We start from the raw sequence: 40,506 nt of genomic DNA, 5'->3' as shown, positions 1-40,506 counted from the left end.
GTCAGAGTGTCCTTACCGGAGATTTTTGGGTCTCCGGTAAGGACACTTTTATCTATTTGACAATGGGAATCATATCAACGCACCAATAACCGGCAGCTAGAATGAAGCGAAGCGTAGTGTAAGCTGTCCGGCGCCGTAGGCGCGAAGTTGATTGACTTGTTAGGCATTAATTAATTTCACTGTTGGAGGACTTTCAGAAACAACATCTATGATTTGGTTTAAGCAGCAAAAGCCATAGTGAACAAATGGGCCAGGATACTCTGCTGTAGCGAATGTACCTTGGCCAATATAGTTTAGAAACGCTGACTCCGAGTAAACTCGTGCAAGCCTACCCTCGAACTTTTCTTCGATGCCTCCAGCATAGCTTTCATTTGTAACTGCATATGCTATGTAATCATCGAAGACGATTTCATAGTGAGCACTGCTGTCGGTTACCTCTATGGGCTTGCTCGTGTTCAATAACTCTCGCAGTGCCTCATTTGGCTCTTCTTCTGATGTTATTCCCGGTGACGCATCAGATACACCAGCCTCCGCTATTACTATTCTGAGATAGTCTTTATAGGTTTCTTGTATCTCAATCATATCGAGATACTTATGCTGATTCATTGTACTGAACATAGATGCCTAACAGCTGTATAGTGCGCATGCGCGTTTTAGTCCTCGGAGGAGTGTAAACGCGCATCGCTATCTGTTTGTATTCGCTGGATATAATAGAGTTTAGCCCGAATATCCCTTGCAGCTAAACGCGCATGCGCGTTTTAGTCCTCGGAGGAGTGTAAACGCGCATCGCTATCTGTTTGTATTCGCTGGATATAATAGAGTTTAGCCCGAATATCCCTTGCAGCTAAACGCGCATGCGCGGTTTCTAAACCTATTATCTACCCGCTGTATTTTTTAACTTTATGAATTTAAATCTATTTTCTAAAATGTTACGGAAATAACGCGCAAGCTTAGCAGCAAATTTCCGGCATTTTTCCTGGAACGCCAATAATACTGTATAGAAAATCAGTTCTGAGGTGCTTGTCATAAGCGCTTCAAGCCGCACAACCAATGCTCCTACAACCCAGGCCTTACAAAAAAACGTTGAGTAAAGCCATGGCTACCGCACGGGTCCAAACTCTGTTCGTCCCTGCATTCCGCTAAAATCGGAAAAGTGTTGCAGCTTTCGCCTTAAGCTTAAGGAAGTACTAAAACTAAGCATTTGAATTAGTTATACAATACCCAGTGCTGGATATGAAAACAATTAGCCAAAGGTCAAGTTTTGACAAAGGCAACAAAACCCTGATTTAGTTTGTTTTTACAACAGAATTGACTGGGTTTGAAACCAAAGCGACTTCCTCCAGCTAATGCTGGGTGTTTGCATTATTCCCCGTTTTCGACGGTCACAGTCCCACCAGTGCCTGGAAATATGTGTATGTTTTTGGGCTATACACGATTTCAAATTCACCTAATCATCAGGAACCTCAAATGCTAAAGGTATACACTTTTCCCGCTCGAAGCGGCCGCAGGGCGTTGATGACAATCGCGTAGCGAGGCATGGCCGTTCACGGGCGTCCTGCCCTTCACGGCATTGGGACTCCTGTCCGGCAGATGCTGACGCAGCTCAGTCGAATAAGGGGCGAGTGTCGCCTAGCGACGAGCTAACGAGCGCGAAACAGGATGTTGAGCTGGGTTAGAGTCACATGGATGTGACTCGGAGCGTCTGGCGCGATAGCGAATTGGCATCATAAGCACAAGGGGTTTTCCGCTGCGTCGCGGGTCGCTGGGGGTTTGGGAAGGGGGCGAGTCGATACAGCCCCCTTTCCTCGGGTGTGGGGCGGTGAGTGTCGCATAGCGACATGCTTACGAGCGAGAGCCAGGGATGGCGAACTGGCAGTTGTGCATGGATGCACTTGCTCCACGACTTTAAGCCGCTGGCACAGCGGCTATCATTGCTTTCAGCTCAAAATGACCAAATAACATAGGTCGGGCTTCCGGCAATGGATGTTTCTCATTGCCTGCCGCAGGCTTATGCACAGGCGATCCTGTGACTCGCTGCGAGTACGTCCCTGTAAGCTCTGCCTCGCCATCCCTGGCTCGGAAGGTCACAGTCCCGCCTGTGCCTGGTAAATGGGTGTATATCTGCAAGTACTTCAGGGGTTTCAAGCTACTCAGCGCTAATAGAATTGCACTAATCCCCCTCGGTGTCGCCGACAGCCGTTGGCACAAATAACGTGGCTGAGGGCGAATGCTCGCCGGTGGCGAGTGTGCTTATGAGCGCGAGCCAAGGAAGGCGAGCTGGCCTTTATCCATGGAAGGATTTGGATGCCGAAGCAGCGACAGTCGAATCAGGGGCGAGTGTCGCTTAGCGACGAGCTCACGAGCGCGAAACAGGATGTTGAGCCGGGCCAGAGTCACATGGATGTGATTCTGAGCGTCTGAAGCGGTAGTTATTTGCGCCATTAGGCCGAGGGGCTTTCGACACCGTGTGGGGCGGCAAGGGAGATCCAAGAGGGGATTGCTGTTGATCCATTCTTGGTCGGGTGTGGGGCGAAGCTCCACGACTTTACGCCGCTGGCACAGCGGCTATTTATGGCTTTAAGCCAAAACTTACCAATGAACTTGCTCCTAGCGGCTAGCTATAACCCATCACCTGCGGTGCGCCTTTCGCACAGGCGATCCTGTGACACGGTGAGAGTTGCGTAGCAACATGCTTTCGAGCGCGAGCCAGGGATGGTGAGCTGGCCGTTAAACAGGGAAGTTGCTGTGAATACGTCCATGTAGCCTCGACGAAAACGTCCCTGTTTTCGACGGTCACAGTTCCACCTGTGCCTGGAAAATAGGTGTATGTCTGCAAACTCTTCAGATGTTTCAAGCTACTCGATACTAACAGAATTGCACCAATTCCCCCTTCGGAGCCGCCGCTGGCGTTGTTGCAAATTGGCGTAGCCGAGACAGGGATGTCGAGGCTCGAAGGTCGAGCAAGGATGCGAGTCCTGAGTGTAGCCAATTTGCTTCATAAGCCAGCGGGGATTTCGGCTACGTCGGGGGTGTCCTTGGGGATGCAAGGGGCTTTGGACAAGCAAAACCCCTTGCCCGGTGTGGTGTGGAACACCACGACTTTAAGCCGCTGGCACAGCGGCTATTTATGGCTTTAAGCCAAAACTTACCAATGAACTCACTCCTAGCGGCTAGCTAAGTTGTAACCCATCACCTGCGGTGCGCCTTTCGCACAGGCGATCCTGTGACATGGCGAGAGTTGCGTAGCAACATGCTTTCGAGCGCGAGTCATGGATGACGAGCTGGCAGTTAAACAGGGACGTTATTCGAGTACGTCCTTGTAAGCTCTGCCTCGCCATCCCTGGCTCGGAAGGTCACAGTCCCGCCTGTGCCTGGAAAATGAGTGTATTTCTGTGGGCATATAAGCAACGTCAAGCAACGCTATTCTTGCAGAACTGCAGTAACTCGTCCTTCAAAGCCACTGCCAGTGTTGTCATCAAACAACGACTTGATGTTACCAAAGCTCGCTGGCGGCCAAAGTCAAAAGAATAACAAGCTTCAAATAATGAATAAAAATTCATTTATTTTCTCTCCTCCTCTGGGTAGACTGAGCGCCCTCTTATCCAGAACATCATAATAAACATGCAATTAAGTCGTAGGCATTTTATTCAGGCCGGTTTAGCCGGTACCGCACTGGGGCTCAGTGGCTGCAGTAATTTCTCTTTATCTTCTCAGGAGCAGGCCCAAGCTACTGTCTCCAAGGGGCCCCTGGCGCTGAACTTCAATGAAAACCCACTGGGGATGCCAAGCAGCGCCAGAAAAGCCATTATGCAGCATATGGGCGAGGCTCACCTGTATCCCGACAGTGCCCGTCAGGCTTTGCTCAAGCGCCTGGCAAGCTATCACGGTATCAGCCAAGAGCAGCTCATCTACGGCAATGGCTCTTCCGAAGTACTCAAGTTCGCCATAGATGCCATGGCCAGCGCTCACTGCCAATTGGTGATGCCCAAACCTACCTTTGACATAGTGGCCGACTATGCCAAGGCCCGGGGACTCAAGGTCACAGAAGTGCCGCTGACCGCCGAGCTGCAAACCGATATCGCCGCCATGCAGGCTGCCGTGGCCGCGCACTCTGGCCCTTCCATTGTCTATCTGTGTAACCCCAATAACCCAACCGGCCTCTTGCTGCCCAAGGCGCCGGTTGCACAGTGGCTGGCCAAGGCCAGTCCCGAGCTGCAGTTTATTATTGATGAGGCCTACGGCGAGTATGCCGGTAGCGATTTCCAATCCGCGCTGCCGTTCATCCAAAATGGCCAGAAACACACAGTGCTGACCAAGACGTTCTCCAAGGCATGGGGAATGGCGGGACTGAGGGCCGGTTATGCCATTGCCACTCCGGAAATGATAGCCGCCATGCAGGCCCAGGCGAGTTTTGACAACGCCAACCTGTTTGCCCTCTATGGGGCGGCGGCAGTGTTGGATGACAGCGCCTGGCTGGCGCAGACCCGCAGCAACAACTTAGAGGCCGGTGCCATTATCATTGCCACACTCAAACAACTGGGGCTCGACTATCTGCCACTCAACGCCAGTTTTATTTTCCACCGCATCAAGGGCAATAATGAAGACTATCGCAAGCGGATGCAGCAGGCCGGCATTCTGGTAGGCCGCACCTTCCCAGGGCTTGAAGGCTGGAATCGCTTGACCTTGGGCACACCAATGCAGATGCAACAAGTTGCCAAAGAGATGCAACGTCTGCGTTTGGAAGGTTTGCTCTAATTTCTCTTTCAAGAGCTGTTTCAAGTGCTCTTTCAAGTGCCTTGACTTTTCGCTAGACTCGGACTTTCGCAGCCTTTTTCAGAAGGATTCTGATATGCAAGTCCGGCCCTTTCTGGGGGCGTTATTCGCCCTCGGTTTCTCCCTGTCGTTGCAAGCCGCCCCCGGCGAGCTGGTCATCAACAAAAATGCCAAACCCAAATCTTCAAACCGCTATATCGAAGCCGTTCATAAAGAGATCCCGGTAGCGGGAGCCAGTGAGGCCCAGGTTCGCTATGCCATTCTCGAAGGAATGCTCAGCACCAAGGGCTTTGCCTGGGTATACGAGGGCGAAGGTGAGGGCTATATCCTGGCCCGTTTCGACTATCGTGGCGACACTAATGTGATGCGCATTGAATACGACGCCAACTATATTCAGCTTAAATACCACGCCGCCCTGGGGGATTTTGTCTGCAAGAAGCTGATTGATGATATCTGCTACAAGAATGGCCGTGGCTATTACAACTACATCAAGAATCTGCGTCTCTCCATCGCCCAGGAGCTGAAAAAATCATGAAACGAATACTACTGCCGCTGCTGAATCTGTTATGGCTAACCCCGGCTTCCGCCGAGACTGAATATCAATTGCAACGCTGGCAAAACCCAGTACCCACAGGTGGTTATGTGCAGGATATCCCCGCCATGTTGCAGCGGGCCGTTACCCGGGATAGCTGGGAACTGGAAACTGCCGCAGATGGCACCTGGCTCGCCCGGCTCAATAACTACAAGGGATACACGGTCGAAGTAGAAGTCGCACGACAGGCACAGGCACTGCAGCTTAGCCTGCTCTCCAGCCGCTGCGATTGCAAAATGGACCAAGCCAAAATCGACAGTTGGTTAATTCGCCTCAGGCGCAATATCGCCCTCGAAGTCACCAAGGCCGCCAGAGATGAGAGTCTGCGACAGAAGCTGAAAGTCGAGTAGAAGCTTGATAGCTCAAGGCTGGTATGACTCTGGATCGGTGAAATCTTGGCACTAGTTTACAGGCATGCACAAGTTTACAGGCATACATGGATTTCCAAGCACAGGCGGAACTGTAGCCATCCTTGGTTGGCACTCGAAAGAGCGCTGCTACGTAACTCTCGCCGGCAACTTTCGCCATGTCGCAGGATCGCCAGTGCGAAATAGCCGAAAAGTGCAAACGATGAAAAACAGACACAAAAAAGCCCGTCTATGACGGGCTCTTTCGTTGAATATGGCTGGGGTACCAGGATTCGAACCTGGGAATGCCGGGATCAAAACCCGGTGCCTTACCGCTTGGCGATACCCCATCAGGGTCGGTATTAACCGATACGAATCTTAAGACTCGTGAAGACCAAGTTTGCTGCTAAAGAAACATGGTAGCTATGGCGGGACTTGAACCTGCGACCCCAGCATTATGAGTGCTGTGCTCTAACCAGCTGAGCTACATAGCCACTGTATTTTTTCTCTTTAGCGTTTATGGCTGGGGTACCAGGATTCGAACCTGGGAATGCCGGGATCAAAACCCGGTGCCTTACCGCTTGGCGATACCCCAATCTATAAACTTGGCAAAAGATGGCTGGGGTACCAGGATTCGAACCTGGGAATGCCGGGATCAAAACCCGGTGCCTTACCGCTTGGCGATACCCCACCAATAATCAAAGTTAGTTCAATAAGAGACAAATATGGTACGGGAGGAGAGACTTGAACTCTCACACCTTGCGGCACCAGAACCTAAATCTGGCGTGTCTACCAATTTCACCACTCCCGCAGTGTCTCTTGTTTTGACATCCCAAGAAGGATGGTAGCTATGGCGGGACTTGAACCTGCGACCCCAGCATTATGAGTGCTGTGCTCTAACCAGCTGAGCTACATAGCCACGATAACTTTGTTGTCCCCCTTGCCGGGGAACGGGGCGTATTATGCTTATTCAGGTTATTCAGGTCAACAGCTTTTTTAGGCTAAATCCCGCCACACCAGTCGTTTGCCTATAAACCCATCAAACTGGGCAACAGATACGCAAATCCGTATGCTGCCGCCCATGTAGAGTGGCTTTACACGTTAAACAGGAAGTGCATCACATCGCCGTCTTTGACGATATAGGTTTTCCCTTCCACCCGCAGCTTACCCGCTTCCTTACAACCGGCTTCGCCCTTGTACTGAATAAAGTCATCATAGGCCATAACCTGAGCCCGAATAAAGCCGCGCTCAAAGTCGGTGTGAATCTTACCGGCCGCCTGCGGTGCGGTAGAACCGACAGTCACAGTCCAGGCACGGACCTCTTTCACCCCGGCAGTAAAGTAAGTTTGCAGCGTCAGCAACTCGTAACCGGCGCGGATCACCCGATCAAGCCCAGGCTCTTCCAGACCCAGCTCTTCGAGGAACTCGCTGCGCTCTTCTTCATCCATTTCCGCCAGATCTGACTCGATAGCGGCGCACACAGGCACCACCACGGCATTTTCTTTTTCGGCAATGGCGCGCACTGTGTCCAGATGCGGGTTGTTAACAAAGCCGTCTTCAGAAACGTTGGCAATATACATGGTAGGCTTGAGCGTCAGCAGGTTCAGGTAAGCCACGGCTTCCAGTTCTTCCGGGCTCAAATCCAGGGTGCGCAGCATATGGCCTTCGTCCAGTACCGGCTTGAGTTTTTCCAGCACTTCGACTTCAAATTTGGCGTCTTTATCGCCACCCTTGGCACGCTTTTGCTGACGCAGTATGGCACGCTCAACACTGTCGAGATCCGCCAGCGCCAGTTCGGTATTGATCACTTCAATATCACCGGCCGGGTCAACCTTGTTGGCCACATGAACAATATTGTCGTTCTCGAAGCAACGTACCACATGGCCGATAGCATCGGTTTCACGGATATTGGCCAGGAACTTGTTACCCAGACCTTCGCCCTTGGATGCCCCGGCAACCAGACCGGCAATGTCCACAAACTCCATGGTGGTTGGCAGGACCCGCTCAGGCTTAACGATTTCAGCCAGGGCGTCCAGACGAGCATCCGGCACTGGCACCACACCTGTGTTGGGTTCTATGGTACAGAAGGGAAAGTTTGCCGCTTCGATGCCAGCCTTGGTTAACGCATTGAATAGAGTTGACTTACCGACGTTTGGCAGACCAACGATGCCGCATTTAAAACCCATGATGTTTACCTTTCTCTCTAATTTGAGTCCGGCGCTCTCGGCCCCGGACAGGATAATGAAACAGGCGTCTAACGCCTGGATAATCTTAGACCGCTTTAAAAGAATGCAGCCTGTGCATCGCCTTGGTCATATCCTCGGCAAAGAGGATATCTGTGGCGCGAACCGCTTCATCTACCGCGGCATCTATCAGCGACTGCTCAGTACTCGGCGCCTTGCCAAGCACATAGCCGCTGACTTTATTCTTGTCTCCGGGGTGACCTATGCCAATCCGCAGACGATAAAAATTCTTGTTGTTAGCCAGCTTGGCGATGATGTCCTTGAGGCCGTTATGGCCACCGTGCCCACCACCCAGCTTGAACTTGGCCACACCCGGCGGCATGTCCAGCTCATCGTGAGCGACCAAAATCTCCTCCGGTTGAATACGGAAGAAGTTCGCCAATGCCGCCACCGATTTACCACTCAGGTTCATATAAGTGGTAGGGATCAGCAGGCGCACATCGCGGCCCTTGAGCGTGACTCTGGCGGTCAGGCCAAAATACTTGCTGTCGGCACTGAGCTGGGCACCACAACCTCTGGCCAGCTCCTGCACATACCAGGCGCCGGCATTATGGCGGGTCTGGGCATACTCGGCGCCGGGATTGGCCAGCCCGACGATAAGTTTAATCTCTGTCATCAGTCTCTATCAGTCTGTTTAATCGAGGAGAAGTCCTGTGCGGCCGGACAAGGCCAGGCAAAAAATCATCGCTCTTGAAACTCGGTCGTTACCGACTAAGCCAAGTATAAAAAGCCAATGAAAAATGCCGCATTCTTGTAAAAACGCGGCATTTTAGCACTCTCTTGCGACAATCAACAAATCGACCGGGGTTATCTCAGCCCCAGCGCATACTTGAGCACTTGTTGCTTGACCGGGGTATTGATATCCGCCAACTTGAGCCCGGCGTTACGCAGCAGTTTAAGTGGCAGCAGATCGTTACTGAAACCGGCATAGAAGAGATCCATGCCTGTCATCATCAATTGATTGTCAAACCAGCGCTGCTTTTGGAACCCTTCAAGCACTGTGGCCTTTGACCAGTCTTCGCCCTTTTCCAGCGCCTGGGTGATTGTCGCGATCAAGGCTTCGACATCTTTAAAGCCCAGGTTAACCCCCTGCCCCGCCAGCGGGTTGATGGTGTGGGCCGCGTCTCCCAAGATCACCAGGTTATCGCGATAGTATTGCTGCGCATGGCGCCGGGTCAGCGGGAAACTGCCCTTGGCCAACACTTCGAAGTGAGGATCGAGCCTATCCGGGAAGTGATTGATAATCGCCTGCTTCAGTTGGCTGTCGCTGAGCTGCATCAAACTACGAATTTGTTTGGCATCGTCATACCAAACCAAGGACGCATTTTTGCCCGGCAATGGCAGCAAGGAACGCGGCCCTTGCGGAGTAAACTGTTGCCAGGTCACATCCTGCTCATCACACTCGGTGGCGATATTGATCAACATACAGGACTGGGAATAATCCCAACCGCTAATGCCAATTCCGGCCCATTGACGCACTCTGGAGTTGGCACCATCGGCCCCCACCAGCAAGCGAGTATCGAACACCCGGCCATCGTCCAGGCTCACCTCTATGCCAGCACAGGAGCGCACCATGCGCCCGACCCGCGCCGGACAGCAGAGGATCAGATTGGGGTAATTGTCGAATTCCTGCCACAATGCCAGCTGTACCAAACGGTTTTCCACTATGTGACCCAAACGCTCGGCCTTAATCTGACTGGCATGGAAACGGGTAATGCAGCCTTCCATCTCCCAGGTTTCCAGGCCACGATAAGCCACATGGCGCATTCCGAGCAGAGTATCAAATGCCCCCAGGCGCTCGAGTAGCACCTCCGATGCCACACTGATGGCCGAGACCCTGACATCCAGAGGTTGCGAGGCATCGAAGGCCTCGGGTTCAAAGGCCTCCACCAGCGCCACTTCCAGCCCGAGTTTGGCCAACCCCAGCGCCGTCGCCGCGCCCACCATACCGCCACCTATGATGACGATATCCTTGGTCTCATGTTGTTCTGTCACTATGCCTTTCCTGCTGTCTCTCTTCTCTGCCGCCTCGGCCACAGAATTGTGTTCAATGGTAACTGTTTTGGCTTCAATCATGAGCAAATGTTGCTGCTGGCCCTCCTGAAACACCTGCTTACAAGCTGACACACGAGCCTTGGCAACCTTAGGCTAGCCTCAGAGTGTCCAAGCAGTATCTGTCATGGCCAACACCGCATTGGCGGTTATCGACATCAACAAGTGAGGATACCATGTGCAAACTTACCAACAGCCTGATAGCCGCAGCCCTTATCGTTCCGGGCGCCTTTAGCTGTGGTCATGTTCTGGCCGCCACCACAGCAGACCAGATGGAGGTGATAACTGTAACCTATCGCTCGTCGCTGAATTATGCCCTATATCAACAAATCACGGAAACCATGGCTGGCTTTCGTTTAGAGGTACTGGAGGATATCTATCTTCAGGCTCGCAGCAGCAACCAACAGATGGCTGAGCAGTTCTACCAGCAGCAGAGCATTCAGTTGGCCGACAATCGCTTACCCACACAGCTTGAAGGGGTACTACAGCCACCAGAGTAATTCTCAGCCCTGGCGTTCAAAAGCTGGTCAGCGGACTTAACAGCGGGTAAAATGGCGCGCTATTTTTTAAGTGGTTCCGAAGAGCGACGCAAAACTGATGAGTAAAAAACTCCATATTAAAACCTGGGGCTGTCAGATGAATGAGTACGACTCATCCAAGATGGCCGATCTGTTAAACGAATTTCAGGGCTACACCCTGACCGAAGAGGCTGATGAGGCAGATATTCTGCTGCTCAATACCTGTTCTATTCGTGAAAAAGCGCAGGAAAAGGTATTCCATCAGCTCGGCCGCTGGAAAACACTCAAAGACAAGAACCCTGAGCTGATCATTGGCGTGGGTGGTTGTGTGGCTTCTCAGGAAGGCAAGGCGATAAAAGAACGCGCCCAGTGCGTGGATATTATCTTCGGCCCCCAAACCCTGCACCGTCTACCAGAGATGATCAACCAGGTTCGCAGCGGCGACCAGGCAGTGATTGACGTCAGCTTCCCGGAAATCGAGAAGTTCGACCGTCTGCCCGAGCCCCGCGCCGAAGGCCCCACCGCCTTTGTCTCCATCATGGAAGGCTGCAGCAAGTACTGCTCTTTCTGCGTGGTGCCTTATACCCGCGGTGAAGAAGTCAGCCGACCACTGGATGACATCATCCTGGAAATCGCTCAACTGGCCGAGCAAGGGGTGCGTGAAGTCAACCTGCTGGGACAGAACGTTAACGCCTATCGCGGCCTGACCCATGATGACGAAATTTGCAGCTTTGCCGAGCTGCTGCGTTATGTGGCCGCCATCGACGGTATCGACCGCATCCGCTTTACCACCAGCCATCCGATAGAGTTCACCCAGGACATTATCGATGTCTATGAAGACACTCCAGAGCTGGTCAGCTTCCTGCACCTGCCGGTGCAATCGGGTTCAGACCGCATTCTGACCCAGATGAAGCGCGGCCATATGGCAATCGAGTACAAGTCAATCATTCGCCGTCTGCGCAAGGCGCGGCCGGATATTCAGATAAGTTCCGACTTTATCATCGGCTTCCCCGGCGAAACCAAAGAAGACTTTGCCGACACCATGAAGTTGATTGAAGAAGTGGGCTTCGACCACAGCTTCAGCTTTATCTACAGTGCCCGTCCCGGCACCCCGGCGGCCGACTTGCCGGATGATGTGGATATGGAAGAGAAAAAGCAGCGCCTGGCAATCCTGCAGGATAGGATTACTCAACAAGCGCAGCGCTACAGCCGCCAGATGCTGGGTACAGTGCAGCGTATTCTGGTAGAAGGCCCATCGGTCAAGAACCCCATGGAACTGCGCGGCCGCACCGAGAACAACCGGGTGGTCAACTTCGAAGGCCAGCCCAAGCACATAGGCAGCTTCGTGGACGTGGAAATCGTCGATGTCTACACCAACTCGCTGCGCGGCAAATTTATTCGCGGTGAAGATGAGATGGACTTGCGCAAGAGCCTGCGCCCCAGTGATATTCTGGCCAAGCATAACCAGGAAGACACCCTGGGCGTGACTCAGTTCACCCCGTAAGCGCCGAGACTTCCACGGCGGCCCGGCTCTTCGGACCCGGGCCGTTTTATTTTAGGCTCGATTTTCCGTTAGCATTTATGCCTTCACGCTCGTAAACTGATCAAAGATGACATCAACAGGAGTTTTTGTTTGTCTCACAAATTAACCACCATGAATCTGTATCTCGAACCGGCCGACAGCCGCCGTCTGGCGTCTCTGTGTGGTCCGTTCGATGACAATATCAAGCAGCTCGAGCGCCGGGTGGGCGTCGAGATAAGCTACCGCAACAACCATTTTCAGATTGTCGGCCAGCCACGTAACTGCCTCACCGCCAACAACCTACTGAAACAGCTCTATGTCGAAACCGCGCCGGTAAAAGGCTCGACTCCGGATCTGGAGCCCGAGCAGGTGCATATCGCCATTCAGGAAGCCATTGCCCTGGAAGCCGACGACAGCGGAGCTGAACCCAAAGAGCACTATATCAAGACCCGCAAAGGGGTGATTAAGCCGCGCAATCCCAACCAGACCCAATATGTGGCCAACATAGTGCGCCATGACATCACCTTCGGCATAGGCCCCGCCGGTACCGGCAAGACCTATCTGGCCGTGGCCGCCGCCGTGGATGCGCTGGAGCGTCAGGAGATCCGCCGCATTCTGCTGACCCGCCCGGCGGTGGAAGCCGGTGAGAAGCTGGGGTTCCTGCCCGGCGATCTGAGCCAGAAGGTAGACCCTTACCTCAGGCCTCTGTATGACGCCCTGTTTGAGATGCTCGGGTTTGAGAAGGTCGAGCGACTGATAGAACGCAATGTTATCGAGGTCGCGCCGCTGGCCTATATGCGTGGCCGCACCCTCAACGATGCCTTTATCATTCTCGATGAGAGCCAAAATACCACGGTGGAACAGATGAAGATGTTCCTCACCCGCATCGGCTTCAACTCCAAGGCGGTGATCACTGGTGACATTACCCAGATAGATCTGCCGCGCAACGCCAAGTCCGGCCTGCGCCACGCCATTGAAGTACTGAGTGAAGTGGAAGAGATCAGCTTCAACTTCTTCCAGGCTCAGGACGTGGTGCGCCACCCGGTAGTAGCCCGCATAGTGGAAGCCTATGAAGCGCACGATCAGCGCCAGCAAGCGGCCAAGGCCCAACGCGACAGCCAATATCAACTGACAGAGGCCAGCGCTCATGAGTCTTGATCTACAACTGGACCTGCAACTGGCCACAGAAGCGCAAAACCTGCCATCCCAGAGCGATTTTGAACTCTGGGCCCGTACTGCCATAGGCAATAGTATGGAGCAGGCCGAACTGACCATACGTCTGGTCAACAGCGATGAAAGCAAGCAATTGAACCGGGATTATCGCGGCAAGGATAAGCCCACCAATGTGCTGTCATTTCCGTTTGAAGCACCACCGGGAATAACCCTGCCATTACTCGGGGATCTTGTCATTTGCGCTTCAGTCGTTGAAAATGAAGCCCGTGAACAGCATAAACCGCTACAGGCGCACTGGGCACACATGGTTGTGCACGGTTGCCTGCATCTGCTAGGTTATGATCACATCGAAGATGCCGAAGCCGAAGAAATGGAGTCGCTAGAGACCCAACTAATTGAAAGCTTAGGTTTTACTGACCCATACAAGGAGCAATAATTGCCAGGGTTCCCCCCTGTCATGAAGAACACTATGAGTGACGATATCCCCCCGAGTACCAGCGCCCATAAGAAAAGCTGGTTTGACCGAGTAAGCCAGTTATTCCAGGGCGAGCCTCAAAATCGCGAAGATCTGGTAGAAGTGATCCACGATGCCGAGCAGCGTGAGCTCATCACAGAAGATACCCGCGAGATGATAAAAGGTGTTTTAGAGGTATCCGATTTGCGCGTCAGGGACATAATGATCCCCAGGGCGCAGATTGTCGCCATCCAATTCAATGACTCTGTTGAGGAACTGCTCAACACTGTCATCAACTCTGCTCATTCCCGCTTTCCAGTGGTCAATGAAGACAAAGACCATATCGAAGGCATACTGCTGGCCAAAGATCTGCTGAAGTACGGCTTCAACAATAGTGAAGAGCCTTTTTCTTTAGAAAAAGTGATCCGCCCGGCCGTTGTGGTGCCCGAGAGCAAGAGAGTGGATGTGCTGCTCAAAGAGTTCCGTTCCCAACGCTACCATATGGCGATTGTGGTCGATGAATACGGTGGTGTTTCCGGCCTGGTCACCATTGAAGATATTCTCGAAGAGATTGTCGGCGATATCGAAGATGAGTTCGATCACGACAACAGCGACGAGTCTGAAATCCGTAAAGCCGGTAACCGGGTTTACATGGTCAAGGCACTGACCGAGATTGAAGATTTCAACGAAACCTTCAACACCCATTTCAGTGATGAAGAGTTCGACACAGTCGGCGGCCTGGTGTCTCACGCCTTCGGTCACCTGCCGGAGCGCAACGAGAAGATCGTCATCGATGGCATTGAATTTAAAGTGATCAGTGCCGATACCCGCCGTTTATTGCAACTCAGGGTAAAACTGCCCGATCCCAACGACACTGAAGATAGTAACGACCAGTGAAGTCCACATTAGCGGCGCTTAAACGCCATCCCAAGCTGCGTCTGGTACTGGCCTTTTTGGCCGGTGCCAGTACGGCACTTTCCTTTGCCCCCTACGATCTCTGGCCCATCTACCCGCTGGCGCTGGCCTTTGGCCTTTGGCACAGTGACAAGCTTTCCCCCAAGGCCAGTTTTGGCTATTGGCTCAGCTTTGGCTTTGGCGCCTTCGCCTTCGGGATCAGCTGGGTGCATGTCAGCATGGATAGATTCGGTGGCTTGCCGCTGCTTGTTTCCATGGGCCTGATGGCCCTGTTGGCACTCTATCTGGCCTTGTATCCGGCGCTGGCCGGTGCCCTGCTGGCAAGGCTGGCGCCCAAGCGCCATAACTGGCAACTGCTGGGGCTGTTTCCAGCTCTCTGGACCCTGTGCGAATGGCTGCGGGGCTGGGTGCTCACCGGTTTTCCCTGGCTCTGGGGCGGCTATAGCCAAACCTCGGGCCCCTTGAAGCCACTGGCCTCAATGATAGGCACCCTGGGACTCAGTTTTGTGGTAGCGCTGCTGGCTGCAAGCCTGGTGCTGCTACTCAAACGCCGCTGGCTCAGCCTGGTGGTAAGCTCGGCGCTACTGACCCTGCTCGTATGGCAGGCGCCGCGATTTTCAACGGTTGAGCGCACTGGCGAGACCCTCAGCGTGGCGTTGGTGCAGGGCAATATTCCTCAGAGCATGAAGTGGCAGCCGGAAGCTCTCTGGCCGACTATGCTCAAGTATATGGATCTCTCCCGCCCGCATCTGGACAGAGACTTGGTGATCTGGCCCGAGGCAGCAATACCGGCCCCCGAAAGCATGGTGGCCGAGTTTCTCGACAACGCCAACAAAGTTGCCAATCTGCGGGATGCCGCCATCATCACAGGTATCATCAGCCAGCGAAATGGCGACTTCTACAACTCGTTGATCGTGCTGGGAAATCATCATCAGAAACAGCAACAAAACGCCGACTATAGCGCAGCTGGTGATAATCAGTTCCGTAAGCATCACCTGCTGCCCATAGGCGAGTTTGTGCCCATGGAGTCGCTGCTGCGGCCCCTGGCCCCCTTCTTCAACCTGCCCATGTCCTCGTTTGCCAGAGGCAGTTATCAGCAAAATAATCTGACGGCCCTGGGTCATACCCTGGCACCGGCAATCTGCTATGAAATCGCTTTCCCCGAGCAGCTCAGGGCCAACGTCGCCGAGGATACCCAGGTGTTGCTGACCGTCTCCAACGATGCCTGGTTTGGTGAATCCAATGGCCCACTGCAACACATGGAGATAGCCCAGATGCGCTCGGCCGAATTGGGCCGACCTCTGCTGCGGGCCACCAACAATGGCGTCACCGCCGTGGTGGATGAATTTGGCAATATCAGTGCCAAACTGCCGCAGTTTGTAGAAGGTGTACTCACCGCTGAAGTGCCGCTGGTCGAGGGCCAGACTCTGTTCAGCCGAATCGGTCAATGGCCGGTACTGGGGCTGAGTGGCTTGCTGCTGCTTTTGGGACTGTTGTATTGCCCCAAGTGGCGAAAGAGCAATAAAAGCTAAAGCCAATTCATTGATTTTTATCTAATTGATAAAATATTAATGGATACATAAGTATTTCTTAAGACTGCTTTTCTAGGCTCTGGATACTGGTTAACAGATCCGGAGTATCTCTATGGTCAAGCAGTTTCCCCTGTCTGTCCTGGAAAAGGACGTCCCAAGCTCTGCCAACCCACCTCATGTGCTTCCCGAGTGTCGCCTGTTCCATGAGCAGGCAGAGGGCCGCACTGAGGTCGAAGACTATATCGCCGCCAAGTATTTTCAGGTGCATGGTGCCAAGCTCAAGGAATTTTTGCCTTTCTTACTGCAGCTGAGCATGAAGGGGCAGCCTCAGGGTGCCTTCGGCCTCAGAGCCGGTTGCTACTACCCCTTGTTTCTGGAGCAATACCTAGAAGCCCCCATAGAGCAACAGGTGGCGCTGCTGGCCAAACGCCCGGTGGACAGGGCTTCCTTGGTAGAGGTGGGCAATCTGGCACTCACCAACAAGAGTTCAGGGCCACTGCTGCTGGTACTGCTTGCCGCCACGCTGGCCAGAGCCGGTTTTGAGTATATGGTCTTTACCGTCACAGAGCAGGTAGAGGCGCTGATGCGACTACTGGGCTTTTCACCCATGTTGCTCTGCAGCGCCGATCCAAAGCGACTGGAAGGTGACAGCGCCATCTGGGGCAATTACTACCGCAACAACCCCAGAGTCATGATTGGCGATCTGCGCCTCGCCCAAGAGGTGATAGACGCCAGCCCCCGCTTGAGACGACTGGCACAAAGGCACGAATTGGATATCAACACCATGGCGGCCGAATTGGCTTATGCCAGGACCCGGGAGCCAAACCTATGACTCCATCGCCCCCATTAAGCCAAGCCAATACCTCTGAGTCGGGCATCGGAACCAACCTTGATTGGGATGTTCTAGGCAAACTCAACGGCGAAGATCAGGCCATTGCCCTTAGCGATGCTGGGCGGCAACTCAGCTACCTTGAACTGAAAACAGAAATCCGCCGCTACAGTGATTTCCTCAAACGCCTGAATATCCGCAGCCTGGCACTGCATGCCGGCAACAGTGTGCAGTGGGCGATACTGGATCTCGCCTGCCAACAGGCGGGAGTTCTTTGCCTGCCCTTGCCGCTGTTTTTCTCCCAAGAGCAGTTGGCAAACTGCCTGGAACAAACCTCGGTTGAGCTGGTGCTCGGCGAAAGCCCACAAATTCAGCCTTGTTTGCCAAAGGGCTTCGCGCCTTACCAAGGTCTCAGTGAACTGGGCTGCAATCTATACGGCTGGCAACTATACCGCAGGCAATTATACGGCAGACAGTTATATGACGAGCGGCTATCTGACGGACAGCTCTGCGACGGGCATCCGGGCCAACAGAGCACTTGCGCCGAGAAAATGGCGGCTTTTCCACAAGTCCCTCAGGGCACAGCCAAAATTACCTTTACCTCAGGCTCTACCGGTAACCCCAAGGGGGTGTGTCTCAGCAGCGAGCATCAATGGCGGGTGGCCGAATCACTTGCCACAGTCACGGCCCTGCCCAGCCCCAGGCATCTTTGTCTGTTGCCCTTGAGCACCTTGCTGGAAAACATCGCCGGTATCTACAGCCCCTTGCTGTGCGGCGGCACTGTGCTGCTGCCCTCGGATAAAGCGCGCGGCATGCATGGCAGCTCAAGACTCGACAGCCGGGCGCTGCTGCAAACCATAAGCCAAGCGCAGCCAAGCAGCATGATCCTCATTCCTCAGTTACTGACACTGCTGGTCGGTGCCTGCGAGCAAGGTTGGCAAGCGCCAAACTCACTGCGCTTTGTCGCCGTCGGTGGCGGCAAGGTCGCCCCCGAGTTGCTGCTGCGGGCCAGGGAGCTTGGATTGCCGGTTTATGAAGGTTACGGCCTGTCGGAATGCGGCTCTGTCGTGGCGCTCAACACCCCGGATAAAGACACTCCCGGCTTTGCCGGCACTGTATTGCCTCACTGCAAAGTCACCATTCGCGGCGGCGAAATCCATGTCGGCGGCGCCAGTCACCTGGGGTATCTCGGCCAACCCGAGACTTGGGGTCAGGGAGAAATCGCTACCGGCGACCTTGGCCAACTCGATAAAGGTGTGCTCACCATTAGCGGGCGCCGCAAGCATCTGCTTATCAGCTCCTTTGGCCGCAATATCAGCCCTGAGTGGGTGGAGTCGGCGCTGATGGCCAGACCGCTGCTGAGTCAGTGTATGGTCCTTGGCGACACCAAGCCCTGGCTCAGCGCGCTACTGTGCGCTCCGCTCCAAGTCAGCAATGAGCAGCTCCAGGCCTGGCTGGATGCGGTCAATGCCACATTGCCCGACTACGCCAGGATCAAACGCTGGATAAGACTGAATGAAACCGAGCTCAAGCCTCACACCACCGCCAATGGCAGGGTCAAGCGCGCCTCACTGCTGAGCGCCCTGGCCGCTCAAATAGAACAGCTCTATCTATCCGAAACCCCATATCTTGAGGGAACCTTATAATGAATTTCTACGACCAATTACAACAAGCAACCCAGAGCGGACGCGAGTATCTGCTGGCCAGTCCCATCATAGGCAAATGCCTGCAAGGAGAGATAAGCCTGGAGGACTATGTCGCCTTCCTGCACCAGGCCTATCACCATGTGAAGCACACTTCGCCGCTGCTCATGGCCACAGGCGCCAGACTGCCGGAAAGCAAGGAATGGCTCAGGGTGGCGGTGGCCGAGTATATCGAAGAGGAGCAAGGCCACCAGGAGTGGATCCTCAATGACATAGCCGCCTGCGGTTTTGACAAGGAAAAGGCCAGACGCAGCACGCCGCTTTTTGCCACCGAACTCATGGTGGCTTACGCCTACGACATGGTGAATCGGGTAAGTCCACTGGGCTTTTTCGGCATGGTCAATGTACTGGAAGGCACCAGCATTAATCTGGCGTTGCTGGCGGCCGAGAAAGTGCAATCACGCCTGGGGCTGCCGGATTCGGCCTTCAGTTATCTCAAGTCTCACGGCGAGCTGGACAAGCAACATATCCATTTCTTTGAGGGGCTGATGAACCGGATTGAGGATCCCGAAGAGCAAGCCTTGATCATTCACGCCGCCAACAACTTCTACCGCCTCTACGGCAACATCTTCCGCGAGCTGGCACCGGCCCAGGCCTTGGCGCTGGCCTCCTAAAAACGGTGATCAATATGGAACTCAAGCATCTGAATGTCATCATCACCGGCGCCAGTGGCGGCATCGGCAGCGCCATCGCCAGGGCGCTGGCCGCCAAAGGCGCCAGACTGCTGCTCTGCGGCCGGGATCAAGCCAAGCTCGATGCCCTGAAACAGAGCCTTGCCGGGGAACATCACACCTTAAGCGCCGATCTGACCAGCAGTGGCGGTCAGTGTCAGCTGCGCCAAGCCGCCGGGGTGTTCAGCCCCAAGGTGTTAATCAACTGCCTCGGGGTCAATCAACTCAGCATGCTGGAAGCCAGCGACACCTGTGATACCCGCGCCATGATGGCGGTGAACCTGGAGGCGCCCATCAACTGTTGCCGCACCCTGCTGCCCTTGCTCAAACGTCAGTCCGAGGCCGCCATCATCAATGTCGGTTCCATTCTCGGCAGCATAGGCTACCCGGGTTCCAGTCTTTACTGCGCCAGCAAGTTTGGCCTCAGGGGTTTTACCGAAGCACTGGAACGGGAGTTGGCCGACAGCAAGATTAAGGTACTCTATTTCGCCCCCAGAGCCACGGATACCGAACTCAACACAGAATCGATGCGCCAGCTCAATTCGGCGCTCGGCAACCGTCAGGACAGCCCTGAGTGGGTGGCCGACATCCTCTGCCGCGATCTGGCCGATAATCGCCGGGGCCGCCGTTTTATCGGTTGGCCGGAAAAGCTGTTTGTGCGGATAAACGCCCTGCTGCCCGGCCTGGTTAACAATGATACCCGCAAGAAACTGCCACTTGTCCGCCAGTTTTGCCAAAGGGCCATGCCAATACAAGACACGGCCAACCCCATCACCGAAGGAGAGAAACATGAAGCCATTTAAACTCTTGTGCCTGAGCGCAGCGCTGCTGGTGAGTCCTTCGCTCTGGGCCGATGACGCAAGCGATCTGGCCGTCAAACAGCTGCAACACGACTGGGCCATCAACAACTATCAACTCAGCGGCGACGAGCAGGAAAAAGCCTTCGTTAAACTGCTAAAGCTGGCAGATGAGTCGGTGCAGTCCCACCCCCAAAGTACGGGCGTGCGCATCTGGCACGGGATAATCAACTCTACCTATGCCGGGGTCAGCGGCGGCCTCGGTGCCCTCAAATATGCCAAGCGGGCTCGCAGTGATTTCGAGCAGGCGCTTAAGCAAGATCCCACCGCGCTCAAGGGCTCGGCCTATACCAGTCTTGGGGTGCTTTACTACAAGGTGCCCGGCTGGCCGCTAGGCTTTGGGGACGATGACAAGGCCGAGGAGTTACTGAAACAAGCGTTGGAGCTCAACCCCGATGGTATAGACAGCAACTACTTTTACGGCGACTTCCTGTTGGAAGAGGACAGGTATGACGAAGCCCTGCCTTTCCTGCAAAAAGCGCTCGAAGCCGCCCCAAGGCCGGGGCGCGAGCTGGCAGATGCGGGTCGCAAGCAGGAAATCAAGGCCGCACTAGCCAAAATCGCCGCCTATCGCGATAACAGTTGATCAAAACCCGTGTTGAGAAACGGCACATCTGCAGCCAAAACCTGTCAGTCTCAGTTTCAAACGGCATCAACAATATAGAAAACGCAGGCCGAAGCCTGCGTTTTTATTTCTGTGCGTTTAAGGGCTTTCCCTTGAGCTCCAAGCCATTGAAAGCCGGAACATCTATGACTCAGGGCGCCAGCGCTTCACGGGTAAATTCCGAGTGGTCACACTCGGGGCAGTCTGGAATGATGCCTGGGAACTCAAAGTCCATCTCATGGCCGCAGTTGCTGCAGACCATCTTGCCCTGACTGACGATATCGCCGCTCTGATAATAGCCATGATGTTTGAACTCATGGGCCAGTTCGTGCCACTCCACCTGGCTACGGTCACTGATTTCGCCCAGCCAGTGCCAGAGGGTGTTTTCCAGTGTCAGCATAGTGGGGCTGTAACTGATGTCATCTTCCGTTTGGCTCTGGATATAGCTGGCGATATCCCGCTTAAGGAATTCCTCGACCAGAGACAGCTCGGCCTCACCGGCTTGCTGCTTGATAGCCAAATACTCTTTCCCTTCCTTGATAGAGTTAAATAAGCTCTTAACTGTCAATGAGTTATCTTGGTTATACTGTTGTTTGACTCTGTCAATCAAGGCCTGATACAGCGCCAGTAACTCCGTACTTCTCTCACTCATGGCCAATACTCCTTTAAGACGAACCTTTCTTAATGACTCACTTCTGGTTTATTCTATGCAGATCTAAACGGCGCAGTATAGCGCGCATGTCAAAATAATGGGCGGCATTGCCGAAAAACCTGATGCAAGAGCAATATAATCCCTCAGAAATCGAAGCCAAAGTGCAAACGCACTGGGCAGAAAAGAAAACTTTTGAAGTCACCGAAGATCCGAGTAAAGAGAAGTTCTACTGCCTCTCTATGTTCCCCTATCCTTCAGGTCGGCTGCATATGGGACACGTGCGTAACTACACCATAGGTGACGTAGTTTCCCGTTTCCAGCGTCTGCAGGGTAAAAATGTGCTTCAGCCCATCGGCTGGGATGCCTTCGGTCTACCGGCAGAAAATGCCGCGATCAAGAACGCCACTGCGCCGGCGCCTTGGACCTATGAAAACATAGATTACATGAAGAACCAGCTGAAAATGCTGGGTTTTGGCTACGACTGGAGCCGTGAAATTGCCACCTGTACCCCGGAATACTATCGCTGGGAACAGTGGTTCTTCACCAAACTGTATGAAAAAGGCTTGGTGTACAAGAAGACCTCTTCGGTCAACTGGTGCCCCAATGACCAGACAGTACTGGCCAACGAGCAGGTTATCGATGGTTGCTGCTGGCGCTGCGACACTGTGGTGGAGCAAAAAGAGATCCCTCAGTGGTTTATCAAGATCACTCAGTACGCCGAAGAGCTGCTGAACGATATCGATACCCTCGAAGGTTGGCCTGAGCAGGTCAAGACCATGCAGCGTAACTGGATTGGTCGCTCCGAAGGGGTCGAGATGACCTTCAAGGTGGCCGGTTCTGACGATAGCTTCGACATCTACACCACACGTCCGGATACCGTGATGGGCGTGACCTATGTGGCCATTGCCGCCGGTCACCCGCTGGCCGAGAAAGCCGCCGCCAACAACCCGGCGCTGGCAGCCTTTGTTGAAGAGTGCAAGCAGAGCACCGCCTCCGAGGCCGAGCTGGCCACTATGGAGAAGAAAGGTGTCGATACCGGCCTCAAGGCAATCCACCCGCTGACAGGTGAAGAAGTCCCGGTTTGGGCCGCCAACTTTGTCCTGATGAACTATGGTACCGGCGCCGTAATGTCGGTTCCCGGCCACGACCAGCGTGACTATGAGTTCGCCACCAAGTATGGCCTGGCTATCAAAGGTGTGATTAAGCCTGCCGATGGCGAGCTGGATATCTCTGAAGCCGCTTACACTGAAAAAGGCATACTGTTCAACTCAGGTGAGTTCGATGGTCTGGACTTTGAAGCCGCCTTCAACGCCATCGCCGACAAGCTGAGTGCCGAAGGCAAAGGCAAGCGCCAGGTTAATTTCCGCCTGCGCGACTGGGGCGTCAGCCGCCAGCGCTACTGGGGCGCACCTATCCCTATGGTGACTCTGGAAGACGGCACTGTGATGCCTACGCCTGAAGAACAACTGCCGGTCATTCTGCCGGAAGATGTGGTCATGGATGGGGTCCAGAGCCCAATCAAGGCCGACAAAGAGTGGGCCAAGACCACAGTCAACGGCCAAAATGCCCTGCGCGAAACCGACACCTTCGACACCTTTATGGAGTCCAGCTGGTACTATGCCCGCTACTGCTCGCCCAAGGCAGATCAGATGCTGGATCCAGCCAAGGCTGACTACTGGCTGCCGGTAGATCAATACATAGGCGGTATCGAACACGCCTGTATGCACCTGTTGTACTTCCGTTTCTTCCACAAACTGTTGCGTGATGCCGGTTTGGTTAACTCCAATGAGCCTGCCAAGCGTCTGTTGACTCAAGGCATGGTACTGGCCGATGCCTTCTACTACAGCAACGAGAAAGGCGCCCGCGTTTGGGTATCGCCATTGGAAGTGACCGTGGTTGAGAAAGACGACAAGGGTCGGATCCTCAAGGCGGTGGACAGCGAAGGCCATGAGCTGACTTACACCGGCATGAGCAAGATGTCCAAGTCGAAGAACAACGGCATCGACCCGCAAGTGATGGTAGAGAAGTACGGCGCCGATACTGTGCGACTGTTCATGATGTTTGCTGCACCACCGGAGCTGACACTGGAATGGCAGGAGTCAGGCGTGGAAGGTGCCCACCGCTTTATCAAGCGTCTGTGGAAACTGGCCCACGACCATATATCCAAGGGCGCGGCTCCAGCGCTGGATATAACGGCACTGACCGGAGAGCAAAAAACGCTGCGCCGCGAACTGCATAAGACCATCGCCAAGGTGACCGATGATATCGGCCGCCGTCAGATGTTCAACACCGCCATTGCTGCTGTGATGGAACTGATGAATGCGCTGCAAAAGGCTCCACAGGAAACCGAGCAGGACAGAGCCCTGATGGCCGAAGCCCTGTCGGCCATTGTGCGTCTCTTGTACCCCATCACCCCGCACCTGAGCTTCAACCTGTGGCAGGAGCTGGGCATGGAAGGCGATATCGAGTCAGCCAGCTGGCCTGAAACCGACGAATCCGCACTGGTCGAAGACAGCAAGCTTATCGTGGTGCAGGTCAACGGTAAGCTCAGAGCCAAGATCACTGTGGCGGCCGATGCTGCCAAGGAAGAGGTCGAAGCCCTGGGTCTGGCCGATGAACAGGTGATGAAGCACACCGAAGGCAAGACCATCCGCAAGGTGATCTATGTTCCCGGCAAACTGCTGAACATAGTCGCCAACTGAGAAAAAACAGGACATCCATGCTGAAACTATCTTTAAGCGTGAAGCAGTTGATGTTCGCCCTGCTGGCACTGGTTGTTATGACCAGTGCCGGTTGCGGCTTTCAACTCCAGGGAAGTTATTCCATTCCGCCCGAGCTCAGCAAGCTGAGCCTGGAGAGCAGCGACAAATACAGCGAGCTGAGCCGCCTGGTGCGTGAACGTCTGCGTCTCAACAATGTCGGCATAGAGGAACCCGCCAAGGGCATTCCCCGGCTGGTGCTGCTGAGCGACACTCTGGAGCGTTCAACCTTGTCGCTCTACCCCACAGGCAACGTCGCCGAATATGAACTCATCTACCATGTGCGTTTTGCCGTGTCTCTGCCGGGCAAGGAAGCACAGCCTTTCGATGTGGAAATCCGCCGCGATTATCTCGACGACCCCCGCACCGCCTTGGCCAAGAGCCGCGAGATGGAGTTGCTGGTCAAAGAGATGCGCATTCAGGCCGCCGATAACATCATCCAGACTCTGGCCGCCATTGAGGTGAACTGATGCGGGTCTATCCGGATCAGTTACACCGGCAGTTATCGCCGCTGAAATCCTGCTATCTGCTGCTGGGCGACGATCCCTATCTGCTGGACAGCAGCAAGCGGCAAATCCTGGCTGCCGCCCGCAGCCAAGGCTTTGAAGAAAGGTTGCAACTGACTCAGGAAGCCAACTTCAACTGGCAGGATCTCGCCAACGAATGGCACGCCATGAGCCTGTTTGCCAGTCGCAGGATCATAGAACTCAACCTGCCCCAGGCCAAGCCGGGCGCCGATGGCGGCGCCATGCTGCAAAGCCTTATCGCCGAACAAAACCCGGATATTTTGCTTATCATCGACGGCCCCAAGCTTGGCCGCGATCAGCAAAACAGCAAGTGGTTCAAGGCCCTGGACAGTCAAGGTCTTTATGTTCCTTGCGCTACCCCCGAAGGGGCTCAGTTCCAGCGCTGGCTCGACGGCCGTATTCAATACTATCGGCTCAATCTCAAAAACGATGCCAGAGCCATGCTGTATGCCCTCTACGAAGGCAATCTGCTGGCGGCCGATCAGGCGATGCAACTGCTGCAACTGCTGGCCGGTGCCCGTCCTGTGGACAGCGAAGAGCTGAGCCGCTACTTCGAAGATCAATCCCGCTTCAGCGTGTTCCAATTGACCGATGCCCTGCTGGCCAATCAGCAGGATAAGGCCCAGCATATCCTCGCCCAGCTCAAGGCCGAAGAAACCGCCATGCCCATTATCCATTGGGCGCTGCAAAAGGAGCTGACCTTGCTGCTGACGCTGCAATCGGCCCGCAGTCAGGGCGAGAGCCTCAATAGCCTATTCGGCAAGCATAGAATTTGGGACAAGCGCAAGCCGCTCTATCAGGGCGCCCTCACCCGGCTGAGCCTGGAAGCCATAGAGTCCATGCTGGCTATCGCCTCCAAACTGGAGCTGGCACTGAAACAGCAAGGCCAGGAAAACTGGACCGGCCTATCCCATCTGTGTTTGCTGTTCGATCCCAAGGCGGCGCGCCACCTTGGCCATATTGAGTTCGACTGAGGAGACAGGATGCGTATCGGGCTGATGGGCGGAACTTTCGACCCTGTTCATTATGGTCACCTCAAACCCGCGGCCGAAGTCAAAGCCCGGCTAGAGCTGGATAAGCTCTGGTTGCTGCCGAACCATATTCCGCCGCACAAGGCCAAGGCCACCGCCAGCAGCGAGCAGCGCCTGGCCATGCTTAAACTGGCCTGCGACGAGTTCCCCGATATGGACATTTGCGATATCGAGCTCAAGCGCAATGCCCCCTCCTACAGTGTCGCGACGCTGGAAGCGCTGCAGCAGGCTTTCCCTGGCGCCGAATTTCAATTCATCATGGGTACAGATTCCTTGCTGTCGCTGCCGAGCTGGCATCAATGGCAGCGGCTGTTTTCCCTGTGTAACCTGGTGGTTTGCCAGCGCCCGGACTGGCACCTGCCAAAGGACGCCGAAATCCAAACCGAACTGGCCCAAAGAGGCTGCTCGGTCGCCCAAGCCTTGGCGGCAAGAGCCTGTGACGATGCAAACGGCAATGACAGTAAGCATGACATTGAAAATGCGCAATACGGCAAAATCATCAGCCTCACGGTCGAGCCGCAGCCCTTCTCCTCCACGGCCATTCGCCGCGCCATCGCCGCCGGTGACATTAATGCCTGCCGCGCCACCATGCCCAAAGCCGTGCTCGAATATATAGTTGCAAACCGTCTCTATCTTGGCGGTTAACTGCGGTGGGTGGGCGATAAATGCTATGGGACTTGCCCGCCAGCGCTGATATACTACTGCGCTTGATCAAAAACATGAGAGGATCTTCAGCGTGCAAGGCACAGAACTGAAACAATTTGTTGTCGACAAGGTCGATGATCTCAAGGCACGGGACATAGTGGTGCTGGATGTCAGCAAAAAGTCCAACGTGACCGACTTTATGGTTATCTGCTCAGGCACATCCAAGACCCATGTTCGCGCCATTGCTGAAAATGTGGTTGCCGAAGCCAAACAAGCCGGTATGCAACCTCAGGGCGTAGAAGGCCGCGACAGCAGCGACTGGGTTCTGGTGGATCTAGGTGATGTGATTCTGCATGTGATGCAGGAGCAAACCCGCGAACATTACCAGTTGGAAAAACTCTGGTCTGACGCCAACGCCTGATGAAACTGCAACTCGTCGCCGTAGGCACCAAAATGCCGGACTGGGTCAGCAAGGGTTTCGCCGAGTACCAGCGCCGCTTCCCCAGGGACATGGCGCTGGAGCTGGTTGAAATCCCCGCCGGTAAGCGGGGCAAGAATGCCGATATCGCCCGTATTCTGCAAAAAGAGGGCGAAGCCATGTTGGCCGCGATCCCCAAGGGCAACCATATCGTCACTCTGGATCTGCCGGGCAGGAACTGGACGACTCCGGAACTCGCCTCTGCCATGGAGAAATGGCAACTCGATGGCCGGGATGTCAGCCTGCTGATAGGCGGCCCGGAAGGCCTGGCTCCCGCCTGTAAACAGGCCGCCAGCCAAAGCTGGTGTCTGTCGGCCCTGACCCTGCCCCACCCCTTGGTAAGAGTCGTGGTGGCCGAGAGTCTGTACCGGGCCTGGAGCATCAACAACAATCATCCCTACCACAGGGAATAAGGCACCCAAGAGCCACTTGCATTAGCTGACTTTGCATTAACTGTTTGAGCCGGAGAGAATCCATTGCCGCGTAGAAAGCGAATAACCATGCATGATCACGCCGCCGAGGCGGCACTGTTCAAACGCCGGGCGCTGTTTACCTTTGTCTGCGTGGTCGCTTTGCTTAGCCTGTTGCTCGGCAACCTCTACTATCTGCAGGTGGTCTCTTTCAAAGACTACGAAACCCGCTCCAATGATAACCGTATCCGAGTGGTGCCGCTGGCGCCCAGCCGCGGCCTGATCTATGACCGCAACGGCAAGCTGCTGGCAGAAAACCTGCCCTTCTACACTCTGGAGGTGATCCCAGAGAAGGTGAAGAATATGCAGCAGACGCTGGATGAACTCTCTACCGTTATCGACCTCAGTCAGGATGAGCGCGACAGCTTCACCGAGTCACTGAAATATCACCGCCGCTTCAAGCCCTTACCGCTTAAGACCCGGCTGACGGAAGACGAAGTAGCCCTGTTCAGCGTCAATCAACACAGGTTTGATGGTTTCTATATCGATGCCGGTCTCAAACGTCACTATCCCTACAGCAGCCTGCTGACCCATGTGCTCGGCTATGTCGGTAAAATCAACTCCAGGGACAGAGACGCGCTGGAACGCTCAGGTGACTGGAAAAACTATGCAGCCACCAAGGACATAGGCAAACAGGGGATAGAAAAGTTCTATGAGAGCCTACTCCACGGCGTACCCGGACATCTGGAGGAAGAGGTCAACAACCTAGGGCGCAGTGTCCGCACTCTCAAGGTGACCCAGCCAGAGCCAGGACAGGATATCTACCTGACACTGGATCTGCAGCTGCAGCAAAAGGCCACCGAACTCTTGAATGGCCGCCGCGGCTCAATCGTGGCGATAGACCCAAGAGACGGCGGTATTCTGGCCATGGTCTCCAGCCCCAGCTATGACCCAAACCAGTTTGTGCACGGGATCAGTTCCAAGGCTTACAGCGAACTGCTCAACAGCCGTTCTCGCCCCCTGATTAACCGCGCAACCCAAGGGCAATATGCTCCTGCCTCCACGGTCAAGCCGCATCTGGCGCTCCTGGGGCTGGAAGATCAAACCATTAGCGAGAAGACCCGCATCTGGGATCCCGGCTTCTGGCAGATCCCAGGGGTCGACCGTAAATATCGCGACTGGAAACGCTGGGGCCACGGCTGGGTGGATGTCTATGACTCCATAGTTCACTCCTGCGATACCTTCTACTACGACATGGCCTACAAGGTGGGCATCGACAAGATTTCCGGCTTTATGGATCAATTCGGCTTCGGTCAAAATACCGGGGTGGATATCTTCGAAGAGTCTGCCGGGGTAATGCCATCGAGGGATTGGAAACGCCTCAAGTACAACCAACCCTGGTACATAGGCGACACCATCTCGGTCGGGATTGGTCAGGGTTACTGGACCACCACGCCGTTGCAGTTGGCCAATGCCACGGCCATTTTGGCCAACCGCGGCAAGCGTTTTACCCCGCACCTGCTCAAGGCCATCAAGGACAACACCGCCCGCATCGAGACGCCGGTGGATGAAAGACCGCCGATAGTGCTGAAAAATGCCCACAACTGGGAGGTCATCAACGAGGCGATGCGCCGCACCGCGCAGAAGAGTCGCTTCACCGATGCCAGTTATACCGCGGCGATGAAGACAGGTACCGCCCAGGTATTCAGCGTTGCCGAAGATGAGAAATATGATGCGGATTCCATAGACGAGCATCTGCGTGACAATGCGCTGGTTATCGCCTATGCCCCCTATGAGGATCCGAAAATTGTACTGGCCGTGGTACTGGAAAACGCCGGTTGGGGTGGCGCCAACGCCGGACCGGTTGCCCGGGCCATGCTGGACGAATATCTGCTACGGGATACCTGGGAGTTGAAACATGAGCCACAGCCGTAAACCCAATTTCTGGCAGCGGATACATATCGATCTGCCGCTGCTGCTCGGCATCCTGGGCCTAATGGGCTTTGGCCTGTTCGTCATCTATTCTGCCAGCGGCGAAGACCTGGCCATGATGGAGCGTCAGCTATTCCGTATGGGGCTGTCCCTTGGGCTGATGCTGTTTATCGCCCAGATTAACCCCGAGGTGTTTCGCCGCTGGGCTCTGCCCATCTATCTTGCCGGGGTCGCGCTGCTGCTGGGAGTGCATTTCTTCGGTGAGATCAATAAGGGCGCCCAACGCTGGCTCAACTTGGGCTTTATGGAGTTTCAGCCATCTGAACTGATGAAACTGGCCTTCCCGATCACCATGGCCTGGTTTATCTCCAAGTTTCCCTTGCCGCCGAAGAAGCGTTATCTGGCCGGCGCCGGGGTGATTTTGTTGATCCCCACCCTGCTTATCGCCAAACAACCGGATCTCGGTACCTCTATTCTGGTGGCGGCCTCGGGGATCTTTGTACTGTTTCTCTCCGGCATGAGCTGGGCCATTGTCGGTGGTTTTATCGCCGCTGTGTTGGCGCTGCTGCCGATTCTGTGGTTCTTTTTGATGCACGACTACCAGCGCAACCGGGTGATGACCCTGCTGGATCCCGAGGCCGATCCACTCGGTACCGGTTACCACATCATTCAGTCCAAGATTGCCATAGGTTCAGGCGGACTCTGGGGCAAGGGCTGGCTCGATGGCACTCAATCGCAACTGGAGTTTTTGCCGGAGCGCCACACCGACTTTATCTTCGCCGTGATCGGCGAGGAGTTTGGCCTTATCGGCAGTCTGCTACTGTTGGCGCTTTATCTCTATGTGATCGGCCGCGGCCTGGTGATCGCCTCTAGGGCCCAAACCAGCTTTGCTCGCTTGCTGGCCGGCTCGCTGACCCTCACCTTCTTCGTCTATGTGTTTGTAAATATCGGTATGGTATCCGGTATTTTACCCGTGGTGGGAGTCCCGCTGCCGCTGATAAGTTATGGCGGCACCTCTATGCTGACATTGATGGCGGCTTTTGGCATTCTAATGAGCATTCACACCCATAGACGCTTCATCGACAGATAGGAACGCCTTAGATGCCGACATTCAAAAAGCTGCTTATCCCTATTGGCTTGCTGCTGAGTCTCAACCTCAGCGCCTGTGCCACCGCCGAGGTGCCCGCTTCCGAACAGCTCAAGCAGGATTTTATCAAACAGCAACAGAGCCAAGGCTTTAGCCAGGAGGAAGTGGAAAGCTTCCTCGCCTCGGCCCAAAAAAACCAGGCGGTATTGGACGCCATCTCCAGCCCTTGGGAGGCCAAACCCTGGCATCAGTACTACCCCATTTTTCTGACCGAAAAGCGCCTCGAAGCCGGGCTGAGTTTCTGGCAACAGCACGAACAGACCATAGCGCGCGCCGCCAAGACCTATGGCGTGGATCCGCAAATCATAGTCGCCATTATCGGTATTGAAACCTTCTACGGCGGTTATATGGGCAAGTACCCGGTAATCGATGCCCTCTATACCTTAGGGTTCTACTACCCGCCACGGGCGACTTTCTTTCGCGGCGAGTTTGCCAAGCTGATGACGCTGCTTAAAGAGGAGCAGCTCGATAAGGAAACGCTCCTGGGCTCCTATGCCGGCGCCATGGGCTATGGCCAGTTTATTCCCTCAAGCTATCTGGCCTACGCCGTCGACTTTAATGGTGACGGCAAGCGGGATCTGCTGGGCAGTGTCGACGATGCCATAGGCTCAGTAGCCAACTATTTTCACCGTCACGGCTGGAAAGCTGGTGAGCCGGTGGCGCTGGAACTGAGCACCACGGCCACGCCCAAGGCCAAGGTCTGGAAGGGAGAAAAGCTCAATTACCAAGTGGCCGATATCCTCTCCCCCGAGGTGGCACTGAAGGAAAATCGGGATCTGGATGCCAGCCAAAAAGCGCTGCTTATCGAGCTGGAACAAGCCGATGCCAAAGAGTATTGGCTGGGGCTGAACAACTTCTATGTGATCACCCGTTACAATCGCAGCCCGCTGTATGCCATGGCGGTTTATCAATTCAGTGAACAACTCAAAGCCCACCATGACAAGACTTAAACTATTGCTGCCACTGACCGCCTCGATTCTGCTGGCCGCCTGTGCCGGCAACTCGGGCCGTTACGCCATGAAAGATGATAGGCCTCCGGCCGATGCCCCGGATGTCTCCAAGGTGGAAGATGCCCATCCCAGGTTCGAGCCCTACAGCAAGCAGGGCAACAGGGATTACCAAGTCAGAGGCAAATCCTACCAGGTGATGCCGTCCGGCAGAGGCTACAAGGCCGAAGGGCTGGCTTCTTGGTATGGCGCCAAATTTCACGGCCATCTGACCTCCAACGGTGAAACCTATGACATGTACTCCATGTCCGCGGCGCACAAGACATTGCCTCTGCCCAGCTATGTCAGGGTCACCAACTTGGCCAACAACAAGAGCGTGGTGGTCAGAGTCAATGACCGTGGTCCCTTCCACCCCGACCGAGTGATAGATCTGTCCTACGCCGCGGCTTACCGGCTGGATATGCTGAAGACAGGCACCGCCAAGGTGAGGCTGGAAGTCCTGTTTGAAGACAGTGAAGAGAGCCAGACCATGGCCGAGCTTCGCAGCGACAATCTGCACTATGTACAGGTGATGGCATCTGGCTCGCGCGAGCGTCTGCTTGAGTTGGCTTCAGAGCTTGAAAGCAAGTACCAGGTCAAGAGCCGAATTACCGATGCCAAGCCGGTATATCGGCTGCAACTCGGGCCGGTCAGCCATGAGGGTATTGCCGCCAAATTGCTGGAAAAACTGAAACAGGACGGCTTCCCGGGCAGCTATATGGTGACTGAACCAAAAACATAAGTGTTCAAAATTCCACCATCTTTTTAACTAATTAAGGAACCTTAACTGAAATATCGGGTCGACTAATGTTATACTCGCTGCGAATTTCAGCATATTTTCCGACTCCAACCAGAAGACGTATTCAGGTAATGATGAATTTTGTAAAAAGTCCCGCGAAAGCCTTTCTGTTGCTCGCCTGCGCCTCAGTTTCCGCCGCACAGGCCAACAATGCCCCGATAGTCGTCCCAGATGCACCAGATGTTGCCGCCAAGGCCTATGTCTTGATGGATTACAACTCAGGGCGCTTACTGGCGGAAAATAACGCCTACGAAAGCCTCAACCCTGCCAGCCTGACCAAAATGATGACCAGCTATGTCATAGGTCAGGAGATCAAGGCGGGTAATCTCTCCCCCGATGACGATGTCACTGTCAGCAAGAACGCCTGGTCGAAGAACTTCCCCGATTCCTCCAAGATGTTTATCGAAGTCGGCAAGACGGTCAAAGTCTCGGATCTGAACCGGGGTATCATCATCCAATCCGGTAACGATGCCTGTGTCGCCATGGCCGAACACATTGCAGGAACCGAAGGCGCCTTCGTCGATCTGATGAACTCCTGGGCCAAGCAGCTGGGCATGCGTGACAGCTACTTTGAAAACTCCCACGGTCTGGACTCAAACAACCATAAGTCCACCGCCTATGATATGGCGCTGCTGGGTGCGGCCCTCATCCGTGATGTACCCAACGAATACGATATCTACAAGGAAAAATCTTTTACCTACAACGGTATCAAACAGTACAACCGTAACGGCCTCTTGTGGGATAACAGCCTCAATGTCGACGGCATCAAGACAGGCCACACCTCGGGTGCCGGCTATAACCTGGTATCCTCGGCCACCAAAGACGGCATGCGCCTGATTGCCGTAGTCATGGGCACCAAGAGTGAAGCCGCCCGTAAGGCCGAGAGCAAGAAACTGCTCAACTATGGTTTCCGTTTCTTTGAAACCATCACCCCTTACAAGGCCGGTGACAGCTTTGTCACCCAGAAGATCTGGTATGGCGACCGTGACACAGTGGACTTAGGTGTAACCACTGACACTCCTGTGACCATCAACCGGGGCCAGGCTAAAAACCTGCAAGCCAACTTCGAACTGACCAAAGAGCTGACCGCACCGCTGGCCAAGGGTGAAGTCGTCGGCCGGGTATACTTCCAACTCGACGGTAAAGACATTGCTCAGTTCCCACTGGTGACATTGGAAGAAGTCAATGAAGGCAGCTGGTTCAGCAAGCTGATGGACTACTTCAAGCAGATGTTTGCCGGCTGGTTCAACTAAGCCGATAAATAGTGAGAGAATGCCGCCTGCGGGCGGCATTCTTGTATCTGCCCAAAACAGTGATATCCGCAATGCCTAAGGTCATTTATCCTTGCAGCGCAAGAATAAAGCAGAAATGAGCGGGCCTTGATGGATTTTTTTGCTATACTCCGCGCCCGCCCGGGTTATCCCGGCACTTGGCGTTTACTCAGGCCTGAGCTTCCGGCATTTGGGCCGCCGACACCCGAAACAGCTAAGACACACGCCAAGCGGTTGAATACAGGAATATCGAGATGAAGTTTGAATCTTACAGTTTTGCCCCCGAAATACTCCGTGCGCTCAAAGAGTGCGGTTATGAGAGCATGACACCGATTCAGAGACAGGCCATCCCTGCGGTTCGCCGCGGTCAGGACGTACTGGCCAGCGCCCAGACGGGCACAGGCAAGACAGCCGCCTTTGTGCTGCCTATTTTGCAGCGCCTGCAGGATAACCCGCTCGAACTCAAACCCGGCAATATCCGGGCCCTGATCCTGGCACCGACCCGTGAGCTGGTATCCCAGGTTGCGGATAATGCCCGCCAATACGGCAAATACTTGCAGTTGTCGGTGGCCACCCTGTTTGGCGGCGTCAAGTCAGCATCTCAGGTCAACAAGCTCAAACAAGGCGCCGACATAGTGGTAGCCACTCCGGGGCGTTTACTGGAACAACTACTGGCCGGTAACCTGAGCCTGGGCTCGCTGGAAGTGCTGGTGCTGGATGAAGCCGACCGTATGCTGGATATGGGCTTTATCAACGATATCAACAAAATACTTCAGAGCGCCGCCAAGCAGCGGCAAAATCTGATGTTCTCGGCCACCTTCTCTGGCGCGGTAAGGCGCCTGGCCGATGAGATAATGAACAAGCCCAAGGTCATCACGGCCGACCGCCAGAACACCACAGCGGTGACCGTCAGCCAGGTGGTCTACCCGGTAGAGCAGCGCCGCAAGCGTGAACTCCTATCTGAGCTTATCGGGCGCAAGAACTGGCAGCAGGTGCTGGTGTTTACCGCCACCCGTGAAGATGCGGATCATCTGGTCAAGGAGCTGAATCTCGACGGTATCGCCAGTGCCGTGGTACACAGTGAAAAAGCCCAGGGCAGCCGTCGCCGGGCGCTCAGAGAATTCAAGGAAGGCAAGGTACGAGTGTTGGTATCCACCGAAGTGGCCGCCCGCGGCCTGGATATTCCGGATCTCGAGTATGTGGTCAATTACGATCTGCCCTTCCTGGCTGAGGACTATGTGCACCGTATTGGTCGCACCGGCCGCGCCGGCAAGACGGGGGTCGCCATCTCTTTTGTCAGCCGCGAAGAAGAGCGCACTCTGGCCGACATCGAAAAACTGATCGGCCAAAAACTCAAGCGCATCATGATGCCAGGCTATGAAGTGAGTAATCGCGATCTCCTGCTCAAGCAACTGCAAAAGCGCCGCAGCTTCGCCAAGAAAAAGCCGGGTGCCAGCAGCGCCTCGGAGCAGGTCGCAGCGGAAAAGAGCATGTCCGGCCGCAGAGTTAAGGTTAAAGTCGGCTCCAGCGGCATCAAGCCCAAGAAGCTCAAGTGAGCCACCCCGCTTGACGGGCTTTTGCTCCTATGTTGAACCACTAAAAAGCCGCGCACTGCGCGGCTTTTGGCTAATTGGGTTTTAGCTGGACTTTCTACCGGCTGGAAACACTTGCATTCTCGGCGGCAAAGCTTGCTCCCCTAAGGGATAAGCGCTTTTGTTTACCGAATTCAAAGCAAGGCGTGGAACTGCGCCAACCACTGAGGATGAGCAGGCCAAGCCGGCGCTGTAACCAACTTGCCGTCAGTAATCGCTTCTGTCACCTCGATATCGGCATATTCACCACCGGCTTGGCGCACTTCTGGGGCACAGGCGGGATAAGCCGACACCTTCTTGCCCTGCACCACTCCAGCGGCGGTCAGCAGTTGCGCCCCATGACAGACGGCGGCAATCGGCTTATCCGCCTTGGCAAAGGCCCGCACCAGCTCAAGCACTTCATCATAGAGACGCAGATACTCGGGTGCTCGGCCGCCGGGGATCAGCAGCGCATCAAAGTCATCGGCACTTATCTGCTCAAAGTCACCGTTGAGAACGAAATTGTGCCCAGGTTTTTCACTGTAGGTTTGATCGCCTTCAAAATCATGAATAGCCGTCCTGACAGTATCACCGGCCTCTTTTTCAGGGCACACGGCGGTCACCTTATGGCCCACCATCTGCAGCGCCTGAAACGGCACCATGATTTCATAGTCTTCCACATAATCACCGGCAAGGATCAATACGTTAGCCATTGTCTTCTCCTGTTATTCCATCGACTCACCATCAGACTCATCTTAACCAAGCCCATAGAGGCAGAGGTAACATCCGACTACTACCTCACCTTGTTCATTAAACAACCCAGTTGCCCGGCAGACAAGAGATATCCTTGAGATTGAAAAATTTACAGTAAGATAGCTGCGAAGACAGATCGGATAACTGTCTTACTGATAACCATTGTGGTGGTTTTTCTTTGTCTACCTGATATTGATAACTGCAGCTTAGGGTATACTCAGCGCCCCATCCATATCTCTTATACGCGGAAATACAATGACAGAACAAAGCTACAATCAGGCCTTGCTGGCATTAACCCAAGCCGGCCTCGCTGCTTTGGCAGAACGTAACCATGCCGCCGGCAGCATCAAGACCCCGGCAGCGGAAAGTCATTTCCTCTGCAACTGGATGGTGCAGTCACTAAAAGAGAAGCGTTTCTCAAAGTTAGTGGCAGAAGATCTCACTCGCTGGATAAGAGAGGGCCGAAGCCTGGGGGCCGGTGCCAAGTTACCCGAGGTGCTTCAACGTATCCATGCGCAGTATCTGCCAGCCATCAATAATGCCCCAGTGGGGCAATCGCTCCAGAACCTGATTGCCGAGCTCCAGGCCGAAGGCTGGCTCGTCATCCTCGACTGTGAAGTAAGCGGTAAACTCAAATTAGACAGCCAGGGGCAAAACAGCTTGGTGATCTCCACAGAGCAGTATCAGCAGCATCTGCTCGATGGCAAATTGATTAAACCCATCACCCTTTACATCCGCGCCGACGAGCAGTTGATTGCCCAGTTTGCTGTCAAACATGCGCTTCTATTCAGCCAGGGGGATAAGAAAGCCAGTTGCATCAAGCACCATAAGGCTTATCGACTCTATCCTGATAACCAACAGCCCGCATTGGCATTGCTCAAGGCTTAACTTTCAGCATCGGAAATGACCTTGGAAGTGGCACTGGCGAACACTCTCACCGCCTGAGCCATTTCCCGGTTTTTTCAGCCCCCGGCCAAGTTCGCTGAATTCACTTTATGTTCAATCATGGGGGAAAGGTCAAAGGGTTGCGGCTTTCGGCCGCTGACACGGCGGCTATCATAGCTTCCAGCTAAAAGTTCCTAAGTTAATATTGGCGAGCTTCCGGCCACGGTGTAGTCAATCACCTGCGGTGCGGATGGGCCGGAAGCCCGATAACGGCCCTTTCGCACAGGCGATCCTGTGACACGCTGCAAGTACGTCCTTGTAAGCTCTGCCTCGCCCCCCCTGGCTCGGAAGGTCACAGTTCCACCTGTGCCTGGAAAATAGGTGTATGTCTGCAAACTCTTCAGATATTCCAAGCTACTCAGCGCTAACAGAATTGCACCAATGCCCCCTTCGGAGCCGCCGCTGGCGTTGTTGCAAATTGGCGTAGCCGAGACAGGGACGTCGAGGCTCGAAGGTCGAGCAAGGCGAATGTTGCGAAGCAACAAGCTTATGAGCGCGAGCCAAGGAAGGCGAGCTGGCCGTTATGCATGGATGTATTTGGCGAGTCCTGAGTGTAGCCAATTTGTTTCATAAGCCAGCGGGGATTTCGGCTACGTCGGGGTGTCCTTGGGATGCAAGGGGCTTTGGACAAGCAAAGCCTCTTGCCCGGTGTGGTGTGGAACACCACGACTTTAGGCCGCTGGCACAGCGGCAATCATGGCTTTAAGCCAAAACTCACTAATGAACTTGATCCTAGCGGCTAGCTAAGTTGTAACTCATCACCTGCGGTGCACCTTTCGCACAGGCGATCCTGTGACTCGGCGTGAATACGTCCATGTAGCCTCGACGAAAACGTCCCTGTTTTCGACGGTCACAGTTACGCCTGTGCCTGGGAAATAGGCGTATGTCTGCTGACACTTCAGATATTTCAAGCTACTCAGCGCTAACACAGCTAATAATGGGTGTCTTTGTTGTGCTGGCTTTGTGGATTTTTAATGCTGGGTGTCCATTTTACCTCACGAGATGGCATCATGTGTGACCAAAACATCGCCCAAAATAAAGGATTGACGCCATAGTTGTTTGTTAAGAAGATGTAGCATGAGCGAGCAAGGCTTGGACAATTGGGGTCGCTATAGTCACTGAATTTGAAGCAACTCCTAACCAAGTAAACAACCTAGACTTAGATAAATTTTCAACAGTTTCTTTTTCTTGGTTACTCTTAATTATCTGAATTGCTTCAACAATCAACTCAACTGGAGTATTTTCTGGCAGCCCCATTTCAACCATTTGAGATTTACTTACATAAATATCAAAGCAAACTCTGACCTCTTCAAAGTCTACATTCCTAGCTTTGATATCATATGAATCCGGAGCGACAACACCAACATCACCTTTTTTGAATTTTACATTTTTTAAATCTAACGCCATGTTCTTCTCCACTTTTTTATCAGATGCACGAACAAAAAAACCTGTTTTACAATAGTTAACCTCCACCTTTTTAGCATTTACAGAATTTGAGCTCAGCATATCAACGGCTTTATCAAATCCTTGTAATGAAACGTTTTCTAAACTTAATTTACAGTTTTCTCCAAGCTTTAATGCGCTTGATTTGCCTCTAGGGCGGGAATACGGTGCCACAGGGATACTTATTACACGATATTTACACTCATAACTTTGCCTTAAACCCAACAACCCCGTTTGTAGTGGAGGAATTTTCAATACTTGGCGAATATAATTAACTACTATTTTAAGTTGGTACATACAACTCCATGAGGTAATGGAATCTGTTTGGACATAATGATTCCCTGTTTTCAAGGACACTTACGCTCGATTACTCGAAGCTGGAAAACCAAAGAAAGTGGCGATTATTGCTTGCGTTCGTAAGATGGTGGTCATCCTAAACTCTATGCTTCGAGATGGCATCATGTGGGACCAAAACATCGCCCAAAATAAAGGATTGACGCCATAGTCGTTTGTTATGTAAATTATCTAAACAGTTCATCGATACAAACATTTTTTAGATCATAGATACACATAGGGCTATTTACATTCTTGACTTTTGCTTGTTCAAAGTCATGCATATCGAATCTGAAGAACAGATTTCTCTGTTTGTCTGTACCAATTTTTACATGAAAGGACATTACATATTGAGTAATGTCTGTTTTTGACTTCAGAAGACGATTTGCAAACTGATACCCATTGACCTTTCCCCCGAATTTAAGACCATGACATTGATGAGATTTCCAATACACTAGAGCCAATGGAGATCTCAACATGAAGAAACGTTACACCGAAGAACAAATCATCAAGGCCATCAAACAGCATGAGGCAGGGGCAAAAGTCGATGACATTTGCCGTGAAATGGGCATATCCACGGGCACTTTCTATAACTGGCGCAGCAAGTATGCCGGGCTGGAAGTGAACGAAGCGAAGCGGCTGAGGGAGTTGGAAGCGGAGAACAACAAGCTCAAAAAGATGTTGGCCGACAAGATGCTGGAAGTCGAAGCAATGAAGGATGTGCTGTCAAAAAAGTGGTAACGCCAGCGGCCAAAAAGCCTGTTGTTCAACACCTGATTGAGGAATTCAGCCTAAGTGAGCGAGTAGCCTGTCAGCTGGCAGGGCTTAGCCGGACTGCATATCGCTATCAATCCAGGACAAAGTCAGACAATGGGCTCAGACAGCGACTGAAGGCGCTGGCGACGCAATATCCTCGCTATGGGTATCTGATGCTGCATGGTTTGCTCAGGGGGGAAGGCTGGGTCAAAAACCGCAAACGAACCCATCGGCTCTACACGGAGGAAGGCTTGCAGGTCAGGACGAAGAAGCGCAAGAAGCTAACCCGGCCAGGGCAGCCTATGGAGGTGCCAACAGCCCCCAATCAACGTTGGTCTATGGACTTTGTGTCAGACCAACTCAGCAATGGTCGTCGCTTTCGGGTACTGAATGTCGTGGATGATTATTCGCGGGAAATGGTTGGTCAATTAGTCTCTGTGGCCATTAGTGGTAGGCAGGTCGCCAGATTCTTGGACCAACAGAATATACAGGACATCCTAAACACTTTGCGAGCCATGAGGAAGCATATCATTCGGTCTCAATTGTTTATAAATGACGATGAAATATTGGAAGTAGACTCTCTAAGACGAGTAATCTGCATGCTTCATACAAAAACTACGATTGCCAGGCAGGCCAACGGCAGGCTTAAGCCTGTTGCTGCAATATCACCAACGGTTTAAGGTTAATGGGGATGTATTGCTTGGCTTTGTTGCTTACCCCGGCACCATTTACCGCCATATTTGGCCTTCATGGCACACATTGCATCCCATCGGCCACTCATGCCACTGTACTGACGGCGAAACTCCTTGGCGGAAGTTATCCAGGCATCGTCACTGATACCAAGCTCAAGCAGTAGTTTTGGCCTAAAACAGGCAATATAGCCACGCTTGTCTTCCCGCACCGCACGGCCTGTCCAATCAATTAACTCCAGATAGTCGGCAAAGTGAAATGGGATGCCGCTTTGTTCGGCGGCAGTGGCTGCACCATCAAATTGCAGCAGAGGCTTAAGTGAAGTGTTGGCAGTTGTAGGTTCAGCAACTTCCTCTATACGCTCCTGAATGGATGTGTAATCAGAAGTTTGCAGCGAATCTGCAATACCGGCGCGAATGGGATTTAAATCCACATACATCATGCAGGCCAGCAGCGCTTGTTCATCGAGCAACGCCTGCGACTTAAAACGTCCTTCCCAGAATACGCCCTTACAGCCATCTTCTCGATTGGCCTTGCGGGCGATATCTTCGTTTAAACAGCGCATAAACCAACTGATACTGCCAAGGCGTTCC

The 40,506-nt window shown here is 53.8% G+C and carries 35 protein-coding genes, 6 tRNA genes and 2 pseudogenes; 29 read left to right on the top strand and 14 right to left on the bottom strand.

The window, feature by feature from the left end:
- Positions 1–159: 159 nt before the first annotated feature.
- Complete coding sequence (locus CBE72_RS07210) at positions 160–582, bottom strand: hypothetical protein (protein ID WP_157929046.1); 423 nt, start codon at positions 580–582, stop codon at positions 160–162.
- A gap of 3,039 nt (positions 583–3,621) precedes the next feature.
- Between CBE72_RS07210 and CBE72_RS07200 the strand changes: the two genes are divergently transcribed.
- The 3 genes from CBE72_RS07200 (at position 3,622) to CBE72_RS07190 (ending at position 5,715) form a co-directional block, all read left to right on the top strand.
- Entirely contained in the window at positions 3,622–4,755 is a 1,134-nt protein-coding gene (locus tag CBE72_RS07200; protein WP_100142952.1) for a pyridoxal phosphate-dependent aminotransferase, read from the top strand.
- A 94-nt stretch (positions 4,756–4,849) separates the two neighbouring features.
- Positions 4,850–5,308: a hypothetical protein gene (locus CBE72_RS07195; protein WP_100142951.1), complete on the top strand. Its 459-nt coding sequence runs from the start codon at positions 4,850–4,852 to the stop codon at positions 5,306–5,308.
- Positions 5,305–5,715 carry a hypothetical protein gene (locus CBE72_RS07190; protein ID WP_100142950.1) on the top strand — a complete coding sequence of 137 codons (411 nt, stop codon included), beginning with the start codon at positions 5,305–5,307 and terminating at the stop codon, positions 5,713–5,715. Before CBE72_RS07195 ends, CBE72_RS07190 begins: the two co-directional genes overlap by 4 nt.
- A gap of 272 nt (positions 5,716–5,987) precedes the next feature.
- Here CBE72_RS07190 and CBE72_RS07185 read toward each other — a convergent pair.
- The 9 genes from CBE72_RS07185 to CBE72_RS07145 all read right to left on the bottom strand — a co-directional run bounded on the left by CBE72_RS07185 (position 5,988) and on the right by CBE72_RS07145 (position 10,031).
- A tRNA-Gln gene (locus CBE72_RS07185) sits at positions 5,988–6,062 on the bottom strand.
- Positions 6,063–6,129: 67 nt separating this feature from the next.
- Positions 6,130–6,206, bottom strand: a tRNA-Met gene (locus CBE72_RS07180).
- Between the two features lie 26 nt (positions 6,207–6,232).
- Positions 6,233–6,307, bottom strand: a tRNA-Gln gene (locus CBE72_RS07175).
- A gap of 21 nt (positions 6,308–6,328) precedes the next feature.
- A tRNA-Gln gene (locus CBE72_RS07170) sits at positions 6,329–6,403 on the bottom strand.
- 35 nt (positions 6,404–6,438) lie between these two features.
- Positions 6,439–6,523 (bottom strand) — tRNA-Leu (locus CBE72_RS07165).
- 31 nt (positions 6,524–6,554) lie between these two features.
- Positions 6,555–6,631 (bottom strand) — tRNA-Met (locus CBE72_RS07160).
- Positions 6,632–6,806: 175 nt separating this feature from the next.
- Entirely contained in the window at positions 6,807–7,898 is a 1,092-nt protein-coding gene (gene ychF / locus CBE72_RS07155) for a redox-regulated ATPase YchF (protein ID WP_100142949.1), read from the bottom strand.
- An 85-nt stretch (positions 7,899–7,983) separates the two neighbouring features.
- Positions 7,984–8,571, bottom strand: coding sequence for an aminoacyl-tRNA hydrolase (gene pth, locus CBE72_RS07150; RefSeq protein ID WP_100142948.1), 588 nt, complete (start codon positions 8,569–8,571; stop codon positions 7,984–7,986).
- A gap of 191 nt (positions 8,572–8,762) precedes the next feature.
- Positions 8,763–10,031 carry an FAD-dependent oxidoreductase gene (locus CBE72_RS07145; RefSeq protein ID WP_100142956.1) on the bottom strand — a complete coding sequence of 423 codons (1,269 nt, stop codon included), beginning with the start codon at positions 10,029–10,031 and terminating at the stop codon, positions 8,763–8,765.
- Between the two features lie 152 nt (positions 10,032–10,183).
- Here CBE72_RS07145 and CBE72_RS07140 point away from each other — a divergent pair, with 152 nt between their 5' ends.
- The 11 genes from CBE72_RS07140 (at position 10,184) to CBE72_RS07090 (ending at position 20,767) form a co-directional block, all read left to right on the top strand.
- Entirely contained in the window at positions 10,184–10,507 is a 324-nt protein-coding gene (locus tag CBE72_RS07140; RefSeq protein WP_100142947.1) for a hypothetical protein, read from the top strand.
- A gap of 97 nt (positions 10,508–10,604) precedes the next feature.
- The gene (miaB, locus tag CBE72_RS07135) at positions 10,605–12,029 is read left to right on the top strand and encodes a tRNA (N6-isopentenyl adenosine(37)-C2)-methylthiotransferase MiaB (RefSeq protein WP_100142946.1); all 1,425 of its coding nucleotides are present in this window, start codon (positions 10,605–10,607) and stop codon (positions 12,027–12,029) included.
- Positions 12,030–12,158: 129 nt separating this feature from the next.
- The gene (locus CBE72_RS07130) at positions 12,159–13,205 is read left to right on the top strand and encodes a PhoH family protein (RefSeq protein WP_100142945.1); all 1,047 of its coding nucleotides are present in this window, start codon (positions 12,159–12,161) and stop codon (positions 13,203–13,205) included.
- Entirely contained in the window at positions 13,195–13,656 is a 462-nt protein-coding gene (gene ybeY, locus CBE72_RS07125) for an rRNA maturation RNase YbeY (RefSeq protein ID WP_100142944.1), read from the top strand. The genes CBE72_RS07130 and ybeY overlap by 11 nt, the downstream gene beginning before the upstream one ends.
- 33 nt (positions 13,657–13,689) lie before the next feature.
- On the top strand, positions 13,690–14,571 hold the full coding sequence (corC, locus tag CBE72_RS07120) for a CNNM family magnesium/cobalt transport protein CorC (protein WP_100142955.1): 882 nt from the start codon (positions 13,690–13,692) through the stop codon (positions 14,569–14,571).
- Entirely contained in the window at positions 14,568–16,121 is a 1,554-nt protein-coding gene (lnt, locus tag CBE72_RS07115) for an apolipoprotein N-acyltransferase (protein WP_100142943.1), read from the top strand. The genes corC and lnt overlap by 4 nt, the downstream gene beginning before the upstream one ends.
- Before the next feature lie 112 nt (positions 16,122–16,233).
- Positions 16,234–16,953: a thermostable hemolysin gene (locus CBE72_RS07110; RefSeq protein WP_100142942.1), complete on the top strand. Its 720-nt coding sequence runs from the start codon at positions 16,234–16,236 to the stop codon at positions 16,951–16,953.
- Positions 16,950–18,596: an AMP-binding protein gene (locus CBE72_RS07105; protein ID WP_100142941.1), complete on the top strand. Its 1,647-nt coding sequence runs from the start codon at positions 16,950–16,952 to the stop codon at positions 18,594–18,596. Before CBE72_RS07110 ends, CBE72_RS07105 begins: the two co-directional genes overlap by 4 nt.
- Positions 18,596–19,267, top strand: a complete 672-nt coding sequence (locus tag CBE72_RS07100; RefSeq protein ID WP_100142940.1) for an iron-containing redox enzyme family protein — start codon at positions 18,596–18,598, stop codon at positions 19,265–19,267. Before CBE72_RS07105 ends, CBE72_RS07100 begins: the two co-directional genes overlap by 1 nt.
- Positions 19,268–19,281: 14 nt before the next feature.
- Positions 19,282–20,127 (top strand): SDR family oxidoreductase, encoded by an 846-nt coding sequence (locus tag CBE72_RS07095; RefSeq protein ID WP_100142939.1) that lies wholly within the window; start codon positions 19,282–19,284, stop codon positions 20,125–20,127.
- Positions 20,114–20,767: a tetratricopeptide repeat protein gene (locus CBE72_RS07090; protein ID WP_025011680.1), complete on the top strand. Its 654-nt coding sequence runs from the start codon at positions 20,114–20,116 to the stop codon at positions 20,765–20,767. Before CBE72_RS07095 ends, CBE72_RS07090 begins: the two co-directional genes overlap by 14 nt.
- Positions 20,768–20,936: 169 nt before the next feature.
- Here the strand turns inward: CBE72_RS07090 and CBE72_RS07085 are convergent, their stop codons facing one another.
- Positions 20,937–21,437: a zinc ribbon-containing protein gene (locus CBE72_RS07085; protein ID WP_025011679.1), complete on the bottom strand. Its 501-nt coding sequence runs from the start codon at positions 21,435–21,437 to the stop codon at positions 20,937–20,939.
- Positions 21,438–21,559: 122 nt separating this feature from the next.
- Here CBE72_RS07085 and leuS point away from each other — a divergent pair, with 122 nt between their 5' ends.
- From leuS to CBE72_RS07025, 12 genes are all read left to right on the top strand, one after another.
- Positions 21,560–24,139, top strand: a complete 2,580-nt coding sequence (leuS, locus tag CBE72_RS07080) for a leucine--tRNA ligase (RefSeq protein ID WP_100142938.1) — start codon at positions 21,560–21,562, stop codon at positions 24,137–24,139.
- Between the two features lie 17 nt (positions 24,140–24,156).
- Complete coding sequence (locus tag CBE72_RS07075) at positions 24,157–24,666, top strand: LPS-assembly lipoprotein LptE (RefSeq protein WP_025011678.1); 510 nt, start codon at positions 24,157–24,159, stop codon at positions 24,664–24,666.
- Positions 24,666–25,697, top strand: coding sequence for a DNA polymerase III subunit delta (holA, locus tag CBE72_RS07070; protein WP_039034321.1), 1,032 nt, complete (start codon positions 24,666–24,668; stop codon positions 25,695–25,697). The genes CBE72_RS07075 and holA overlap by 1 nt, the downstream gene beginning before the upstream one ends.
- Before the next feature lie 9 nt (positions 25,698–25,706).
- The gene (nadD, locus tag CBE72_RS07065; RefSeq protein ID WP_100142937.1) at positions 25,707–26,399 is read left to right on the top strand and encodes a nicotinate-nucleotide adenylyltransferase; all 693 of its coding nucleotides are present in this window, start codon (positions 25,707–25,709) and stop codon (positions 26,397–26,399) included.
- A 91-nt stretch (positions 26,400–26,490) separates the two neighbouring features.
- Positions 26,491–26,820 (top strand): ribosome silencing factor, encoded by a 330-nt coding sequence (gene rsfS / locus CBE72_RS07060; RefSeq protein WP_025011675.1) that lies wholly within the window; start codon positions 26,491–26,493, stop codon positions 26,818–26,820.
- Positions 26,820–27,290 carry a 23S rRNA (pseudouridine(1915)-N(3))-methyltransferase RlmH gene (gene rlmH, locus CBE72_RS07055; RefSeq protein WP_039034324.1) on the top strand — a complete coding sequence of 157 codons (471 nt, stop codon included), beginning with the start codon at positions 26,820–26,822 and terminating at the stop codon, positions 27,288–27,290. The genes rsfS and rlmH overlap by 1 nt, the downstream gene beginning before the upstream one ends.
- Before the next feature lie 87 nt (positions 27,291–27,377).
- Positions 27,378–29,222: a penicillin-binding protein 2 gene (gene mrdA / locus CBE72_RS07050; RefSeq protein ID WP_373289296.1), complete on the top strand. Its 1,845-nt coding sequence runs from the start codon at positions 27,378–27,380 to the stop codon at positions 29,220–29,222.
- The gene (gene rodA, locus CBE72_RS07045; RefSeq protein WP_100142935.1) at positions 29,206–30,309 is read left to right on the top strand and encodes a rod shape-determining protein RodA; all 1,104 of its coding nucleotides are present in this window, start codon (positions 29,206–29,208) and stop codon (positions 30,307–30,309) included. The genes mrdA and rodA overlap by 17 nt, the downstream gene beginning before the upstream one ends.
- Positions 30,310–30,320: 11 nt before the next feature.
- Entirely contained in the window at positions 30,321–31,316 is a 996-nt protein-coding gene (gene mltB, locus CBE72_RS07040; RefSeq protein ID WP_100142934.1) for a lytic murein transglycosylase B, read from the top strand.
- A complete protein-coding gene (locus CBE72_RS07035; RefSeq protein ID WP_100142933.1) occupies positions 31,303–32,094 on the top strand; it encodes a septal ring lytic transglycosylase RlpA family protein in 792 nt (263 codons plus the stop codon). Before mltB ends, CBE72_RS07035 begins: the two co-directional genes overlap by 14 nt.
- A 128-nt stretch (positions 32,095–32,222) precedes the next feature.
- Positions 32,223–33,404: a serine hydrolase gene (locus CBE72_RS07030; RefSeq protein WP_100142932.1), complete on the top strand. Its 1,182-nt coding sequence runs from the start codon at positions 32,223–32,225 to the stop codon at positions 33,402–33,404.
- A 272-nt stretch (positions 33,405–33,676) separates the two neighbouring features.
- Positions 33,677–34,978, top strand: a complete 1,302-nt coding sequence (locus tag CBE72_RS07025) for a DEAD/DEAH box helicase (RefSeq protein ID WP_039034330.1) — start codon at positions 33,677–33,679, stop codon at positions 34,976–34,978.
- Positions 34,979–35,148: 170 nt separating this feature from the next.
- Here the strand turns inward: CBE72_RS07025 and CBE72_RS07020 are convergent, their stop codons facing one another.
- On the bottom strand, positions 35,149–35,706 hold the full coding sequence (locus CBE72_RS07020; RefSeq protein WP_028781593.1) for a DJ-1/PfpI family protein: 558 nt from the start codon (positions 35,704–35,706) through the stop codon (positions 35,149–35,151).
- Positions 35,707–36,001: 295 nt separating this feature from the next.
- Here CBE72_RS07020 and CBE72_RS07015 point away from each other — a divergent pair, with 295 nt between their 5' ends.
- The gene (locus CBE72_RS07015; protein WP_100142931.1) at positions 36,002–36,634 is read left to right on the top strand and encodes a DUF2913 family protein; all 633 of its coding nucleotides are present in this window, start codon (positions 36,002–36,004) and stop codon (positions 36,632–36,634) included.
- A gap of 1,119 nt (positions 36,635–37,753) precedes the next feature.
- Here CBE72_RS07015 and CBE72_RS07010 read toward each other — a convergent pair.
- On the bottom strand, positions 37,754–38,431 hold the full coding sequence (locus CBE72_RS07010; protein WP_100142930.1) for a hypothetical protein: 678 nt from the start codon (positions 38,429–38,431) through the stop codon (positions 37,754–37,756).
- Between the two features lie 43 nt (positions 38,432–38,474).
- Between CBE72_RS07010 and CBE72_RS07005 the strand changes: the two are divergent.
- Together CBE72_RS07005 and CBE72_RS07000 are read left to right on the top strand one after the other, a co-directional pair.
- Positions 38,475–38,639, top strand: a pseudogene (locus tag CBE72_RS07005) (IS110 family transposase); the annotation flags it as partial.
- 305 nt (positions 38,640–38,944) lie between these two features.
- A pseudogene (locus CBE72_RS07000) lies at positions 38,945–39,702 on the top strand (IS3 family transposase); the annotation flags it as partial.
- A gap of 203 nt (positions 39,703–39,905) precedes the next feature.
- Here the strand turns inward: CBE72_RS07000 and CBE72_RS06995 are convergent.
- The coding region (locus CBE72_RS06995; protein WP_478009835.1) for a transposase at positions 39,906–40,506 on the bottom strand (601 nt) is incomplete at its 5' end.

The organism is Shewanella carassii, assembly GCF_002777975.1.
GTDB classification, from domain to species: Bacteria; Pseudomonadota; Gammaproteobacteria; order Enterobacterales; family Shewanellaceae; genus Shewanella; species Shewanella carassii.
This window is presented reverse-complemented; position numbering and strand designations above follow the sequence as displayed.

What these genes read in the sequence shown, in the direction of transcription:
- rodA (WP_100142935.1), top strand. Translation starts at nt 29,206, where the DNA reads ATGAGCCACAGCCGTAAACCCAATTTCTGGCAGCGGATACATATCGAT.
- CBE72_RS07015 (WP_100142931.1), top strand. Translation starts at nt 36,002, where the DNA reads ATGACAGAACAAAGCTACAATCAGGCCTTGCTGGCATTAACCCAAGCC.
- ychF (WP_100142949.1), bottom strand. Translation starts at nt 7,898, where the DNA reads ATGGGTTTTAAATGCGGCATCGTTGGTCTGCCAAACGTCGGTAAGTCA.
- CBE72_RS07140 (WP_100142947.1), top strand. Translation starts at nt 10,184, where the DNA reads ATGTGCAAACTTACCAACAGCCTGATAGCCGCAGCCCTTATCGTTCCG.
- CBE72_RS07010 (WP_100142930.1), bottom strand. Translation starts at nt 38,431, where the DNA reads ATGTACCAACTTAAAATAGTAGTTAATTATATTCGCCAAGTATTGAAA.
- mrdA (WP_373289296.1), top strand. Translation starts at nt 27,378, where the DNA reads ATGCATGATCACGCCGCCGAGGCGGCACTGTTCAAACGCCGGGCGCTG.
- mltB (WP_100142934.1), top strand. Translation starts at nt 30,321, where the DNA reads ATGCCGACATTCAAAAAGCTGCTTATCCCTATTGGCTTGCTGCTGAGT.
- CBE72_RS07035 (WP_100142933.1), top strand. Translation starts at nt 31,303, where the DNA reads ATGACAAGACTTAAACTATTGCTGCCACTGACCGCCTCGATTCTGCTG.
- pth (WP_100142948.1), bottom strand. Translation starts at nt 8,571, where the DNA reads ATGACAGAGATTAAACTTATCGTCGGGCTGGCCAATCCCGGCGCCGAG.
- CBE72_RS07020 (WP_028781593.1), bottom strand. Translation starts at nt 35,706, where the DNA reads ATGGCTAACGTATTGATCCTTGCCGGTGATTATGTGGAAGACTATGAA.
- CBE72_RS07210 (WP_157929046.1), bottom strand. Translation starts at nt 582, where the DNA reads ATGATTGAGATACAAGAAACCTATAAAGACTATCTCAGAATAGTAATA.
- corC (WP_100142955.1), top strand. Translation starts at nt 13,690, where the DNA reads ATGAGTGACGATATCCCCCCGAGTACCAGCGCCCATAAGAAAAGCTGG.
- CBE72_RS07075 (WP_025011678.1), top strand. Translation starts at nt 24,157, where the DNA reads ATGCTGAAACTATCTTTAAGCGTGAAGCAGTTGATGTTCGCCCTGCTG.
- miaB (WP_100142946.1), top strand. Translation starts at nt 10,605, where the DNA reads ATGAGTAAAAAACTCCATATTAAAACCTGGGGCTGTCAGATGAATGAG.
- CBE72_RS07105 (WP_100142941.1), top strand. Translation starts at nt 16,950, where the DNA reads ATGACTCCATCGCCCCCATTAAGCCAAGCCAATACCTCTGAGTCGGGC.
- CBE72_RS07030 (WP_100142932.1), top strand. Translation starts at nt 32,223, where the DNA reads ATGATGAATTTTGTAAAAAGTCCCGCGAAAGCCTTTCTGTTGCTCGCC.
- CBE72_RS07200 (WP_100142952.1), top strand. Translation starts at nt 3,622, where the DNA reads ATGCAATTAAGTCGTAGGCATTTTATTCAGGCCGGTTTAGCCGGTACC.
- CBE72_RS07100 (WP_100142940.1), top strand. Translation starts at nt 18,596, where the DNA reads ATGAATTTCTACGACCAATTACAACAAGCAACCCAGAGCGGACGCGAG.
- CBE72_RS07190 (WP_100142950.1), top strand. Translation starts at nt 5,305, where the DNA reads ATGAAACGAATACTACTGCCGCTGCTGAATCTGTTATGGCTAACCCCG.
- CBE72_RS07145 (WP_100142956.1), bottom strand. Translation starts at nt 10,031, where the DNA reads ATGATTGAAGCCAAAACAGTTACCATTGAACACAATTCTGTGGCCGAG.
- nadD (WP_100142937.1), top strand. Translation starts at nt 25,707, where the DNA reads ATGCGTATCGGGCTGATGGGCGGAACTTTCGACCCTGTTCATTATGGT.
- rlmH (WP_039034324.1), top strand. Translation starts at nt 26,820, where the DNA reads ATGAAACTGCAACTCGTCGCCGTAGGCACCAAAATGCCGGACTGGGTC.
- holA (WP_039034321.1), top strand. Translation starts at nt 24,666, where the DNA reads ATGCGGGTCTATCCGGATCAGTTACACCGGCAGTTATCGCCGCTGAAA.
- leuS (WP_100142938.1), top strand. Translation starts at nt 21,560, where the DNA reads ATGCAAGAGCAATATAATCCCTCAGAAATCGAAGCCAAAGTGCAAACG.
- CBE72_RS07085 (WP_025011679.1), bottom strand. Translation starts at nt 21,437, where the DNA reads ATGAGTGAGAGAAGTACGGAGTTACTGGCGCTGTATCAGGCCTTGATT.
- CBE72_RS07110 (WP_100142942.1), top strand. Translation starts at nt 16,234, where the DNA reads ATGGTCAAGCAGTTTCCCCTGTCTGTCCTGGAAAAGGACGTCCCAAGC.
- CBE72_RS07025 (WP_039034330.1), top strand. Translation starts at nt 33,677, where the DNA reads ATGAAGTTTGAATCTTACAGTTTTGCCCCCGAAATACTCCGTGCGCTC.
- ybeY (WP_100142944.1), top strand. Translation starts at nt 13,195, where the DNA reads ATGAGTCTTGATCTACAACTGGACCTGCAACTGGCCACAGAAGCGCAA.
- CBE72_RS07090 (WP_025011680.1), top strand. Translation starts at nt 20,114, where the DNA reads ATGAAGCCATTTAAACTCTTGTGCCTGAGCGCAGCGCTGCTGGTGAGT.
- CBE72_RS07195 (WP_100142951.1), top strand. Translation starts at nt 4,850, where the DNA reads ATGCAAGTCCGGCCCTTTCTGGGGGCGTTATTCGCCCTCGGTTTCTCC.
- CBE72_RS07095 (WP_100142939.1), top strand. Translation starts at nt 19,282, where the DNA reads ATGGAACTCAAGCATCTGAATGTCATCATCACCGGCGCCAGTGGCGGC.